General features: G+C 38.8%; 55 protein-coding genes and 1 pseudogene (2 of these 56 cut by a window edge). 2 read left to right on the top strand and 54 right to left on the bottom strand.

What is annotated here, in order from left to right:
• The 39 genes from fliF to MKY13_RS04420 all read right to left on the bottom strand — a co-directional run.
• Positions 1 to 224 carry the 5' portion of a flagellar basal-body MS-ring/collar protein FliF gene (gene fliF / locus MKY13_RS04610; RefSeq protein WP_191698412.1) on the bottom strand. It extends 1,372 nt beyond the left edge of the window, so 224 of the gene's 1,596 nt are visible here — the first part of the coding sequence; its start codon is at positions 222 to 224; the stop codon falls past the left edge of the window.
• A 57-nt stretch (positions 225 to 281) separates the two neighbouring features.
• Complete coding sequence (gene fliE / locus MKY13_RS04605; RefSeq protein ID WP_191698413.1) at positions 282 to 590, bottom strand: flagellar hook-basal body complex protein FliE; 309 nt, start codon at positions 588 to 590, stop codon at positions 282 to 284.
• A 7-nt stretch (positions 591 to 597) separates the two neighbouring features.
• Positions 598 to 1,062 carry a flagellar basal body rod protein FlgC gene (flgC, locus tag MKY13_RS04600; protein WP_339215492.1) on the bottom strand — a complete coding sequence of 155 codons (465 nt, stop codon included), beginning with the start codon at positions 1,060 to 1,062 and terminating at the stop codon, positions 598 to 600.
• A 2-nt stretch (positions 1,063 to 1,064) separates the two neighbouring features.
• The gene (gene flgB / locus MKY13_RS04595) at positions 1,065 to 1,454 is read right to left on the bottom strand and encodes a flagellar basal body rod protein FlgB (protein ID WP_191698415.1); all 390 of its coding nucleotides are present in this window, start codon (positions 1,452 to 1,454) and stop codon (positions 1,065 to 1,067) included.
• A gap of 547 nt (positions 1,455 to 2,001) precedes the next feature.
• A complete protein-coding gene (gene codY, locus MKY13_RS04590; RefSeq protein ID WP_191698416.1) occupies positions 2,002 to 2,781 on the bottom strand; it encodes a GTP-sensing pleiotropic transcriptional regulator CodY in 780 nt (259 codons plus the stop codon).
• Positions 2,782 to 2,865: 84 nt separating this feature from the next.
• Positions 2,866 to 4,257: an ATP-dependent protease ATPase subunit HslU gene (hslU, locus tag MKY13_RS04585; protein WP_339215489.1), complete on the bottom strand. Its 1,392-nt coding sequence runs from the start codon at positions 4,255 to 4,257 to the stop codon at positions 2,866 to 2,868.
• Positions 4,257 to 4,799, bottom strand: a complete 543-nt coding sequence (gene hslV, locus MKY13_RS04580; RefSeq protein WP_191698418.1) for an ATP-dependent protease subunit HslV — start codon at positions 4,797 to 4,799, stop codon at positions 4,257 to 4,259. Before hslV ends, hslU begins: the two co-directional genes overlap by 1 nt.
• Before the next feature lie 19 nt (positions 4,800 to 4,818).
• Entirely contained in the window at positions 4,819 to 5,718 is a 900-nt protein-coding gene (gene xerC / locus MKY13_RS04575; RefSeq protein WP_191698419.1) for a tyrosine recombinase XerC, read from the bottom strand.
• Between the two features lie 262 nt (positions 5,719 to 5,980).
• Positions 5,981 to 7,294, bottom strand: coding sequence for an FADH(2)-oxidizing methylenetetrahydrofolate--tRNA-(uracil(54)-C(5))-methyltransferase TrmFO (gene trmFO / locus MKY13_RS04570; protein ID WP_191698420.1), 1,314 nt, complete (start codon positions 7,292 to 7,294; stop codon positions 5,981 to 5,983).
• 18 nt (positions 7,295 to 7,312) lie between these two features.
• A complete protein-coding gene (gene topA, locus MKY13_RS04565) occupies positions 7,313 to 9,397 on the bottom strand; it encodes a type I DNA topoisomerase (RefSeq protein ID WP_339215485.1) in 2,085 nt (694 codons plus the stop codon).
• 124 nt (positions 9,398 to 9,521) lie between these two features.
• Positions 9,522 to 10,415 carry a DNA-processing protein DprA gene (dprA, locus tag MKY13_RS04560; protein ID WP_339215483.1) on the bottom strand — a complete coding sequence of 298 codons (894 nt, stop codon included), beginning with the start codon at positions 10,413 to 10,415 and terminating at the stop codon, positions 9,522 to 9,524.
• A gap of 105 nt (positions 10,416 to 10,520) precedes the next feature.
• A complete protein-coding gene (sucD, locus tag MKY13_RS04555; protein WP_191698423.1) occupies positions 10,521 to 11,423 on the bottom strand; it encodes a succinate--CoA ligase subunit alpha in 903 nt (300 codons plus the stop codon).
• The gene (sucC, locus tag MKY13_RS04550; RefSeq protein WP_191698424.1) at positions 11,420 to 12,601 is read right to left on the bottom strand and encodes an ADP-forming succinate--CoA ligase subunit beta; all 1,182 of its coding nucleotides are present in this window, start codon (positions 12,599 to 12,601) and stop codon (positions 11,420 to 11,422) included. The genes sucD and sucC overlap by 4 nt, the downstream gene beginning before the upstream one ends.
• Positions 12,602 to 12,782: 181 nt before the next feature.
• Positions 12,783 to 13,073, bottom strand: coding sequence for an EscU/YscU/HrcU family type III secretion system export apparatus switch protein (locus MKY13_RS04545; RefSeq protein WP_191698425.1), 291 nt, complete (start codon positions 13,071 to 13,073; stop codon positions 12,783 to 12,785).
• The gene (locus MKY13_RS04540; RefSeq protein WP_191698426.1) at positions 13,070 to 14,986 is read right to left on the bottom strand and encodes a hypothetical protein; all 1,917 of its coding nucleotides are present in this window, start codon (positions 14,984 to 14,986) and stop codon (positions 13,070 to 13,072) included. The genes MKY13_RS04545 and MKY13_RS04540 overlap by 4 nt, the downstream gene beginning before the upstream one ends.
• A gap of 3 nt (positions 14,987 to 14,989) precedes the next feature.
• On the bottom strand, positions 14,990 to 15,763 hold the full coding sequence (locus tag MKY13_RS04535) for a ribonuclease HII (RefSeq protein WP_191698427.1): 774 nt from the start codon (positions 15,761 to 15,763) through the stop codon (positions 14,990 to 14,992).
• Positions 15,764 to 15,949: 186 nt separating this feature from the next.
• On the bottom strand, positions 15,950 to 16,903 hold the full coding sequence (ylqF, locus tag MKY13_RS04530; protein ID WP_191698428.1) for a ribosome biogenesis GTPase YlqF: 954 nt from the start codon (positions 16,901 to 16,903) through the stop codon (positions 15,950 to 15,952).
• 208 nt (positions 16,904 to 17,111) lie between these two features.
• Positions 17,112 to 17,675, bottom strand: a complete 564-nt coding sequence (lepB, locus tag MKY13_RS04525; protein ID WP_318245167.1) for a signal peptidase I — start codon at positions 17,673 to 17,675, stop codon at positions 17,112 to 17,114.
• A 179-nt stretch (positions 17,676 to 17,854) separates the two neighbouring features.
• Entirely contained in the window at positions 17,855 to 18,199 is a 345-nt protein-coding gene (gene rplS, locus MKY13_RS04520) for a 50S ribosomal protein L19 (RefSeq protein ID WP_339215479.1), read from the bottom strand.
• Between the two features lie 131 nt (positions 18,200 to 18,330).
• A complete protein-coding gene (gene trmD / locus MKY13_RS04515) occupies positions 18,331 to 19,059 on the bottom strand; it encodes a tRNA (guanosine(37)-N1)-methyltransferase TrmD (RefSeq protein WP_191698430.1) in 729 nt (242 codons plus the stop codon).
• Positions 19,056 to 19,577 carry a ribosome maturation factor RimM gene (rimM, locus tag MKY13_RS04510; protein ID WP_191698431.1) on the bottom strand — a complete coding sequence of 174 codons (522 nt, stop codon included), beginning with the start codon at positions 19,575 to 19,577 and terminating at the stop codon, positions 19,056 to 19,058. The genes trmD and rimM overlap by 4 nt, the downstream gene beginning before the upstream one ends.
• A 249-nt stretch (positions 19,578 to 19,826) precedes the next feature.
• Positions 19,827 to 20,060 (bottom strand): KH domain-containing protein, encoded by a 234-nt coding sequence (locus MKY13_RS04505; RefSeq protein ID WP_008403311.1) that lies wholly within the window; start codon positions 20,058 to 20,060, stop codon positions 19,827 to 19,829.
• A gap of 27 nt (positions 20,061 to 20,087) precedes the next feature.
• Positions 20,088 to 20,360, bottom strand: coding sequence for a 30S ribosomal protein S16 (gene rpsP / locus MKY13_RS04500; protein ID WP_191698432.1), 273 nt, complete (start codon positions 20,358 to 20,360; stop codon positions 20,088 to 20,090).
• A gap of 94 nt (positions 20,361 to 20,454) precedes the next feature.
• Entirely contained in the window at positions 20,455 to 21,813 is a 1,359-nt protein-coding gene (gene ffh, locus MKY13_RS04495; protein WP_191698433.1) for a signal recognition particle protein, read from the bottom strand.
• Positions 21,814 to 21,825: 12 nt separating this feature from the next.
• The gene (locus tag MKY13_RS04490; protein WP_191698434.1) at positions 21,826 to 22,161 is read right to left on the bottom strand and encodes a putative DNA-binding protein; all 336 of its coding nucleotides are present in this window, start codon (positions 22,159 to 22,161) and stop codon (positions 21,826 to 21,828) included.
• Positions 22,162 to 22,295: 134 nt separating this feature from the next.
• Positions 22,296 to 23,537: a signal recognition particle-docking protein FtsY gene (ftsY, locus tag MKY13_RS04485; RefSeq protein ID WP_191698435.1), complete on the bottom strand. Its 1,242-nt coding sequence runs from the start codon at positions 23,535 to 23,537 to the stop codon at positions 22,296 to 22,298.
• 13 nt (positions 23,538 to 23,550) lie between these two features.
• On the bottom strand, positions 23,551 to 27,114 hold the full coding sequence (gene smc / locus MKY13_RS04480; RefSeq protein ID WP_191698436.1) for a chromosome segregation protein SMC: 3,564 nt from the start codon (positions 27,112 to 27,114) through the stop codon (positions 23,551 to 23,553).
• 1 nt (position 27,115) lies between these two features.
• Positions 27,116 to 27,877 carry a ribonuclease III gene (gene rnc / locus MKY13_RS04475; protein WP_191698437.1) on the bottom strand — a complete coding sequence of 254 codons (762 nt, stop codon included), beginning with the start codon at positions 27,875 to 27,877 and terminating at the stop codon, positions 27,116 to 27,118.
• A 569-nt stretch (positions 27,878 to 28,446) separates the two neighbouring features.
• Entirely contained in the window at positions 28,447 to 28,683 is a 237-nt protein-coding gene (gene acpP, locus MKY13_RS04470) for an acyl carrier protein (RefSeq protein WP_191698438.1), read from the bottom strand.
• A 37-nt stretch (positions 28,684 to 28,720) separates the two neighbouring features.
• Positions 28,721 to 29,467 (bottom strand): 3-oxoacyl-[acyl-carrier-protein] reductase, encoded by a 747-nt coding sequence (fabG, locus tag MKY13_RS04465; protein WP_191698439.1) that lies wholly within the window; start codon positions 29,465 to 29,467, stop codon positions 28,721 to 28,723.
• A complete protein-coding gene (gene fabD / locus MKY13_RS04460; protein ID WP_191698440.1) occupies positions 29,458 to 30,411 on the bottom strand; it encodes an ACP S-malonyltransferase in 954 nt (317 codons plus the stop codon). The genes fabG and fabD overlap by 10 nt, the downstream gene beginning before the upstream one ends.
• Positions 30,412 to 30,435: 24 nt before the next feature.
• Entirely contained in the window at positions 30,436 to 31,431 is a 996-nt protein-coding gene (plsX, locus tag MKY13_RS04455; RefSeq protein WP_191698441.1) for a phosphate acyltransferase PlsX, read from the bottom strand.
• 5 nt (positions 31,432 to 31,436) lie between these two features.
• Positions 31,437 to 32,000 carry a transcription factor FapR gene (gene fapR / locus MKY13_RS04450; protein WP_191698442.1) on the bottom strand — a complete coding sequence of 188 codons (564 nt, stop codon included), beginning with the start codon at positions 31,998 to 32,000 and terminating at the stop codon, positions 31,437 to 31,439.
• 142 nt (positions 32,001 to 32,142) lie between these two features.
• On the bottom strand, positions 32,143 to 34,182 hold the full coding sequence (recG, locus tag MKY13_RS04445) for an ATP-dependent DNA helicase RecG (protein WP_191698443.1): 2,040 nt from the start codon (positions 34,180 to 34,182) through the stop codon (positions 32,143 to 32,145).
• Positions 34,183 to 34,326: 144 nt separating this feature from the next.
• Positions 34,327 to 35,247, bottom strand: coding sequence for an L-serine ammonia-lyase, iron-sulfur-dependent, subunit alpha (gene sdaAA / locus MKY13_RS04440; RefSeq protein ID WP_191698444.1), 921 nt, complete (start codon positions 35,245 to 35,247; stop codon positions 34,327 to 34,329).
• A 12-nt stretch (positions 35,248 to 35,259) separates the two neighbouring features.
• The gene (sdaAB, locus tag MKY13_RS04435) at positions 35,260 to 35,922 is read right to left on the bottom strand and encodes an L-serine ammonia-lyase, iron-sulfur-dependent subunit beta (RefSeq protein ID WP_191698445.1); all 663 of its coding nucleotides are present in this window, start codon (positions 35,920 to 35,922) and stop codon (positions 35,260 to 35,262) included.
• Positions 35,923 to 36,195: 273 nt separating this feature from the next.
• Complete coding sequence (locus tag MKY13_RS04430) at positions 36,196 to 37,842, bottom strand: DAK2 domain-containing protein (RefSeq protein WP_339215472.1); 1,647 nt, start codon at positions 37,840 to 37,842, stop codon at positions 36,196 to 36,198.
• Positions 37,843 to 37,860: 18 nt separating this feature from the next.
• Positions 37,861 to 38,223 (bottom strand): Asp23/Gls24 family envelope stress response protein, encoded by a 363-nt coding sequence (locus tag MKY13_RS04425; RefSeq protein WP_008403339.1) that lies wholly within the window; start codon positions 38,221 to 38,223, stop codon positions 37,861 to 37,863.
• 220 nt (positions 38,224 to 38,443) lie between these two features.
• A complete protein-coding gene (locus MKY13_RS04420) occupies positions 38,444 to 39,319 on the bottom strand; it encodes a diacylglycerol kinase family protein (RefSeq protein WP_339215470.1) in 876 nt (291 codons plus the stop codon).
• A 217-nt stretch (positions 39,320 to 39,536) separates the two neighbouring features.
• On the opposite strand from MKY13_RS04420, the gene rpmB reads away from it, so the two are divergent.
• Entirely contained in the window at positions 39,537 to 39,725 is a 189-nt protein-coding gene (gene rpmB, locus MKY13_RS04415) for a 50S ribosomal protein L28 (RefSeq protein ID WP_004227417.1), read from the top strand.
• A 196-nt stretch (positions 39,726 to 39,921) separates the two neighbouring features.
• Here rpmB and MKY13_RS04410 read toward each other — a convergent pair whose 3' ends face one another.
• The 14 genes and pseudogenes from MKY13_RS04410 to MKY13_RS04345 all read right to left on the bottom strand — a co-directional run bounded on the left by MKY13_RS04410 (position 39,922) and on the right by MKY13_RS04345 (position 53,606).
• On the bottom strand, positions 39,922 to 40,551 hold the full coding sequence (locus MKY13_RS04410; RefSeq protein ID WP_339215468.1) for a thiamine diphosphokinase: 630 nt from the start codon (positions 40,549 to 40,551) through the stop codon (positions 39,922 to 39,924).
• Positions 40,548 to 41,213: a ribulose-phosphate 3-epimerase gene (gene rpe, locus MKY13_RS04405; RefSeq protein WP_339215466.1), complete on the bottom strand. Its 666-nt coding sequence runs from the start codon at positions 41,211 to 41,213 to the stop codon at positions 40,548 to 40,550. Before rpe ends, MKY13_RS04410 begins: the two co-directional genes overlap by 4 nt.
• Positions 41,214 to 41,215: 2 nt before the next feature.
• Positions 41,216 to 42,097 (bottom strand): ribosome small subunit-dependent GTPase A, encoded by an 882-nt coding sequence (gene rsgA / locus MKY13_RS04400; RefSeq protein WP_339215464.1) that lies wholly within the window; start codon positions 42,095 to 42,097, stop codon positions 41,216 to 41,218.
• Positions 42,098 to 42,109: 12 nt separating this feature from the next.
• On the bottom strand, positions 42,110 to 44,074 hold the full coding sequence (pknB, locus tag MKY13_RS04395) for a Stk1 family PASTA domain-containing Ser/Thr kinase (protein ID WP_191698451.1): 1,965 nt from the start codon (positions 44,072 to 44,074) through the stop codon (positions 42,110 to 42,112).
• A gap of 2 nt (positions 44,075 to 44,076) precedes the next feature.
• Positions 44,077 to 44,823 carry a Stp1/IreP family PP2C-type Ser/Thr phosphatase gene (locus MKY13_RS04390; RefSeq protein WP_339215460.1) on the bottom strand — a complete coding sequence of 249 codons (747 nt, stop codon included), beginning with the start codon at positions 44,821 to 44,823 and terminating at the stop codon, positions 44,077 to 44,079.
• Between the two features lie 10 nt (positions 44,824 to 44,833).
• Positions 44,834 to 45,982: a 23S rRNA (adenine(2503)-C(2))-methyltransferase RlmN gene (gene rlmN / locus MKY13_RS04385; protein WP_191698453.1), complete on the bottom strand. Its 1,149-nt coding sequence runs from the start codon at positions 45,980 to 45,982 to the stop codon at positions 44,834 to 44,836.
• A 3-nt stretch (positions 45,983 to 45,985) separates the two neighbouring features.
• Positions 45,986 to 47,353 (bottom strand): 16S rRNA (cytosine(967)-C(5))-methyltransferase RsmB, encoded by a 1,368-nt coding sequence (gene rsmB / locus MKY13_RS04380; protein ID WP_339215457.1) that lies wholly within the window; start codon positions 47,351 to 47,353, stop codon positions 45,986 to 45,988.
• Entirely contained in the window at positions 47,350 to 48,291 is a 942-nt protein-coding gene (fmt, locus tag MKY13_RS04375; protein ID WP_339215455.1) for a methionyl-tRNA formyltransferase, read from the bottom strand. The genes rsmB and fmt overlap by 4 nt, the downstream gene beginning before the upstream one ends.
• 3 nt (positions 48,292 to 48,294) lie before the next feature.
• Positions 48,295 to 48,786: a peptide deformylase gene (def, locus tag MKY13_RS04370; RefSeq protein ID WP_191698456.1), complete on the bottom strand. Its 492-nt coding sequence runs from the start codon at positions 48,784 to 48,786 to the stop codon at positions 48,295 to 48,297.
• Between the two features lie 24 nt (positions 48,787 to 48,810).
• On the bottom strand, positions 48,811 to 51,219 hold the full coding sequence (gene priA / locus MKY13_RS04365; RefSeq protein WP_339215452.1) for a primosomal protein N': 2,409 nt from the start codon (positions 51,217 to 51,219) through the stop codon (positions 48,811 to 48,813).
• 26 nt (positions 51,220 to 51,245) lie between these two features.
• A pseudogene (gene coaBC, locus MKY13_RS04360) lies at positions 51,246 to 51,779 on the bottom strand (bifunctional phosphopantothenoylcysteine decarboxylase/phosphopantothenate--cysteine ligase CoaBC); the annotation flags it as partial.
• Positions 51,780 to 51,867: 88 nt separating this feature from the next.
• On the bottom strand, positions 51,868 to 52,092 hold the full coding sequence (gene rpoZ / locus MKY13_RS04355; RefSeq protein WP_008403352.1) for a DNA-directed RNA polymerase subunit omega: 225 nt from the start codon (positions 52,090 to 52,092) through the stop codon (positions 51,868 to 51,870).
• A gap of 4 nt (positions 52,093 to 52,096) precedes the next feature.
• Positions 52,097 to 52,714, bottom strand: coding sequence for a guanylate kinase (gene gmk, locus MKY13_RS04350; RefSeq protein WP_191698458.1), 618 nt, complete (start codon positions 52,712 to 52,714; stop codon positions 52,097 to 52,099).
• A gap of 16 nt (positions 52,715 to 52,730) precedes the next feature.
• Complete coding sequence (locus tag MKY13_RS04345; protein WP_191698459.1) at positions 52,731 to 53,606, bottom strand: YicC/YloC family endoribonuclease; 876 nt, start codon at positions 53,604 to 53,606, stop codon at positions 52,731 to 52,733.
• Between the two features lie 239 nt (positions 53,607 to 53,845).
• Between MKY13_RS04345 and MKY13_RS04340 the strand changes: the two genes are divergently transcribed.
• Positions 53,846 to 55,528 (top strand): NFACT RNA binding domain-containing protein, encoded by a 1,683-nt coding sequence (locus tag MKY13_RS04340; RefSeq protein ID WP_191698460.1) that lies wholly within the window; start codon positions 53,846 to 53,848, stop codon positions 55,526 to 55,528.
• Positions 55,529 to 55,829: 301 nt separating this feature from the next.
• On the opposite strand, the gene MKY13_RS04335 is transcribed toward MKY13_RS04340, so the two are convergent.
• Positions 55,830 to 57,671, bottom strand: partial view of an oligopeptide ABC transporter substrate-binding protein gene (locus MKY13_RS04335; RefSeq protein WP_191698461.1) — the 3' portion only. Its footprint extends 3 nt past the window's final position; the window shows 1,842 of its 1,845 coding nt (coding positions 4–1,845); its start codon lies off the right edge, out of view; it ends in the stop codon at positions 55,830 to 55,832.

The raw sequence follows: 57,671 nt of genomic DNA, 5'->3' as shown, positions 1-57,671 counted from the left end.
TTTACACCTTGTGAAGCAAGTACTTCCGTAATCCTTCCTACCTCAGCTTGAGACATTTCCGGAAATAACTGCGCCATTGTAGTGCGTGTCGAAAAATATGTAATTGTAGCTGCAATTGCAATCACAGCTAAAAGTGCTCCAATTATCGCACCTTTTTGATTTTTTGTGCGACTTTGCCAGAAACCAGTGGAGTCGCTTTTAATTTTAGTAAGTCGTTCATTCATTATGAATCCTCCGCTAATAGTGAATGCCCAACAATTTATTATTCGTTGTTCAAATCATTACACACTCATACGCATAATTTCTTGATAAGCTTCCACAGCTTTATTACGAACTTCAATTGTTGTGTTTAAAGTAACACTTGCTTTTTGCGCTGCAACCATTACTTCAAATAAATCAACATCTCCACCATTGATTAATTTTTGTGTCATTGTATCTGATGTTTTTTGATGTTCATTTACACTAGCAATCGCTTCTTTTAAAGTATTTGCAAATTGTTGCTGTGCATTTGCAGGTGTTATTTGATTCTGAACATTTAACTCATTCACAGATTGTGCGGGAGACATAAATGTTATTGGATTAATTGCCATTTAATAATCATCCTTTCCCAATTTCTAGAGCTTTTGTTAACATATTTTTGTTTGCATTAAAAGCAGTAATATTCGCTTCATATGATCTGCTCGCAGAAATTAAATCAACCATCTCTTTTAATACGTCAACATTCGACATTTGTACATAGCCGTCATCATTTGCATCAGGATGTGCCGGATCATAAACTAGCTTAAATGGCGTCTCTGTATCATCTTTAATGGAGGAAACTTTCACTCCACTCCCCACACCGCTTTTCACCGTTTTGCCCATCGCAGTATTCAAGAAACTGGAAAATTGACCTTCCTGTTCTTTTAAAGTAACGGATTTCTTACGGTATGGCTCCCATTCTCCGTTCACTTGTTTTGCCCGGGTCGTATCAACATTTGCTATATTCGAAGAAATAACATCCATGCGCAAACGTTGTGTCGTTAAGGCAGAAGCTGTCGTATTCATACTATGAAAAATCGACATGATTATCTCCCTCCTTTGACAACATTATTTAATGTTGAGAATTTACTGCTAATCCGGTCGATAAGCGCATTGTAGTAAATTGTGTTTTCTGCCAATTTTGCTTGTTCGGCATCCATATTCACTGCGTTACCATTTGGTCTACTACGGAAATTATTTGAGTAAACACCATTACCGCCAATTTCCATTTTAAAATCGTAATGTCTGGCATCTGTACGATAGGCCGAGATAGAATCTTTTTTCACATCATTGAAAACGTCTTTAAAGCTTACTTCTTTTGTTTTATAGTTCGGTGTATCAACATTTGCAATATTTTGGGAAATTGCTTTATTCTTTAATGTAGCATACGAAAGTCCATTTTCCAGGTTGCGTATAGTGCCACCAAATAAATCCAAATTGCTCACCTCATTCATTGTTTGCTAAATAATGTTCCTAAAAACTTAATAATACAATTGTAATTATAATAATCCATAGTGTCTATTGACTTTTGTCCCTATTAGATAGGCTTATTTGACTATTTTTTGTATTTTTCTTTTTACTAAATTAGTATTTAAATCAATAAAATTGAAATATTACAGAGTAACTTAATCCTTTTGCACCTAACATTTTATTATTATAATATAAAGTTACTACTTTTTAGTATATTAAGCACTTCATTACAAATGAGTATTTAGTGCTTCATTTAAATTCAACCTAACATATCATACACTAAAACCCTGTGAAAGTCGGGTTTTATTATAACAATTCATAATATTGTAACAAAACATTTGTCACATCATTTATAATTTATCATAGGTATAAATAATATTTATTTGATTTCTTATTCTAATTCATAACTATCATTACTTTTACATAATTAACCATTATAGTTCTTTATAATTATTCGGCTAAAATAAAAAAACAGACATAACAAGGAGAACCTCATTATGTCTGTAATTTTTTTTATTTCATTTTGATTTCAGCTAAAGCTGTTAAGAATTTATCATTTAAAACTTTAATATATGTTCCCTTCATCCCTAAAGAGCGTGATTCAATAACACCCGCGGATTCAAGTTTACGTAATGCGTTAACGATAACCGAGCGAGTAATTCCTACACGGTCAGCAATTTTAGAAGCTACTAGCAAACCTTCATTGCCGTCTAGCTCTTCAAAAATATGCTCAATCGCTTCAAGTTCCGAATAAGATAACGAGTTAATCGCCATTTGAACAACAGCCTTCGAACGTGCTTCCTCTTCAATCTCTTCCGACTTTTCACGCAAGATTTCCATACCAACAACAGTTGCCCCATATTCAGCAAGTATTAAATCATCATCTTCAAATTGATCACTTATGCGCGCTAAAATTAACGTTCCTAAACGATCACCGCCACCAATAATAGGAACAATAGTAGTTAAACCGTTTGAAAACAGATCTTTGTTTTCAACAGGGAATGCTGTATGTTCATTGTTAACATCCAAGTTAGGAGATGTTTCAGTAATATTGAATAGGTTTTGTGTATATGCTTCCGGGAATTGACGCACTTCAAACATTTTTTTCATACGCTCATTCTCGATTTGCTGGTGAATTGAAATACCCAACAATTTCCCTTTTCGGCTTACGATAAATACGTTACTTTCGATTATATCACCTAAAGTGTTGGCCATTTCTTTAAAGTTAACTGGTTTCCCAGCGGATGCTTGTAACATTGAGTTGATTTTTCGTGTTTTTGTTAATAAATTCATTTCTATTTCCTCCTACAGGACTTGTTTAATTCACTTAATATTCTAAAGGTTTTTACAATTTAAAGATACTATTTCAACTTATTATTACAGAATAAATTGCGATAAATCTTTATTTTTTACTATATTCGACAATTTTTGATCGACATAATTCGGGGTAATGTCGATATGTGCCGGTGCAATTTCAGAAGCTTCATAAGATAACTCTTCAAGTAAACGTTCCAAAATTGTGTGAAGTCGACGGGCACCAATATTGTCTGTTTCCTGATTTACTTCTGTAGCAATTTCTGCAATACGTTCAATTGCTTCTTTTGTAAATTCTAGAGTAACGCCTTCTGTTTCAAGTAACGCTTTATATTGTAAAATTAACGACTGATCCGGCTCCTGTAATATGCGCACAAAATCATCCTTCGTTAATTTTTCAAGTTCTACACGAATCGGGAATCGTCCTTGCAGTTCCGGGATTAAATCACTCGGCTTAGATATATGGAAAGCACCTGCTGCGATAAAAAGCATATAATCGGTTCTAACAGTTCCATATTTCGTATTTACGGTTGAACCCTCTACAATTGGTAATATATCTCGCTGTACCCCTTCACGGGATACTTCTGCAGAGGAAGAACCTTTACTCGCAATTTTGTCAATTTCATCAATAAAAATAATACCTGACTGTTCCGCACGGTGAATTGCTTCACTGGATAAAGCATCTGTATCGATTAGTTTATTGGCTTCTTCCTGAACTAAAATGCGTCGCGCATCCTTTACTTGGACTTTGCGTTTTTTTGTTTTTTTCGGCATTAAATTAGACAGCATATCTTGCATACCGTTTGCATTATCCATATTCATCCCCGGCATTGCATCAAAAAGTGATGGTGCACTTTCCGTTACTTCAATCGTAACCCACTGTTCTTCTAATTTTCCGTCTTTTAAATCCTGAGCAATTTGCGCACGCCGCGTACGAATTTCTGGCTCTTCCTGCTGAGCTGTATCTTCTTGGGCAGTATCTTTTTGACCAAACAGCATTTCAAATGGATTTTGCGTAAGCTTTTCTTTTACTTTTGAAGGGACTAATAGTTTTATTAGTACATCATTCGCGTTACGCTCAGCTTGTTCCTTAACCGCTTCAACCATCTCGTCTTTCACAAGGCGACGGGACGCTTCCACTAGGTCACGTACCATTGATTCGACATCACGACCCACATATCCGACTTCTGTAAACTTCGTTGCCTCCACTTTAATAAATGGAGCATTCGTTAGTTTAGCGATTCTACGTGCAATTTCTGTCTTCCCTACACCAGTAGGTCCAATCATTAATATATTTTTCGGAATTACTTCAGTTTTTAGTTCTTCACTTAGCAGTGAACGGCGATAACGGTTGCGCAATGCAATCGCAACAGCACGCTTGGCAGTTTCCTGACCAACAATATGTCGGTTCAAATGTTCCGTAATCTGTCTTGGTGTTAAATTGATCGAAGTCATTATAATACCTCCACGATTATATTATGGTTTGTAAACACACAAATATCCGCAGCAGTCGTTAATGCAGCCTCTGCGATTTCCTTTGCCGTCAAATGATCTGCAGCATGTTTCTTTAATGCACGACCCGCGGATAATGCGTAATTCCCACCTGAACCGATTGCTAAAATACCATCATCCGGTTCAATTACTTCACCTGTGCCTGATACAAGCAGCAATGTTGATTTATCCATTACGAGTAGCATAGCCTCTAGCTGTCGCAGCATTTTATCTCCACGCCATTGTTTCGCTACTTCGACTGCAGCCCTTTGTAGATTGCCATTATATTCATTGAGCTTTGCCTCAAACATTTCAAATAATGTAAATGCATCTGCAACAGAACCAGCAAATCCCGCTAACACTTTCCCATTAAACAGACGTCTGACCTTACGTGCCGTATGCTTCATTACAACAGCATTTCCTAGTGTTACTTGACCATCCCCGGCCATTGCACATTCACCTTTATGATGAACGGCGAATATCGTTGTCGCATGAATTTGACCCATATTTCATTTCCCCCTTAACTTATGCTCTCGGATGACTTTTCATATATGTCTTTCTTAAAGCTTCTTTCGTTACATGAGTATAAATCTGAGTTGAAGATAAATTCGCGTGCCCTAGTAATTCCTGAACTGTACGCATATCCGCTCCATTATTCAATAGATGCGTAGCAAAGGTGTGGCGCAGCATATGTGGATAAATTTTAGTGTGCATACTTGCATTATCGATCATCTCACTTAATATATAACGCACACCGCGGGTAGTAAGTTCGCCACCTCGCATATTGACAAAGACTTTTTGATGGTTTTCTTTTTTCATTAAAGATGGACGGACCTGCTCTATATAACGAGTAAGTGCCTCATGCGCATACTGTCCAAACGGGATAATTCGCTCTTTACGCCCTTTTCCCATGACACGGACAATACTGTAATGAAAATCGATGTCTGCAATTTCTAAACTTACACATTCACTTACACGCATGCCGGTAGCATATAGAATCTCCAACAATGCAATATTGCGAATTTGGATTGGCTCATTGCCTTCATTTTTTTCGAATAGTTGTTTCAATTCTTCCTCATAAAAAAAGCTCGGTAATCGCTCTTCCTTTTTCGGATGATAAAGTGAACGAAACGGAGCATCATCAATATTCAGTTCTCGATTTAAAAACCGAAAAAAAGAACGGATAGATGAGATTTTCCTTGAGATGGAAGTTCTTGCTTTTTGTTCATCATAAAGCTTTGTTACATACAAACGTGCATGGATATATTCAACTTCTGTAATTTTTTGTACACCTTCAGAATGTAAAAACGCAAAAAATTCATGTAAATCAGATTGATATTCTCGAACGGTATGTAGAGAAAAGTTCTTTTCCAACTGTACATATCGAATAAATTGTTCTAAATGATTTTGCAATGATACATCCATCCTGTATACCCCCATTTCATACAAAAGAAAAATGATGTGTATGGACACTTAATATTTCCTAAAAAAACATACATATTGACACTATACCTATCATGATAACTTTTCAAGTAAAATATGCTAGAATTATTCGTTTTTCTTGTATTTATTCAGCTAATCTAATAATTATCACGATATTTTTTCTATTTTATCCATTATTTCACAGGAATTATTGTATAAATGTAAAAGCCCTTAAAGTATATCAGTCTTTAAGGGCTTTTCGCAATTAAATTACTTGAGTATTAATAAAATTCTGAATTGATTCCAATGCGCGATTTGCATGTCGCTCTGCACGCTCCGGCTTTGATTTAATGCGTTCGCCAAGTTCTGGGAAAATCCCGAAGTTAACGTTCATCGGCTGGAAGTTTTTCGCGTCTGTATGTGTAATGTAACGAGCCATCGCACCTAACGCTGTTTCGTGCGGGAAGTACAGCAACTCTTGACCTAGCGCCATGCGAGCGGCGTTGATTCCCGCTATTAACCCACTACCTGCAGATTCCACATAACCTTCAACTCCAGTCATTTGACCAGCAAAGAATAGGTTTGGACGTGCTTTTAACTGATACGTCTGTGTTAACACTTTCGGTGAGTTGATAAATGTATTACGGTGCATTACCCCGTATCTTACAATTTCCAAATTCTCTAAACCTGGAATCATTGAGAAGACACGCTTTTGTTCAGGCCATTTTAAATGCGTTTGGAAACCTACCAGATTATAAAGTGTTCCTGCTGCATCATCCTGACGCAATTGAACAACCGCATATGGACGTTTATTTGTTTTAGGATCCTCTAAACCTACTGGCTTCATTGGACCGAATGTCATTGTTTTTTCACCACGAGCAGCCATTACTTCAATTGGCATACAGCCTTCGAAATACTTTTCTTTTTCGAATTCCTTTAGTGGTGCACATTCTGCAGTAATTAATGCTTCACGGAATGCGTTGAACTCTTCTTTCGTCATTGGACAATTCAAATATGCCGCTTCACCTTTGTCGTAGCGTGATTTTAAGTATACTTTGTCCATGTCGATTGAATCTTTTTCGATAATAGGTGCAGCTGCATCATAGAAGTATAAATACTCTTCCCCAGTCAGCCCTTGAATTTGTTTTGCTAATGCTTCGGATGTTAATGGTCCTGTCGCAATAACAGTAATTCCTTCAGGGATTTCAGTTACTTCTTCATTAATAACCTCAATTAACGGATGGTTTTTCACTTTATCTGTTACATGCCCCGCAAACTCATGACGGTCTACAGCCAAGGCTCCACCTGCAGGTACTGAGCTATTGTCTGCTGCTGCAATAATAACAGAATCCAATTTGCGCATTTCTTCTTTGATTACACCAACAGCATTTGTTAAGCCATTTGCACGTAAAGAGTTGGAACATACAAGTTCAGCGAATTTATCAGTGTGATGTGCAGGAGTTTGCTTTACAGGGCGCATTTCATATAAACGTACGTTCACGCCACGCTTTGCAATTTGCCATGCTGCTTCAGAACCGGCTAAACCAGCACCAATTACATTTACTATTTGTTGTGTCATTTTTGTTACCTCTTCATTTTATTGTGATGGTGTTTCTTCATAATCACATTCACTGTTTGTACATTGAATTTGAACACCTTTTTTCAATTTCTTCTCTACTAATAATGAACTACATTTCGGACAAGGTCTACTAATTGGCTTATCCCATGAAACAAAATCACAATCCGGATAGCGATTGCAACCGTAGAAAATCCGCTTCGTTTTGGATTTACGCTCAACAATTTCACCATCGTCACATGTTGGACATTTAACATCGATCGGTTTGACTATCGCTTTTGTGTTACGGCAATCAGGGAAGTTGGAACAAGCCATAAATTTCCCGTAACGTCCAAGTTTAAATACCATTGGATTACCGCATTTTTCACAGTCTTCTCCTGCAGGCTCATCTTTTATTTCGATTTTTTCCATCACTTCATCCGCATGTTTAACACGTGGTTCAAAATCTTTATAAAATTCATCGATTACATTTACCCATTTTGTAATGCCTTCTTCGATTTCATCCAGATTCTGTTCCATTTGTGCAGTGAATTCGATATTAATGATTTCCGGGAAAAACTCCAGTGTTGCCTGGTGGACAATTTCACCAAGCTCTGTAGGTACGAAACGTTTTGCATCCAGTTGAACATAGCCACGTTTTTGAATGGTATCCAATGTCGGTGCATATGTTGATGGTCGACCTATACCTAGCTCCTCTAACGATTTCACAAGACGCGCCTCCGAATAGCGTGGTGGTGGTTGTGTGAAATGTTGCTTCGGCTCGATTTCAAGTGACTTAACTTTATCGCCAACCTTCATTTCAGGAAGGAGTTTATTCGTTTCTTCTGTTTGATCATCTGTTCCTTCGATATAAAGTTTCATGAATCCCGCAAACTTTACTTGAGAACCATTTGCACGGAATAATACATCGTTATTCTGAAGGTCTACTGTTACCGTATCCAGGACTGCCGGCGCCATTTGACTAGCGATAAAGCGTTCCCAAATTAAACGGTACAGACGCAGCTGATCACGGCTTAAAATCGTTTTTAGTTCTTCTGGCGTACGCATCGCACTCGTTGGTCGAATCGCTTCATGGGCATCTTGTGCATTCGCCTTTGATTTCGCTTGTTTTTGCTCTAACGCGATGAAGTCTTTGCCGTACTTTGTTTCGATATACGATATAGCTTCCGATTTTGCAGTTTCCGAAATTCGGGTTGAGTCTGTACGCATATACGTAATTAAGCCGACTGCGCCTTCTTTTTTGCTTAGCTCAATACCTTCATAAAGCTGTTGGGCAAGCATCATTGTTTTTTTCGCACGGAAGTTTAACTTACGCGCGGCTTCTTGTTGTAGTGAGGATGTAGTGAAAGCAGGTGATGCATTACGCTTACGCTCTTTCTTTACAACATTCATAACTTCGAAGTCAGAGCCTTTTACACGTTTTAAAACATCCTTAACCTGGGCTTCATTTGTTAGTTTAATTTTTTCTTTGCCGTCTCCGTAGTAGAAAGCATCAAATTGCTTTTTACTTTTCTCGAAGCTCGCATCAATAGACCAATATTCTTCTGGTATAAAGCTTTTAATTTCATTTTCCCGATCGATAATTAGACGCAATGAAACCGATTGCACACGACCTGCAGACAAGCCTTTTTTCACTTTTTTCCATAGAATCGGACTAATATTATAACCTACTAGACGGTCTAGAATACGACGTGCTTGTTGTGCATCCACTAGATCCATATTAATCGGACGTGGGTGTTTGAAGCTTTCTAATATGGCTTCTTTCGTAATTTCATTAAATACGACACGGCAATCTGATTGAATATCAACATTCAATGCTGTTGCTAAGTGCCAGGCAATTGCTTCCCCTTCACGGTCTGGATCGGCTGCGAGATAAATCTTTTTCACTTTTTTTGCTGCCGATTTCAGATCCTGGAGTACCGGACCTTTTCCTCGAATCGTAATATATTTTGGTTCATAATTATTTTCGGTATCAATTCCCATTTGACTACGTGGTAAATCACGTACATGTCCAATTGAAGCTTTTACTTTATATTTTTTTCCTAAGTAGCGTTCAATTGTTTTTGCCTTTGCAGGTGATTCAACAATTACTAAATAATCTGCCATCTGTTTTCCTCCTTATAGAGGTATTGTTATTTTCTTAAATTCAATCATATGAATTTGTCAATGTTTTTCAAAGCTTTTCCTGTTGCAAAATGTATAACAGATTGGCTAATAATGCAACTTTTTTTCAACGATATTTTGAAAACATTTGTAATTCCTGAAGGATTTGAAAGCCATTCCACACCGGAATTGCCCCTTCTTTTATTAATTTATTTGTACCTCGCGAATGCTCACTGAATATATTTCCAGGCACCGCAAACACTTCTTTTCCTTGTTCAAGTGCAAGCTCTGTAGTAATTAAAGTACCGCTTTTAAGTGCAGCTTCTGTAACGATAAGCGCTTCACTTAGACCGCTAATAATTCGGTTGCGTGCGGGAAAATGCCATTTTTGCACGCCTACATAAGGAGGGTATTCTGTTACTAATAAATGTTCGCTTGCCATATGCTTGCTTAATTCTATATTTTCTTTCGGATAATGATGGAACAAACCATGTCCCAATACACCGATTGTCTTTCCACCATAACCAATTGTTGCCTCATGTGCAAGTCGGTCTGCTCCTTTAGCAAGACCGCTGACTATGATGAATTGTTCATCGATTAGTGGAGGAATCAGCATTTTCAATACTTCCTCACTATAGCTAGTTGCTCCTCTGGAACCAATGACCGCAATTATTTTTGATTTATTTAATAATTGTATATCCCCTTTTGCATAAAGCACTGCTGGCGCATCGTAAAGTTGTTTCAATCGTTCCGGATAAAATTGACTTGTATAGGGGATGGCGTGAATATTTTCTTGCTCATAATAACTTGTTATTGAATTTGGCAATAGTTCTTTATAATGACGTAGAAGCTGTATGGCTTTTTCTTCTTTAATTTTTAAATGCAACGCTAAAATTTTTGGTGAAACATGTAACATTTTGTCGAAATCTTCTAAAATAGTCATCAATTTTTGGAATTTTTGCCATGATAGAGGGAGGATATAGTGTAGTTTCAATAATTGTTCATTTAAGTGATTCATCATTTCAACACTCCTTTTATAATAGAAGAAATTAAAATGACCGCTTTTATAAATAGTGAGGTAGACATACGAAAAAGATGTAGCGAGGCGACCGCTACATCTTTTATATTAATGTGTTTTACAAACTTCGTATAGACCTTTTTCTTTAATTACTTTAATTAGTGTCTCTCCAATAACAGAAGGTGTAGGGGCAACTTCAATACCCGCTGCGTTCATCGCTTTAATTTTCTCTGCAGCTGTTCCTTTACCACCAGAAATGATAGCACCAGCGTGTCCCATACGTTTACCTGGAGGAGCTGTTTGACCACCGATAAAGCCTACAACCGGTTTTGTCATGTTAGCCTGAATCCACTCTGCTGCTTCTTCCTCCGCTGTACCGCCGATTTCCCCAATCATTACTACTGCATATGTTTCAGGGTCTTCATTGAACGCTTTTAGGCAATCGATAAAGTTTGTACCATTTACTGGGTCTCCACCGATTCCTACTGCTGTTGTTTGGCCAATACCCGCTTGAGATAATTGATGTACAGCTTCATATGTTAACGTTCCAGATCTAGATACAACGCCTACATGCCCTTTTGTATGAATATAACCTGGCATAATACCAATCTTGCATTCATCTGCTGTAATAACACCAGGACAGTTTGGACCTACTAAACGTGTTTTTTTGCCTTCCATATAGCGCTTAACTTTTACCATATCAAGGACAGGAATGTGCTCTGTTATACAAATAGTCATATCCAAATCAGCGTCAACCGCTTCAATAATTGCATCTGCTGCAAACGGTGCCGGTACATAAATAACCGATACGTTTGCACCAGTAGCATCTACTGCTTCCTGTACAGTATTAAATACAGGAACACCCTCGATTTCTAGACCGCCTTTACCAGGTGTTACCCCAGCAACGATTTTTGTTCCGTATTCCAACATTTGTTTCGTATGGAAAAGGGCTGTTTCCCCTGTAATCCCTTGTACGATTACTTTTGTGTCTTTATTAATGAATACGCTCATGCCTTAACCCCGCCTTCAGATTCAACTAATTTCACGATTTTTTGTGCGCCATCAGCCATAGAGTCAGCGGCTACAATATTTAAACCAGATTCATTTAATAATTTTTTACCAAGTTCTACGTTCGTTCCTTCCAAACGTACAACTAACGGAACTTTTAAGCCTACTTCTTTTGCAGCTGTAATAACACCTTCTGCAATGATATCGCACTTCATAATTCCACCGAAAATGTTTACAAAAATACCTTTTACATTTTTGTCTGATAAAATAATTTTAAATGCTTCTGTTACTTTTTCAGCTGTTGCACCGCCCCCAACATCAAGGAAGTTTGCGGGTGAACCGCCATAATAGCTAATTGTATCCATCGTAGCCATAGCAAGACCTGCACCATTTACCATACAGCCAATGTTGCCATCTAAAGAAATATAGCTTAAGTCATATTTTGAGGCTTCAATTTCCTTTGCATCTTCCTCATCAAAGTCACGTAATTCTACGATATCTTTATGACGGTACAGTGCATTTGCATCAAAATTGAATTTTGCATCAAGCGCCACTACCTGGTCATCACCAGTTACAACTAGCGGGTTGATCTCTACTGTCGATGCATCTTTATCGATAAATGCTTTGTAAATACCAAGCATTAATCCTACTGCTTTATTTACTAACTTCGCCGGAATATTCATATTGAATGCCATACGGCGTGCTTGGAAGGCATTCAAGCCTGTTACTGGATCGATTATTTCTTTGAAGATTTTTTCTGGATTAGATTCTGCTACTTCCTCAATATCCATACCGCCCTCTTCAGAACCCATCATTACTACTCTAGAAGTTGCACGGTCTAATACTAAACTTAAATAGTACTCTTTTTTAATGTCCGAACCTTCCTCTATATAAAGACGTTTTACTTCTTTACCGTCTGGACCTGTTTGGTGCGTTACTAAAACTTTCCCTAGCAGTTCTTTTGCGTAAGAGCGAACTTCATCTAAGTTTTTCGCAATTTTTACGCCTCCTGCTTTACCTCGGCCACCTGCATGGATTTGCGCTTTTACTACTGTTACATTTGAACCTAGTTCTTTTGCTGCCTTTACCGCTTCTTCTGGTGAAAACGCGACACTCCCTTTAGGAACCGCAACGCCGTACTGCCTTAATATTTCTTTCCCTTGATACTCATGGATATTCATGATACATCCTCCCATCGGACATTTGGAAATTATTCTACTAACATAATCTATTTTATACAATAATTCAGATAATGTCTATATTTGTCACACAAGCAATTTTTACTTTATTTTATGTCAAAAAATTCTCTTCAAATATATTTTTTAATTTTCTGAAAGATATATTCTACTAAATAGATAAATTTCACTTATTTAGCGTTAGCTTATGCTTCTCATCCAAGTGATAAATAAAGGCAAATACTTCAGCAACAGCCTGATACAGTTCCTCTGGTATGGAGGTATTTAAATCCAGTTGGCCAAGCAGTTCCACTAAGTTTGGATCTTCATATATAGGCACATCATGCATTGAGGCTTTCTCTAGTATATTGTCGGCAATTTTACCTTTCCCTTTTGCGACAACAGTAGGTCCACTACTTTTCTGAGAATCATATGATAGGGCAATTGCTTCTTTTCGCACATATTTTTTTTCGTTCATACCCGAATATCCACACCGCCTTGTTGATCTTCCAATTGTTTTGAAAGTTTTGTGTCAGTTTTTAATTCCTGATTTCCAAAAGGTTTGATAAATAAACCGGACAATGTATATTCCTTTTCAAGTAAACCAGTTTTTAATGTAGCTTTTAATGATTCAGCTAATGAATCCAAATGTGGAATATCATTATATACATTAATTGTCACTACTCGATTTTGCACTTGCATGTCAATGACGGTTTGCTGCAGGGATTCCATATCTAAATAAAACATAATCCGCGCAAAATTAGCATCAATTTTACCATCTTCCTTCATGCGGCCATTCCATTGAAGTGTTGCATCCATTTTCTTACCAAAAAAGTCCAATGGCAGTTGCATTACAAGTTGATGTTGGTGCCCGTTTTCCCCAGAAGACAACTGCATGCCATTAAGCCTGGCCATTACCATTTCAGCCGTGTCCTTTAAAACCGTGGGTGTCTGTACGTCTTGAAGAAGCGCTAATAGTTGCGGTTTAAGCTGCTGTGTAATCGCCTGAATATCTCCTGCCTTATTTGCAAGCGTTGCCTCATAGCTAACTCCTAGCCCTTTTAAAATTGTTTTTATTGCTTGTTCCATTGCACGGCTATCTACCGCTGCCTGTACTTGCGCTTCAGCTTGAGTAAGGGTACTTTGCATGACTGGTTGTGGACTATCAGCTGTAACTTTCACTAAATTTCGCAAGAGCTGATCAGCTAGCGTAAGATTAGAATCGGGCTTAATCAATGAAAGAAGTTGATCCTTTGCTGAAATCCCCTGGTCATTTTGCACAAATAACCTTGACGTCACACTTTCACTGTAACCACTTGTCAATTGTTGCTGTACTTGATTAGTCAGTACTTCTATTGCCTGCCTTGTTGCAGGTAACTGCTCAAAACGTCCCAATAATTGCTGTAATTGTTGCTTTTGTGTTTGGGATAACAGATTATCATTGTTAATCCAACCCTTTACCTGGTCCAGCATCGGCTTTATATGCTTAGGAGCAGTTTGGGCCAACTGCTGTAGCATTTGCCCTGCTTCCTTTAATAGCGGTGTTGCAGGAGACTGATTAATAGATTGCTGGTTTGCTTGCAGATTAACAGTTTGCCAATTTTGTAGATTCGCATTTTGCGGTAAAATACCGGCTTCTTTTAAGATGGTTAGCGCTTGAAGCTTGGAGGAAATCGGCGCACTATTATCTACTAATGTTTGTGTAGCACGTGCAAGAAGTAGGCCCCCTGTTTCATTGTTCAATGGCTTTGCAAGGAGTTCAATTTGCTGACGTAAATTTGTTTTAATCGTTTCATTCCCACCAGGCTGATTTGCCAACAGCTGGGCCAAATTTGCCAAATTGGTAGATAATCCATCAGTTTTTATTCCTTGCGTTAATGCTTGAAATACTGTATTTGTAAATGGCATCTTTAACTCAACCATTCGTTGCAATGCTTGCAGAGCATTGTTTTTATCCACTCCAGCAGGCAAGGCTTTCATCCAGCCTTCTGCAGCTAGCAACTGTTCTTTTGCAAGGGGGAGCTGGTTCTTTATAAAATGCGAGAGTACTTGTTGCAATTCATTTGTTTTTGGTAAATTCATCGTGTCCAATAGCTGGGATATTTGTTGTCCAGATGTCATTGATTGCGACATAGGTCCTGTTACAACTTTCAACTCTGTTTGTGGATTAGTTGCTGTTACTTGAAAGAAATGCGCGTCCCCTAACTTTAAAGGCACCTCAAGCTTGGCCATGAGCTTTTGATTACCGACTTGAACTTCCGCCATTTGATTTGGATACAGCTGCTTAATCGTCCCGTGAAATATTTGATCTTGTTTCAATGATAATGGCTGATTTACTGTCGTTTGTTGTGCCATATTCGTTTGAATGGAATTTGATGATGCAAAGTTCATGCGTTACTCCCTTCTTTGAAGCATCGATTTAATCGGTTCAAATGTTTTTCGGTGATGAACTGTCGGTCCATGCTGCTGGAGTGCTTCTAAATGTTGCTTTGTACCATAGCCAGCATGTTGGGCAAATCCGTATTGAGGGTATTGTATATCCAAGTTTTCCATATACTCATCACGTGCTGTCTTTGCTAAAATGGACGCCGCTGCAATTGCTAAGCTGCGTGCATCACCTTTTATTATTGAAGCTTGGGGAATCGCTACTGGAAGCGACATTGCATCCGCTAAAATAAAATGTGGCGTTGCCTCAAGTGCTTCTATACTTTTTAACATCGATTGCCGTGTCGCCTCATATATATTAAGTCGATCAATTTCTTCAACACTTTGGAAATGAACGGCATAGTATAGTGCATGTTTTTTAATTCGCTCGGCATACTCTTTACGCTTTTCCTTTGACAATAGCTTCGAATCATTAACACCTAGCAACTCTTGACAGTAGTTTGGCAAAATAACTGCTGCTGTTACAACAGGTCCTGCTAATGGACCTCGTCCTGCCTCATCAGTACCTGCTATATAAGCATCTTCATATGGTAGGTAGCCTGCATCAAATTGTAGTTTTTCATCATGTGCTTTTTGCAGTACCTCTATTTTTTCTAAACGTTTTTGAAACTGCGCCCATACTTTCACTACACCTGCACGGTCATCTTGTGCAATTTCATCCATCCACGGCTCAATTTGCGTAGATCCTTTTAATACTTCTGTAATCTCTTTGATTGTTTTCATTTATATTCCTCTAATCTAATAAGTTCACTGTAATTTTATAGAGTTGATTTTCATATGGGTATATTATTTGTTATTGCCCTTAACTCCAATCAACTTAACTATAGTTCTAACTGTTATATCGTCTATTCTTTTCATTATAAAAGAAAAAACCTTTTTCAAATAATGAAAAAGGCTTTGTTCCTAATTTTATTGCTCGGTTTCCTGTTTTTGTTGGCGGCGAAGTTCTGCTGTTTTTTTTCGACGTTCTTCGTTTTCTTTTTCAATCGCTTCTGCTAATTGTTCTTTTTCAATTTGCTCAGATACAAAGTCGAATGTGAGCTTTCCTAGATGTTGATCACGAATATCACGTACAATCAACACTGCTACTTGATCGTAATCAATTTCTCCACCTTGTCCAAATACACGACGTAATTTTCCAATGGCATCAAACGTTTCAACTAACTCTTCAGACACAGAAGAAATTTTATACCGTTCTTCCATTCGGGCTGGGTAATGTAACGCTAAAAAGTTTAAGCCATATACAGCCAAGTCTTCCATATTAGTAATTGTATCTTTAATGGCACCTGTTAGAGCAAGCTTGTAGCCTACTTCCTGATCTTCAAACTTTGGCCATAATATACCTGGCGTATCAAGAAGTTCTATTTCCTTGCCGACTTTAATCCATTGCTGTGCCTTCGTAATCCCTGGTGTATTTCCCGTCTTCGCTAAGTTTTTCTTTGCCAAACGGTTAATCAATGTTGATTTCCCTACATTCGGAATCCCTACAATCATTGCCCGAATTGCACGGGGCTTCATACCTTTTGATCGCATACGGTCCCATTTGTCAGCTAGAATCTCCTGTGCAGCTTTTGTTACTGCCTGTAAGCCTTTGCCTTCCAATGAGTTGATAGCTACTGCCTTGAAGCCTCTATCGGCGAAATATTGAATCCAGCGCCGTGTTTCATGCTCATCTGCCATATCTTGTTTATTTAAAACGAGTAGACGTGGTTTTTGGTGAATTACCTCATCAATCATCGGATTACGTGATGATAAAGGCAAACGTGCATCCACCAGTTCAAAAATAATATCTACAAGCTTTAAACTTTCCGATACTTGACGGCGCGCCTTTGCCATATGTCCCGGAAACCATTGAATTGTCATATTAGTACCCTCCTGAAAATAATTCATCTCTTTATTCACACACAATTGTGTTACTTTTTTCAGCCCAGACATCTCGATTTTTTTAAAAATAGAAACCCATTGCTTAGTTATTCCAATTGTCATGATGATAATTTCTTAAACAAAAAAATGAGGAGTTTAAACTATCCCCCTCATTTTAGACAATATTTATAATTTAGAATGATAAATATTATTTTACGATTTCAATCTCGCTTAATGGCCAGAAAATAATACTCGTATTACCGATAATTTCCTTTTGTTCTACAATACCGATATGACGACTATCTTTACTGAAGCGTCGGTTATCACCCATTACGAATACATAACCTTCCGGAATTACATCTAATGATGGATCAATATCTTTTAGGGAGAAGTCACCTGTTAAGTTGCCTTCGCTAATTTGTGCTTTATATGCATCTAAATATGGCTCATCAATTGCTTCACCATTAATGTATAATTGGTCATCTTTATATTCCACAAAGTCCCCTGGAACGCCAATGACGCGTTTTATATAATCTTTTTGTTCAGGTGCGTGGAATACGACGATGTCAAAACGACTAGGCTCGCCGATTTTATAGCTAAATTTGTTAACAATCATCCGATCACCATTCTCAAGGGTTGGCATCATTGAATCCCCATCTACTACAATCGGTGTAAATAAAAAGTAGCGAATAAATGCGGCAATTGCAAACGCAATAAGTAGAGCTTTTGTCCATTCCCACAGCTCATTTTTTTCTTTTTCAGTTTTTTCCACGTAGCTATCCCCCTTGCTCATCACATTTATTGTATACGAAATATGTATTTCAAGCAAAAATCTAACCTATATTTATTTATCCAACTAATATGCTTTATGTGTTTAAACGTATATTTAATACAATTTATTTGAGAAAGAAAGAAAGGGACTTGTAGATACAAGCCCCTTCTAAATAGTTCTTATCGAATTTCTTTAATACGAGCAGCTTTACCACGTAGGTTACGTAGGTAGTAAAGTTTAGCACGACGTACTTTACCTTTACGAACTACATCTAAATTAGCGATTTTTGGAGTGTGTACTGGGAAAGTACGCTCTACACCAACGCCGTAAGAAATTTTACGTACTGTGAAAGTTTCGCTAATTCCGCCACCACGACGTTTAATAACTACACCTTCGAATAATTGGATACGCTCACGAGTACCCTCAACGATTTTAACGTGTACCTTAACTGTGTCACCTGGTTTGAATGACGGTAAGTCTGAACGTAATTGATCTTTAGTGATCTCTGTAATAATGTTTGACATTGTTTTCTCTCCTTGGACAGATGCTCTTGCACGCTAATCTCAGCCACAGCGGAACACCGTAATTCAGTGCCTACATAGAAGCACAAAATGAATCTTATCATAAATTTTACAAGCTTGCAAGTAGTTTTGCTTTACATTTCACTCTTAATCTTTTCAAGCAATTTCAATTGTTTATCCGTCAATTCTAATGCATCGAACAAATCGGGTCTGCGTTCCAATGTACGGACAAATGATTGTTCCTCACGCCAGGCATCAATTTTCGCGTGATTACCTGACAACAGTATATCCGGTACTTTCATGCCTCTAAAATCAGCCGGTCGTGTATAATGTGGATGCTCTAGTAGCCCTGTAGAAAATGAATCCTGGATATGTGAATCTTCCTGCCCAAGTACCCCTGGCAATAAGCGAACCACTGCGTCGATCACCGTCATCGCTGGAAGCTCTCCACCCGTCAACACGAAGTCTCCAATGGAAATTTCATCTGTTACAAGGTATTGACGAATACGCTCATCATACCCTTCATAATGACCACATAGGAATACTAAATCTTCTTCCTTCGCTAATTCCTCTGCCTTTTTCTGGGTGAAGCGCTCACCTTGTGGGCACATTAAAATAACGCGTGGCTTGCGGCCTTCTGTAATAGCCTCAACAGCATTAAACATTGGCTCTGGCTTTAATACCATTCCTGCACCACCACCATATGGGTAGTCATCAACTTGCTTATGCTTATTTTCACTATAGTCCCGAATATCTGTTACTGCTAACTCCACCGCACCTTTTTCCTGAGCCTTTTTTAATATCGATGCACCAAAGACACCGGAAAACATGTCAGGAAATAAACTCAATACATGAATCTTCATTCTAATAGACCTTCCATTACATGTATAATAATTTTCTTCTCTTCGACATCGATTTCTTTTACGATATCCTCAATATAAGGAATATAATGCTTTTTACCGCCTGATGCTTTAACTTCCCAAACATCATTAGCACCTGTTTCCAGAATGTCGGTTACAACTCCAATTAATTCGCCTTCTTCCGAAAACACTTCACAATCTTTAATTTCAAAGTGATAGTATTCGTTTTCATCTAGCTCGTCTTCTTCTAGCTGGTCCATCGTTATTTTCAGTAGACCTTCCTTAAAAGGCTCCACTAGGTTAATGTTTTCCATTCCTTCAAATGTTACTAAAATAAAGTTTTTATGGCGACGTGATGAAGCGATTGTTACCCAAGTCGGCTTTTTATCATCCTTTTTAAATGCCGCTAATTTAGAACCTACAGCAAAACGCTCTTCTTCAAAATCTGTTGTCGATAAAATCCGAAGTTCTCCACGAACTCCATGTGTATTTACAATACGTCCTACATTAAACCATTCCATATATATTCCACCTTTAATATCCCGTTGATTTCCATTTCGGCGGACGCTTTCCGCGGGCACGGCCTTACACGAACGTCTCAGGCGACGGTGCTCCTGACGCTACGCTTTCGTCGCAAAATAAATTTTGCTCTTCCCGCTGGAGTCGCCACCTCCATTCCAATCAACTAGTTGTAATTGTTCAATAAAATATTGCTGATTGAATTATCATAACAAAAAAAGAAGGGTTAGCAAAATGCCACCCTTCTTTTATTAATCCAATATATCGACATACGTCTTTTTCTTCTGGTGGCCGCCCGCTGCTGAGTACACAATCGTACGAATTGCCTTCGCAACACGTCCTTGCTTGCCTATTACTTTCCCTCGATCCTCTGGATGAACAAAAAGCTTATAAACAACTCGATTTGAAGTTTCGTCCGTCTCAATACGAACGTCTTCAGGATAATCGACTAATGGTTTAACAATTGCTTCAATCAGCTGCTGCATAATGCCACCTCCGAATTAATCATTGAATTATTTGCTGTATTTAGCGTTATGGAATTTCTCCATGATACCTTGTTCTGAGAACAGGTTACGTACAGTATCAGATGGTTTTGCACCATCAGCTAACCATTTAAGAGCTTTCTCTTCATCGATTTGTACTGTAGCTGGAACTGTAAGTGGGTTGTAAGTACCTACTGTTTCGATTTGACGACCGTCACGTGGTGAACGAGCGTCTGCAACTACGATACGATAGAAAGGAGATTTTTTAGCTCCCATACGTTTTAAGCGAATTTTAACTGCCATTTTATATAGCACCTCCGAATAAGTTTCACACAAGATATTATATTATCAATGTCTTAGTGGTTTGTAAAGTGTTTTTTCTTAACACCCTATTTTTTTATTTAAATAACGAATCTAAACCAGGCATTTTCATCTTTTTCTTACCTTTACCCTGCGTCATACCTGTCATTTGTTTCATCATTTTTTTCATATCTTCAAACTGCTTCAATAAGCGGTTTACTTCTTGAATTGTCGTCCCTGAACCAGTTGCGATACGTTTTTTGCGGCTCGCCGAAATAATTTCAGGGTTTGTCTTTTCTTTTGGTGTCATCGAATAAATAATCGCTTCAATGCGCCCCATTTGCTTTTCATCGACTTTGACATTATCTAAGCCCTTCATTTTGTTCGCACCTGGAATCATTTTTAGTAATTCATCCAGCGGTCCCATTTTTTTCACGGCTTGAAGCTGCTCAATAAAGTCGTCAAACGTGAATGATTGCGTCATAAACTTTTCTTCAAGTTCTTTCGCTTTTTCCATATCAACGTTCGCCTGTGCTTTTTCAATGAGTGATAACACGTCACCCATACCTAGAATACGTGATGCCATGCGTTCTGGATGGAATGGCTCCAATGCATCCATTTTTTCGCCCATACCAACAAATTTGATCGGCTTTTCAGTAACGGCACGGATTGATAAAGCCGCACCACCACGTGTATCCCCATCTAATTTTGTTAAAACAACGCCCGTAATGCCGACTGCTTCATTAAAGTTTTGCGCAACATTTACCGCATCTTGACCTGTCATCGCATCTACAACTAAAAATACTTCGTCCGGCTCTTTTAATCCGCGAATGTCTTTCAGTTCCTGCATCAGCTCTTCATCAATATGGAGACGACCAGCTGTATCGATTAATACAACATCATGATGCTCTTCTTTTGCATGTTCAATCGCTTGACGTGCAATTTCAACTGGAGAGACATCTGTACCAAGTGAGAACACTGGTAAAGATAGCTGTTTCCCTATTGTCTGTAATTGCTGAACAGCGGCTGGACGGTATACATCCGCTGCTACTAATAGTGGTTTTTTATTGTATTTTTTACGTAATACATTTGCCAATTTACCTGTAGTCGTCGTTTTACCGGCACCTTGTAACCCCACCATCATAATGACTGTTGGGGGACGGTTGCTAAATTTAATAGGGCTTTGTTCTCCACCCATTAAGTTCTTCAATTCATCCTGTACAATTTTAATGACTTGCTGACCAGGCGTTAATGACTTCATAACGTCGACGCCTACCGCACGCTCACTAACCTTTTTAACGAACTCTTTTACTACTTTTAAGTTTACGTCCGCTTCGATTAAGGCAAATCGGACTTCACGCATCATTTCTTTAACGTCTTGTTCCGTAACTTTCCCTTTACCTTTAATCTTTTGGATCGTACCTTGGAGTCGCTCTGCTAAACCTTCAAAAGCCAACTCGTTCGCCTCCTAATCCGATTCCTTTAATTGTTCAACCAATGCCAGTTTCGCTTCTATTGTAGAAGCCTCATCTTGTATCGCATCCGTCAATTGTTTTAGCACTTGTTGACGTTGTTGAAACTTTTCGAATAAATTTAATTTATCTTCATATTCTTCAAGCATCGCCTCAGTACGGCGAATATTATCATAAACAGCCTGGCGTGAAATATTATAACTTTCGGCGATTTCTCCTAACGAGTGATCGTCTAAGTAATAAAGTTCCATATAGCTGCGCTGTTTGTCAGTTAATAATGCTTGATAAAAGTCGAAGAGAAAGTTCATGCGTGTTGTTTTTTCAAGTAGCATTTTTATCTCTCCAATCATAATTTGTCTATCTTATCATAATCTTGTGAGCACTTACTGTCAAGGTAATCTCCTTGTCCAAGAGATATGTTAACGGAAAAAACGAGCAACAAATTCCATCTGTTGCTCGCTTATATTTAATCTTCTATTTTCTCTAGTTCTTTTTCCAGACCTTCAGCAAATAATCCATATACATAACGTTCTGCATCAAATGGCTGTAAGTCATCCATTTTTTCACCAAGACCAACGAATTTTACCGGAATATGCAATTTATTACGAATAGCTAATACAATACCACCTTTAGCAGTACCATCCAATTTCGTTAACACAATGCCTGTAACATTCGTTACTTCTTTAAAAGTTTGTGCCTGTACAAGCGCGTTTTGACCTGTTGTTGCATCCAATGCCAATAGTACTTCATGAGGTGCATTTGGAATCTCGCGTGAAATGACACGGTGTACTTTTTGAAGTTCGTTCATCAAGTTCACTTTATTTTGCAAACGACCTGCTGTATCACAAATTAAAATATCAACACCGCGTTTTTTCGCTGCACGAATTGCATCATACATTACTGCTGCAGGATCAGAACCTTCTGATTGCGCAATTACTTCCACGCCAACACGTTCGCCCCACACTTGTAATTGATCAATTGCGCCCGCACGGAATGTATCTCCCGCAGCAAGCATAACCGATTTACCTTCAGATTTCATACGATGCGCTAATTTACCAATTGTCGTTGTTTTACCAACGCCATTAACACCTACGAACAAAATAACCGTTAAATCGCCATCTTGCTGAATATTTAAGTCCGTTAAGTTTTCTTCTCCAGACTCATAAATTTCAACTAATTTCTCAGAAATAATAGATTGAATACCGTTTGTATCTTTAATATTTTGACGCTGTACTTCGTAGCGCAACTTATCCATTAAATCCATAACCGTTTCAAAGCCTACGTCTGCCTGTAGTAGTAATTCCTCAAGTTCTTCAAAGAAATCTTCGTCAACTTTACGGTAACGGGCTACTAAATCATTCACTTTGGAAGTAAATGAATTACGCGTCTTTTCCAAACCGGCTTTGAATTTTTGTGTTATGGACCATGCGGAAGGTTTCTTTTCTTCCACTTGCTCCTCAACAACTACTAACGCTGTATCATTATCGCTCAGTTCCGGTTCTTCCTGAGGAGTCGATTCTTCTTGATTTGAAGCTTCTACTTCAACCGCTTCTTGTTCCACGGAGTTTTGAACTGCCGTTTCTTCAATTAATTCAGGTTCGGGCTTATCAGCCGGTTGCTGTTCATCAAGCTCTGGTTGGTCAACTTTTTGTTCCAGTTCCTCGTTGCCGCCAGTTAGCTTTTCTTTTAGTCGTTTAAAAAAGCTCATTTATGACACTCCCTTACATTACTAATTCCGTTTGTTCTTCCAGTTTTACCGAAACAAGCTTCGACACACCTGATTCCTGCATTGTAATACCATATAGAACATCCGCACCTTCCATCGTACCTTTACGGTGAGTAATGACGATAAATTGTGTATGCTCACTATATTTACGTAAATAATCGCTATATCGGGCTACATTCGATTCGTCCAATGCCGCCTCAACCTCATCCAAAATACAGAATGGAACAGGCCGCGTATTTAATATAGCAAATAATAAAGCAATGGCTGTCAATGCACGTTCACCACCTGAGAGCAAACTTAAGCTCTGCAGTTTTTTACCTGGTGGTTGAGCAATAATTTCAATGCCTGTCTCTAGCATATTATTTGGATCCACCAACACTAAATCTGCTGTACCGCCTCCAAATAATTCCCTGAATGAAATAACGAATTGCTGACGAATTTGCCTAAATGTGTCGCTAAACCGTTCCGTCATTTCTTCATCCATCTCACCAATCGCTTTGTGGAGCGTATCTTTTGCAGAGACTAAATCTTCTCGTTGTTCACTTAAAAATGTATAACGTTCCTGCACACGATCATACTCTTCGATTGCTGACAAGTTAACTGGACCGAGTTCCTCGATCGATTGTTTTAACAGTTTTACTTTACGGCGTACATCTTCTTCGTTCTCTATATCAATTACTTCGTCCTGAGCAGTCAAGAAGTCCAGCTCATACTGTTCAAGTAGCTGCTCTTGTAAATTATTCATTTCAAATTCAGTACGACTGCGCTTTAATTCTAACGATCGCAATGCATCCACATAACTTTTATGTACACGCTGAATTTCCTGTAAATGAATTTCATTTTCCGTAATTTGTTCGTGTAGAACGGAACGAGTTGTACGGTTTTTTTGAATAATATCTGTTAATGCATCCTTTTTCGTCACCCATTGAATAATCGTTTGTGCCAACTCATCTGCAGAAGGACCGTTTAACCCATCTTCAGATTCGATCCACTCTATTTCCTGGGAAATTTTTTCGACCGTATTTTGTGCTTTCGCTAAGTTAAGCTCAATTCCTGCAATGGATGCCTGTACTTGTGTTAACTGTTCTTGTGCAACTGCAAGTTCTGATCGTTGGACTGCCAACTGTTCACGCAATACATCTTTTTGCGTTTCACTTTGAGTTTTAGCGAGTGTGAGTTCATCAACCGTTTGCTGTATTTCCTGCAATTCTTCGCTCAATTCTGCTAATCGTTTTTGTGCAATTTTTTGCTCAACACTTAACGATTGCTTCCTTGTAGAAACGGATGATTGCTCCGATTGTGTAATCGTAGCAGTCGTTTGCAAACTTTTTACAATCATATCCAACTCTAAAAGCTTTGCTCGATGAATCTGCTCTTGCTCCCGCATCGCCTCACCTTGCAGCTTCAACTCTTCCAATGCATGACGCATTTCGGCAATTTGTTCTTTTTTCTTTGCTACTGTCTGCTCGGCAGATCGGATTGTTGCTTCCATTCCCTCTAATGTAGCGACAAGTTTATCAAGCTCGGCTTTCCGTGAAAATAGTGAGCTTTGTTGCTTTAAAGCACCACCTGTCAACGAACCACCTGCATTGACGATATCCCCTTCAAGAGTGACAACACGGTATTTAAAGCCACATAAACGAGCTATTTGACTCGCGCCTTCTAATGAAGAGGCTACAAGTACATTACCTAAAAGATTTTCAATTATTGTCGTATTTTCCTGCGCATAGCTAACAAGCTCATATCCTAATGCAATATAAGCCGGGTGTGATTGAATATCACTCAGTTGTTGTGCATTAATTTTTCGGGAACGCATAACTGTTTTCGGTAGAAATGTTGCACGTCCTGCCCGCTTTTGCTTTAGCCAGCTTATTGCCTTTTGAGCATGTTGTTCGTTTACTGTAACAATATGCTGAGATGCTGCACCTAATGCGGTTTCAATTGCTTGAGAATACTTTGCTTCAACTTGAATTAGTTCTGCTACAGCGCCTTCAATACCATGCAGTTCCCCGCGATCCCGCGCTAACAACACTTCCTTAACGCCATGGAAAAATCCGGAGAAGTCAGCCTCTAATTCGGCTAATGTTTCTTTTCGTGCCTTTAATTGCTGATGGTGTTGATACGCTTTATATAATAGTGCCTGCTTTTCATCTAAATCGGACGAAGCTGTTTTTAATTGTGCTTGCATGACATCAAATTGGCTAAGTTGCTCTTTAACAGATAGTGACGTCTGCTGAAGTGCCTGCTCTGTCGTTTCCTTTGCCAATAGGGCTTCCGTCAGATCTTTTTGGACTTCCGAAGAACGACCTGTCATTCGTTCAACAGATGCTTGCTCTTGTGTTAATTGTTGCTCAATATGCTTTAATTCGTTTTTAACTGTTGCCTCTTCATTAAGCAAATTGATATACGTATTTTTTGCTTCTTCAATTTCTTGCTCAATTTCAGACGCTGAACGTGTCAATGCCTGATCGACTTGTTTCAGGGTAGAGCGAATTTGCGAAACTATTTTTTGTTTTTCAGTAAATTGCTGATGTTTTTCCAGTTTTGCCTGTTCCAACTCAATAACAGTGTTCGATGCTTCTGTTAAAGTTTCACGCAATTGTTGCGCTTGCTTTTCGGCATTGGAGCGCTTTTCATTAAAGAGCGCTTTTCGTCCTTCCCATCGTTCTACTTCCGCACTGGCTTCAACAAGCTGTTCTTGGGAACTATCCAATACATCATCAATTGCTTTTAACTCATTACGCATTTTACGCAACTGTTGCTCAACTTTTGATATTTCGATTGCATGTTCCTTCTCGGACGTATTTAACTTTTGCTGTTCTTGATTGTAATTTTGCAATGTATTTTCAAATGCACTGATATCATGCACCATTAATGCAATATCAAAGTCTTTTAATTCCTCTGTCATTCGAACATAATCTTTTGCGCTCGATGCTTGAATTTTTAACGGTTCCAGACGCTGATCAATTTCATGCAGAATATCCAGAACACGATTTAAATTCTCATCCGTTTCAACAAGCTTATGCTCCGCTTTTTTCTTGCGTTGTTTGTACTTCAGTACACCAGCTGCTTCTTCAAAAATACTGCGGCGATCATCGGGACGACTGTTTAAAATTTCATCAACGCGTCCTTGCGAAATAATAGAAAAAGCTTCTTTTCCAAGCCCTGAATCCATAAACAGGTCCGTTATATCCTTTAGGCGGCATTGCTGATTATTAAGCAGATATTCACTCTCACCCGAACGGTATACACGTCTTGTTACGCTAACTTCAGTGTATGGTATCGCTACTTGCTGATCCGTATTATCCAGTACAAGTGTTACTTCTGCAAAATTCAATGCTTTACGTGATTCGCTTCCTGCAAAAATAACATCTTCCATTTTAGCACCACGTAAACTTTTAACAGACTGTTCACCTAAAACCCAGCGAACAGCATCTGTTACATTACTTTTCCCACTACCATTTGGTCCTACAACTGCTGTAACACCCGGAACAAAATCAATTCCGATTCGCTCGGCAAAAGATTTAAAACCTATTACTTCGAGTCTCTTAAGGAACATGTTATTCCCCCTCTTGCTTTGACTGCTTAAGCATTAGCATGGCACTTTGCGCCGCTTGCTGCTCAGCCTCTTTCTTTGATTTTCCACGGCCAATACCTAATTCGTCATCATTTAGCAGCACACGAGAAACAAACGTTCTATTGTGTGCCGGACCTTTTTCATCAACAATTTCGTAGTATAAAAGACCGTTATTTGTTTGCTGTATAATTTCTTGCAATTGACTTTTAAAATCCATCACATGCGAAAAAGCACCGACTTCAACTTTAGGGAATACGATACGCTCTAAAAAGGCGACAACTACATCTAAGCCTTGATCTAAATAAAGGGCACCAATAAATGATTCAAATACGTCAGCAAGTAGTGCTGGACGTTCACGACCACCAGTTAGCTCTTCCCCTTTACCTAATAAAACATATTGTCCAAAATCAAGTTCATTCGCAAATACAACGAGCGATGGCTCACATACAATTGATGCACGTAATTTAGTAAGCTCACCTTCACTCATATTTGGGAATTTTTCAAATAAATATTTGGATACAGATAATTCTAGTACAGCGTCCCCTAAAAATTCTAATCGTTCGTTGTCCGTAAATAATTTGCGGCGATGCTCATTCACATAGGATGAATGCGTAAAAGCTTGATATAATAAAGCTTTATTTTGAAAATGAATATTCATTTCGTCTTGGAAAATTTGGAATTGTGATTTTACTTTATCAGGGAGTACACCAGGTTTGTGGTTGTTCCCTTTTCTTCTTTGGGTCATAGAGTTTCTGCCTTCCTATTAGTTTCTCACGTTTAGTTTACCTTGTTATATAGTATTGTGCAAAGGGTATCAGCCAAAATAGTTCCGAAATCCTTTTTATTTTGTTTATCCAATAAAATCTTGCAATTCCCCTGAAAAATCAGTTAATTACCCCCTTCCTGAATTTTGGTTGGATGGGGAAGTAAAATAAGTGGTTCATACTATAAGTGGGGGAGAGAGATTGAATTGCGGAAGGAGATAAATAACGGAATGAATTCCCCTTATTTCGAAAATAAAATAAAAAGCAGCAAAAATAAGGGAAGTAATTTCCGTTATTGATCAAAAAAACATAAAATTTCACGATTTTATTTAAATAACGGTAAAACGTTCCCTGATTTATCCTAAAAATGGACTACATCATTCAAATAACGGTAAAAATCTCCCCTTATTTTAGGAGGGCACTGAAAACTTATATTTTGCTGCGAGACTAATTCCAAATAAGCAACATTCCTCCGTTTATCTCCCCAATACGTAAAAGGGCTGTATTAAAGTCAAATCGACTTTTAATACAGCCCCAATAATTCTATGAATTAGCTAATTTTGCTTTCGATGTATGAAATTGCATTACCAACTGTAGCAATTTTTTCAGCATCTTCATCAGAAATTTCCATATCGAACTCATCTTCAAGTTCCATTACTAACTCAACAACATCTAATGAATCTGCACCTAAATCCTCACGGAATGATGCTTCTAATTTCACTTCGCTTTCGTCAACGCCTAAACGGTCAACGATAACTTTTGAAACACGCTCAAATACTGTAGACAAATCAGTCACCTCCCCTCAAGAATTTTAATAAACCATTTTAAGCCATCACCATGCCGCCGTCTATTTGCAGTGTTTGCCCTGTAATATAATTGGCGCTGTCTGATGCAAAGAACACTACTGCTTTTGCGATATCTTCCGGTTGACCTAGTTTCGCTAATGGAATTTGCTTCAGCATCGTTTCTTTTATCTCTTCCGGCAACGCTTCTGTCATTTCAGTTGTAATGAAACCTGGAGCGATTGCATTCACTAAAATATTACGTGATGCAAGCTCTTGGGCAGTTGTTTTCGTCAATCCGATAACACCGGCCTTTGCTGCCACATAATTTGCCTGTCCTGCATTTCCTGCCACACCTACTATAGAGGAAATGTTAACAATACGACCTGCTCGTTGCTTCATCATTTGACGTGTTACCGCTTTTGTACATAAGAAGACACCTTTTAAATTCGTATCAATGACGTCATCCCATTCATTTTCTTTCATACGCATTAATAAATTGTCGCGTGTAATACCTGCATTATTTACTAGAATATCAATTGATCCATATGTATCAATTGCTGTTTTCATTAAGTTTTGAACGGAATCGGATTCTGCAACATTCGCCTGTACAGCAATCGCTTCTCCGCCATTATTTTTAATCTCTTCTACAACTTCCAGTGCCTTTTGCTCGCTGCCGCTATAATTGACAACTACTTTAGCCCCTTCGCTTGCCAATTGTAACGCTATAGCGCGTCCAATACCGCGTGATGCCCCTGTTACGACTGCACATTTACCACTTAAACCCATTGTTTCCACTCCTTTGATGCTTCGACAACTTGCGTTAAACTCGCTTCATCATAAACACAATATGTTTGTACATTGCGGTCAATTTTTTTCACTAAGCCTGATAATACTTTTCCAGGTCCACACTCGATAAAGACCGTTACCCCTTCAGCAATAAGCTTCTCAATGTTTTGTTGCCATTGTACGGAGCTCGTTACTTGGGCTACCATTTCCCCTTTAATCGCTTCAACGGTTGTTAAGAGCTCTGAAGTTACATTGCTCACTACCGGAATGTTTGGTACCTGTAATGGCAAAGTTTCTACTGTATTCTTTAAGTTATGTGCAGCTTTCTGCATTAATGAACTATGGAATGGACCACTTACCACTAATGGCAATGCCCGTTTCGCTCCTGCTTCCTTTGCTCTTTTACACGCTTCTTCCACACCTTGTTTCGTCCCTGAAATCACAATTTGGCCCGGGCAATTGAAGTTTGCTACTTGCACAACTTCACCTTCAGCGGAAACTTGTTGGCATATAGCGTCCAGTTTTTCGGCATCTAACGCTAAAATTGCTGCCATCGCTCCCTGACCTGCAGGTACCGCCTCGTCCATAAATACACCCCGCTCATGAACTGTTTTTACTGCATCCTCAAACCCAATAACTCCCGAAATGACAAATGCACTATATTCTCCTAATGAATGTCCCGCCGTATAATGCGGTGTAATGCCCTCATCCATCAGCTTATTGGCAATCATTACCCCCGTTGTTAACAATGCAGGCTGAGCATGGTAAGTAAGTGTTAACGTTTCTTGAGGACCGTTCAACATATAGTCCGACAATGGAAGTTGCAACACTTCATTTGCTCGCTCATAAAATTGTCTGCTTTTTTCATCATTCGCAACGAACTCCGCGCCCATCCCTACAGATTGTGAACCTTGTCCTGGAAAAATAAAAGCAATTTTCGTCATTAAATAATCCCCTTTGTGAAGTTCTTATTCTGGCTTTGGCATTTGCTCGATTGTTTTGGCAATCGTTTCACATACTTCATGCTCTACCATAATCGTCGCCTGGCGAATGGCACTATAAATCGCACGTGCATTCGATGAACCATGAGCCTTAATTACCGGTGCTTTCAACCCGAATAATGCTGCACCACCATATTCTGTGTAGTCCATTTTATCTTTAAGTTGTTTTAAATCATTCTTTACTAAAGCAGCTGCGATTTTCGTTTTAGTTGTAGAAAACAGTGTTTCCTTCAGCATTTTGAATATTGTACCCGCAGTTCCTTCAATTGTTTTCAGTACCATATTACCTGTAAAACCATCTGTAACGACAACGTCTGCAACGCCATTTAATAATTCACGTGCTTCCACGTTCCCCTGGAAATTAAAGTCTGCATCCTTCAATAAGGTAAATGCAGATTTTGTCAGCTCATTGCCTTTTTTATCTTCTGTACCGATATTCAGCAATCCAATACGTGGTGCCTTTTGAGCACGTACTTGCTTTACATAAATATCGCCCATAATAGCAAACTGAAGTAAATTTTCCGCTTTAGCATCCGCATTGGCACCAAGATCCAGCATTAAAAAGCCGTCCCCATTCATTGTTGGCAATGTCGTTGCTAATGCAGGGCGTGATACTCCGTCAATGCGACCTACTTTAAATAGACCACCCGCCATTAAAGCTCCTGTATTTCCTGCTGATAGACAGGCATCTGCCTTCCCTTCAGCAACAGCATCCAGCATACGTGCCATTGACGAATCCTTTTTACGACGTACAGCACGTGCCGGATCATCTTCGGCTTCTACTACTTCACTGCAATGTACAATCGTTAAACGGTTATGTTCTTTTAAATATGGAGCCATTTTTTGTTCGTCACCATATAAATCAATTGTTATATTCTGAAAGTCATCCAGTGCAAGTAGCACACCTTCTACGATAGCTTGTGGGGCGTTGTCTCCACCCATGCCGTCTACTGCTATTTTCATATTATTTATTCACCTTTCGTACGGTACATTTCAAATTCCCCTTTGAAAACTAATTCGTTATCAACAGAAGAAATCACTTCAACAAATGTACGATTTTTTTCAGAGTTTTTCCCTTTTACAATTGCTTTCGTTACGACACGGTCACCCGCACGAACTGGCTTTACGAAAGCAACACTTGATTTTACTGTAAGGGCAAGCTCGTCATCAATTACCGCCACCGCCAAAGAGTTGGCCTGTGCAAATAAATGATGCCCACGCGCTATGCCATTGCGTTGGAATACATGTTCATCTCCAACATCAAAAATGGAGATAGCCCGGTTATCCAATTCAATATCAATAATTTCACCGATGACTTCATCTAGTGGTAAAGATTTTACTTCGTCATATTTTTTAGCAGCAACATCTTTAATACGCTCCCGTAATTCCGGGATTGCAAGTTCCATCCGATCCAGTCGAATCGTTTGAACGCTCACATTAAATTCAGCTGCTAATTGTTCATCAGTAACGAAAGGATTGTCGGCGATTTTTTCAGTCAATAAGGACTGTCGCTCTTTTTTGGAACGCTTCATACGTATTTGTTACCTACCTTTAATTTTATAAAAGATTAGTATTAGCACTTGGTACTAATATCAATATACAGGTATAAAAAAAGGAACGCAACATATTTTTGCTACGTTCCTAAAAAACCTGTGTTTCTAACTGTCCCACTAACTAATCGATTCGTTCCCCTTGCAGAACACCAGAAGCCTCTAACTCTTTACGAAGATACTCATATTCAGCATCGTGCCAAAACGCTTCTTCATATAGCATTTTAGCAGCATCTTGTCTTGCAGTTTCCAATGCACGATAGTCGTGTACGAGATCAGCCAATTTAAATTCAGGCAACCCACTTTGACGCTTTCCAAAAAAATCTCCAGAGCCCCGAAGTTCCAAATCTTTTTCAGCTAAACGGAATCCGTCATTCGTCTCTGTCATGCTCATCATGCGCTCTTTTCCTTCATCTGTTTTTGGATCCGCTATAAGTACACAATACGATTGATGCTCTCCCCGGCCAACACGTCCACGTAGCTGATGAAGTTGGGCTAAACCAAATCGTTCCGCATCATAAATTGTCATAAATGTAGCATTTGGAACATTTACCCCTACTTCAACTACGGTCGTTGAAACAAGAACATGGATTTTCCCTTCACTAAATCCGCGCATTACCGCATCCTTTTCATCAGAATGTAAGCGCCCATGCATGAGCCCTATTTCAAACTGATTGCCGAAGTAAGCTTTTAACTGTTCATATGCTTCAACAGCATTTTGCACATCAAGCTTATCCGATTCTTCAATTAACGGCGTAATAACATAAGCTTGGCGACCTGATACAAGCTCTTGTTTCATACGCATTAATACACTATTTAACTGCTCTTTCTTTAGCCAGTGAGTTTCAATTTCCTTACGTCCTGCAGGCAGCTCATCGATAATGGAAACATCCATTTCACCAAAAGCTGTAATCGCCAATGTACGCGGAATGGGAGTAGCAGTCATAAACATAACATCCGGACTTTCTCCCTTTTCCCGTAATACTCGACGTTGTTCTACCCCAAAACGATGCTGTTCATCTGTAATTACAAACCCTAGGTTATGAAATTCGACATCTGGCTGAATCAATGCATGTGTACCAATCAGAATATCGATTTCACCTGCTGTCAGCTGTGCCAATAATTCACGACGGGCCTTTACTTTTGTTGAGCCAGATAACAAGGCGACCTTGACACCAATTGCATCAAACCATGTATGTAAGTTTTCAGCATGCTGCTCTGCCAAAATCTCGGTTGGTGCCATTAAAGCCCCTTGATAGCCTGCTGTTACCGCAGCATAAAGACCGATTGCAGCCACAACAGTCTTACCGGAACCTACATCCCCTTGTAGAAGACGGTTCATACGCTGTGGAAGCAGTAAATCTTTACATATTTCATTGACCACTCGCTTTTGTGCACCTGTCAACTCATATGGTAATGTAGCGATAAACTCCTTTAATTTTTCTAAATCAAAACGAATTGAAATTCCCTTTTCATTTTCCTTATTCGCTTTTCTTAAGGCTTGAATACGGAGTTGAAATTGTAATAGCTCCTCATAAACAAAACGACGGCGCGCCTGTTTTGCATGTTCAGCATTTAGTGGGAAATGTACACCTTCAAGTGCATCATGAATATTAACTAATTGATAATTTTCACGAAATACACTCGGCAATGTTTCAGGCAATTGTTCCTTTACAGAATCTAATGCTTGTCGCATGTATTTACGAAATCGCTTTTGCTGGATATTTCCCTTTAAACTATATACCGGCTCAAAATCTATTTGATCGGTTTTCGGACCAAATGTAACAGTGGACCCTACAATTACTTGACGGCCACGATCCCATTTACCTGTCACCGTAATAATATTGCCCGTTAACAGCTTTTGCCGCAAATAGTTCTGATTGAAAAACACTACTTTTATTAAATGTCTTCCTGCAAGCGCCGTAAATTGAAGTCGGGATTTATTTTTCCCTAAAAATAATACTGTTGGCTCACTTTCAACACGCGCCTCAATAGTGACACGCTCATTATGTGGTGTTTCTGTTAAATCCTTCAATCGGAAATCTTCATGGCGATACGGAAATGTCCAAATCAAATCATGAACGGTATGTATGCCAATTTTCATCAAATTTTCAGCTGTTTCTTTTCCGATACCCTTTAATTGTGAAACTGGCTCATGGATCATTTTCGACACTTCCTTTACGAAATATTTGTTCCTTAAGAATAGCATAAAATAGGTGCATACGTTCTCTTTCAAATGAAAAAAAGCTTGTGCTAAAAATCTGAAAGATCTTTAACACAAACAAATAAACCTCTATACATTCAAATACTAATTGCTGTTTACACGTGATTTTAACAGGCTCTTTAAATCTCCACCTTCAAAAATTGCATGTGTAATCGCTTTACCAGTCGGTGTTGCCGCTAAGCCGCCACGAGCCGTTTCTTTTAAGTTCGGGCTCATTGCCTGACCGATACGGTACATTGCACCAATAACTTCATCACACGGTATGCGGCTAGTCACACCTGCCAACGCCATATCCGCTGCAACAAGTGAATTCGATGCACCCATTGCATTTCTCTTTACACACGGTACTTCTACTAAGCCGGCAACCGGATCACAAACTAAACCAAGCATATTTTTCAATGTAATTGCGAATGCTTCTGAACTTTGCTGAGCAGTTCCTCCAGCCATTTCGACAATCGCTGCAGCAGCCATTGCGGATGCACTTCCTACTTCCGCCTGACAGCCACCTTCTGCTCCTGAAATCGAGGCATTGTTTGCCACGATAAAACCAAATGCTCCTGAAGTGAATAAATAGCGGATCATTTGTTCACGCGTCGGATTCAATTTATTTTGCACAGCAAATAATGTCCCCGGAACTACTCCCGCAGAACCTGCAGTCGGAGTCGCACAAATTGTACCCATTGCTGCATTTACTTCATTTGTTGCAACAGCTTTGCTGACAGCATCAAGTAAAAGATCTCCGGCTAATGAATTGCCTTTTTTAATATAATTTTGAATGAGTACAGCATCTCCACCAGTTAAACCCGTTACGGACTGTACTCCTTTTAAGCCGCGCTCCACCGCTTCTTCCATAATCGTCAAGTTACGATCCATCTGCGCAAAAATTTCTTCACGAGTACGGCCTGTAATTAACATTTCCTGCTCTATCATTAATTCAGAAATTAGCTTTCCTTCTTTCTCTGCTAATTCCACCAATTCTCGAACACTACGAAATAAAACATCCATTTTTGTCACCCCTTAATTATTAATTTTTGAAACTTTCGTAATATGCGGGATGTAAGAAATTTGCTCTAGTAGACGCTGATCTATATTCTGGTCCACTTCAATAACCATTAAAGCAGTTAAGCCACGTTCGATACGTGATACTTCCATATGCCCAATATTTACGTCATGCATCGCTAAGCAATTAGCTACGTTTGCGATACATCCTGCACGGTCATCATGCACGACTAAAATAGCCGGCATTCCTCCTGTAAGTCGCAGTTTAAAGCCATTCACTTCGCTAATTTCAATTTTACCGCCGCCAATTGAAATACCTTCAACACTCATTTCCGACTCATCATCGCCCATTAAAAGACGTGCTGTATTTGGATGTTCTTTATTTGCTGTTTCTGGAATAAATTCAAATTGCAAACCGGCTTTTTCCGCTTCGGCAAAAGCTGTTTTAATACGTTCGTCATCTGTATCATAGTCGAGTAATCCTCCGACAATAGCGACATCAGTGCCATGCCCTCGATAAGTTTCAGCAAATGAACCATATAAATAAATTTTTACCCATTTAGGTTGACGTCCGAACAAATCACGCGCGACACGACCAATGCGTGCTGCACCAGCTGTATGTGAAGAGGATGGCCCAATCATAACTGGACCGATAATATCAAAAACTGATGTAAATTTCATAATGATAATCCCCCATTTTCTTTCATACTTTCATATACATCTAGTGTACTCATTTTCTCTGCAATTAACAAACTTCTTGTTGTTAAAACAGAATAATAACCATTATAAGGAGAAATGCCCTTATCATTCCGGATTGAAAAATAAACGGAGAAAATTCACTTATTATAGGTTACTTCGTAAATTAAATCATGATTGCAAACAGAAAAACATCAATTTTTCTCACAAAGAGAAATAATTGATGTTTTTCGTATGATCCCAGTTGCTTTTTACTATTTATTCTACAGAAAGAATGAATGGGTAAAGGGATTGTTTACCTTCAACAATTTCCACTTCTGCATCCGGGTAATTTTCTTCGATAAAGTTTTGTAATTCATCTGCCTGCTCTGCTGTTGCATCTTCACCAAAAATGATTGTAACGATTTCCGAATCTTCATCCATTAATCCTTCAAGCACTTTTTTCGCTGCATCCATCATTTCAGGAGTCGATAAAATAATTTTACCTTCAGCTAATGCCATGTAATCATCTTTGCGGATTTCAACACCATCAATCGATGTATCGCGTACTGCAAATGTTACTTGACCTGTCTTCACATGAGCAAAACCTGATGTCATGTTATTTTTATTATCCTCAACCGACTCAGCAGGATTGAATGCTAAAATAGCTGCCATCCCTTGAGGAATTGTTTTTGTTGGCACAACAGCAGCTTCAATTTCCAGAAGCTCGACTGCTTGTTCTGCTGCCATAATGATATTTTTGTTATTCGGCAAAATTAATACACGTTCTGCACCAATTTCCTGAACAGCTTTCACGATATCCTCAGTAGAAGGGTTCATCGTTTGTCCACCTTCTATTACATAAGAAGCACCGATTGAACGTAATAAATTTGAAACACCTTCACCCATTGCAATCGTTACAATTGCATATGGAACTTTTGTTTTTTGCTGTTTAGCAGGCGCTTTTGGTGCATCATTGACGATAGCAGAATGCTGTTCACGCATATTATCTACTTTAATTTTAATAAGACTACCATATTTTTGACCAGCTGCAAGTACGTCTCCAGGAGTTTCCGAGTGAATATGTACTTTCGCAATTTCATCATCTGAAATGACTAATAATGAATCACCCATTGGATTTAACTCTTGGCGGAACTGCTCTTCGTCAAATGGTGTTTTATCTTCTTCAAAGCGCACCATGATTTCTGTACAATATCCAAATTCAATATCAGATGTGTCCATGAAATCCTGTACACGATGGTGTTCAGCATTGATTAAATCATCTAGTGAAGATTCATTTTTCGCTGGTAAAGGTTCACCTTTCATTGAAGCAAGGAATCCTTCGTAAACAAATAGTAAGCCTTGGCCACCACTATCCACAACACCAACCTCTTTTAATACTGGTAAAAGATCCGGTGTGCGATTTAATGATTGCTTGGCTTCTTCGATAAATGCTTCCATTAGCGTAATCATATTATCTTCTGTTTCCGCTACTTCGACACCTTTTGCCGCAGCTTCACGTGCTACCGTTAAAATTGTACCTTCCACGGGTTTCATAACGGCTTTATAGGCAGTATCTACGCCTGCTTGGAAAGCATTCGCTAAGCCCTTCGCATCAATTTCAGCATCTTTCTCGATTGCTTTACCGAAACCACGGAATAATTGAGATAAAATTACACCTGAGTTACCACGAGCTCCCATAAGTAAGCCCTTTGATAGCGCTTGTGCCGTTTTACCGATATGTGCACTTACATTTGCTTCTGTTTCATCTGCACCAGATGTCATTGATAAATTCATATTTGTCCCTGTATCACCATCCGGCACAGGGAATACATTTAGTGAATCAACATATGCTGCATTTTGGTATAGGTGATGTGCACCCATTTGGACCATTTCAGCAAATTTAATTCCGTCTAAAGACTTCATTCGATTCATTTCCTCCTCTTACACATTCGCAACACGAACGCCCTGTACAAAAATATTAACTGATTTAACGCTCATACCTAATGTTTTATTTACTGTATATTTTACTTTTGATTGTACTTGATAAGCGATCTCAGAAATTTTTGTACCGTAGCTTACAATAATGTACATATCAATATGTAAGTCATCACCTTCTTGGCGGATGAGCACACCTTTAGCAAAATTCTCTTTTCGTAAAATATCTGTTAATCCATCACGAATTTGATGTTTTGATGCCATGCCTACAATGCCATAACATTCAATCGCTGCTCCACCAGCAATTTGAGCAATAACATCATTGGAAATATCAATATGACCGAATTCGTTATTTAATTCTACTGACATAGTGAATGCCCCCTTGGCTCTATTTAACTAATTTATATTGTACTACACAAAAGTTGATTATAAAAGAAAACGTTCATCCCCGTCTAGCTTGAAGTCATCTTTTTAACAAACTTCATTTTTTTATTTCAAATTTTTCCATTCAATATATAGAATTATTTAAACTTGATAATTTGAGTATTCGACAAAATCCAATTGTTATACGGGAGCATAATTAATAATGTTAATTATTACAATAAAATTCGATATGATTATGCAAAACTGAAATTTTTGCCGGTAATTGACTGATTAAGTCCCCATCGACATTTAAAGGAAGTGGTTGATCCGCTTTAATTTGAATTTCCTGTGCATCAAATTTTGTTATATTATCGTCCTTCTCATGATTGCCTGTTATAAGGTTTTTAGCTGTACCGACTACCTGTAATGTATTGGTGCTCTTCACGATAAAACCGTGCAGTAGACCATCCGACGTGTCAGCATCTTCATTGATTTGTCGGAAACTGCCGACAGAGTTCGTTAACACACATATAAAAATCATTATATCTTCTTTATAAGTTTGTCCGTTTGCAGTTATTACTATATTACAAGAGTTATTTTCGATCGCTGCTTTTACCCCCTCAAATAAATAGGCGAGTGCACCAAGTGATGTTTTTTGCTCTACTGACACCTCTCCTACTGCTTCCGCCAATGAACCGATGGCAATAATGTTTGTAAAATATATATTATTGACCTTACCAATATCCGCCTTTCTTGTACGCCCTCCAAGTAAAGCGATCGCTTCATCAGGATTGAGGGAAATATTTAATGCGCGTGCAAAGTCGTTCACTGTTCCTAAAGGGACAATTCCGACAACCGGTCTGTGCGGCTGTTCAGCAATTCCGTTAATTCCTTCATTTAAAGTTCCATCTCCCCCTACTAAAATGACCGTGTCATAGTTTTCATCACATGCCCTTTTAGCATATCGGGTCGCATCCCCTTCACCCATTGTTTCTTTCATCACCACTTCATAATTATGTAATTGGGCAATAATTTTTTTTTCATATTCTAACGCTTTCTCTTTTCCTGAAGACGGATTTATAATGACCATACATTTTTTCATGCAAATTCCCCCAATAAAATATATTTTTTCATATATTCTATTACCTTTTATCCGGAATTTTTAATCTATAATTTCAAATAGGGTGTAAAGGTTTTTTTCTTGAAAGGTTATGTAAAATGTCTTGCACTCATTGCTTTGGTATGTTAAATTATTATGGTATGTGAAATAACGAACTGAAATAAAGATTTCAGATTCAGCTGTAAGGAGGAATTTTACAATGCCAAAACAATGCGTAATTACTGGCCGTAAAGCTCGTACAGGCAACAACCGTTCACACGCTATGAACGCTAACAAACGTACTTGGGGTGCTAACCTTCAAAAAGTTCGTATCTTAGTTGACGGTAAGCCAAAACGTGTATGGGTTTCTGCTCGTGCTTTAAAATCAGGTAAAATCGAACGCGTTTAATCGCGTATAGAGTATCGGCTCTCTTGCTGGTACTCTATTTTTATGCAAAAAAACTACAGCCCCCATTCTTTATGAGCTGTAGTCAGGAACTTTATTTTTCTTTCTTTTCTTTACGAAACAACTTCACGCAGCCTCTCGCGACCCCACTTAACCATTTCGGCATTTGAAATGTATAGACTTTCAGTGTTGTTCCTCCTTAATCTTTACTCTTTATCATTAAACATATGCCACCCGTAAACGAAATAGACCCTTCGTCTATTATTTCATTGCTTGTAAAACGCGATGTCCCTTGCTCAATCACTTCATCAAATGTTTCATATTTAACACCGCGCAATGTCACATTTTGAAGTGTCTTACCATATGAAAAAAAGGAAACATATGAATAATCGGATTGTTCTAACAGATGTGTACCCGGGAGTAAAAATTGAATGCTATTTTGGGAATTAATAATCTTAAATACTATATGAGGATATTGTTGCTGCATGAAAGATACAGATCGTAATGTTGCTTCATAATGATCTAAGCGACCACCTGTAACACCAGTCAATAATACTTCCGTCGGCTCATAGGTTAGTGCTTTTTGCAATGCCAAATCTGTATCTGTTTCGTCCTTTTCTGCCTGAAATTGTTCAATATGATCAATAGCTTCGGATATTCGCGCAAACTCCTCCGCGGTAACTGAATCAAAATCTCCTACTATATGGTTTGGGTAAATGCCTTCGTCGATTAAATATAAAGCCCCCCGGTCAACCCCAATCCATATGTCAGGCATTAAAGAAAAGGCGACCTCATGGATAGGGCCGCCTGAGCAGATTGCTACAATCACTGGATTGCCGCTAGTCCTGCTTGTTTAATTTCCTGTAAAGCCTGTGCGCGATCTTCTTTACTGTAAATGGCAGAGCCCGCTACAAAAACCGTTGCTCCTGCTTTAGCACACTGGACAATTGTTTCTGCATTAATGCCACCGTCAATTTCGATTTCAATATTTAAACCGCGTTCTTTAATAATTTTTGATAACGCTTCTACTTTTGGTACTACTGATTCGATGAACTTCTGCCCACCAAAGCCTGGGTTTACAGTCATAAATAATACCATATCTACATCTTCTAAAACGTGCTGAATCGCTTCAATCGGTGTATGTGGATTTAACACGACACCTGGCTTTACACCGTAAGAACGAATCAATTGGATTGTACGGTGCAGATGACGGCATGCTTCCACATGAACAGTAATATAATCTGCTCCTGCTTTAGCAAATTGCTCAATATATTGGTCTGGATTTTCAATCATTAAATGTACGTCCATCGGTAAAGTAGAGAGCGGGCGAATCGCTTCTAGTGCAATCGCACCGAATGAAATATTCGGTACAAAATGACCGTCCATTACATCGATATGAATCAATTCTGCTCCTGCTGCCTCTACTTCTTTCACTTCTTGTCCCAGCTTTGCGAAATCTGCTGCTAAAATCGATGGTGCAATTTTAATCATGTCTAATACCTCGGCTTTCGATCGATAATTTCTTGTAAAATTTGTTCGTAATGCTCATAACGGTAAGGTCGAATTTCACCAGCTTCTACCGCTTGTTTTACCGCACATTTCGGTTCCTTTATATGTAGGCAACCACGGAACTTACAATTCTCGCTGATTCGCTCGAATTCCGGTAAACAAGATGTCAGTTCTTCCTTTTCAATCATATCAAAATCAAATGAACTAAAGCCCGGTGTATCCGCCAACAATCCACCACAAACTTCAATAAGCTCGACATGGCGTGTTGTATGTTTCCCACGCCCTAAGCTTTTTGAAATAATGCCTGTCTTCAAATCCAATTCAGGAAGTAATGTATTTAATAAGGTTGACTTCCCAACACCTGACTGTCCGGCAAGCACTGATGTCTTATCTTGCAGAAACGGTTTGATTTTCTCCAGTAATGTTGGATCATCGATATAAGTTTCAATAATTTCATAGCCGATTTCTTTATAGTCATCGATATATGTTTGTAAATGCGAACGTTCCGCATCATTCAATAAATCCATTTTTGTTAAAATAATAATCGGTTGTACTTGGAACGATTCTAGCACGACTAAAAATCGGTCAAGCAGAACCGTATTAAAATCGGGCTCTTTTGCGGAAAACACAAGTAATGCCTGATCAACGTTCGCAATCGGTGGTCGAACCAATTCATTTTGTCGTTCCAAAATTTTATCAATAGAACCGTCCGATTCTCCATCATACGAATATTCTACAAAGTCACCGACAAGTGGAGATTCTCCGCGATTACGGAAAATCCCACGTCCACGGCATTGTATTAATTTGCCTTCTTTTTCAACATAATAATAGCCACTTAATGCTTTTCGAATTTGGGCTTTCGCCATCCAATTCCTCCTCTATTCCATTAATTCTTCATAAGTTATTGTTTTATTTTCAATGACACTGTTATCACGATCAATTCGGTAGGCCGCTTTATCACCTTCGACAATAAATAGTTCAATTTGATACATTGTGTCTTCGGTAATCGTAAACGTTTCTACAGGCTCTACCATCGAACGTGATTTATCCTGAATATAAATCGTTACTGTCTGTTCCATACCTTCTTCAGCAGGTTCGTACGGAATTTCAATTGTACTTCTATATGGCTTTTCTTTTTTTGCCTGTGGACCTTTAGATACTACTACATTAATGGTACCGCCCTTTTCAAGCGTAGTGCCTGCCTTTGGTGTTTGGCTAATTACTTCTCCGACTGGTTTATCCGAATATTCCTCACCTGTCACATTCACTTTAAAGCCTGAGCTAAGTTCGTATTCTTTACGGTTTGCTTCGTTAAAAGTTAGTAAGTTTCGTACTTCGACTACTTCTTTCCCTTTACTAACTTTCAAAACAACATCCGTTTCATTGAAGAGCACTTCTTCTCCCGCTTCTGGTGTTTGCTCAATAATTTCGCCTGGTACGTGATCAGAAGAATACACCTCTTCAAATTTGTAGTCCTTAAAGCCGCCTTCCTCTAAGAGCGATATAGCTTGATCCCGTTGAATCCCTACAAAATTCGTCATAGCTATAGGTGCTTTTCCAATGCTGACAATTAAATCTATTTCCGAACCTTTTTCTCTTTCGCGGCCGGCAATTGGATCTGTTTCAATAACTCTTCCCGCTTCAATCTCTTCAGAATTACGTTCCTCTTGTTCGCCAATAACAAAGCCTTGTTCCTGTAAAATACGGATGGCATCCTCTAATGTTTCGTTTGTCACATCTTCTATTACAACTTTATTCGGTGTCATCATAAATGCTATGACAGTAAAAATTATCGCTAAAGCAACCAGTATACCGACAATTAGTGGCCACTTTTTCTTTTTTTGTTTCTTCTGCTCCTGCTGTTGCACTGTCGGGTCTGTTTCCATGCGTACTGTTTGTTCCGTCAAACCTGTGGATGGTTGCTGAACAGATGCTACTGCAGGTTTAGGGTCTTTTATAATTGGAATCAGCTTTGTTGCACCGTCATCTACAGGTGGTACAAATTTAGGCTCATTCACTCGTTGAATGGATAAACAAGTATCTAAATCTTCTTCCATTTCTTCTGCGCTCGTGTATCGGTGGTTCGCATCTTTTGAAGTTGCTTTTAATACGATATTCTCTACACTTTGCGGAATGCTCGCATCAAATTCCCGAACAGACGGTGTTTCTGTCTGTAAGTGCTTTAAAGCAATTGAAACAGCTGATTCACCCGAAAATGGCAATTCCCCTGTTAACAACTCATATAGCACGATACCGAGTGCATAAATATCGGATTTCATCGTTGCAATGCCGCCACGCGCCTGCTCAGGCGATAAGTAATGAACTGTTCCTATGACCGAATTTGTTTGAGTAAAGCTTGTAGCTCCAAGCGATGTCGCAATCCCAAAATCGGTAATTTTCACATTGCCTTCTTCATCCATTAATATATTTTGCGGCTTAATATCCCGATGAATAATACCATTCTCATGTGCATGTGCAATCGCAGAAGTAAGCTGTTTCATAATATGAACACTCCGCGCTGCCGATAAAGGTGAAAACTCCTGTATGTATTGTTTCAATGTTTTCCCTTTAATATATTCCATAACAATATAGTGCATATCCCCATCTTCGCCAACATCATAAATGCTAACGATATTTGGATTTGTTAAACTTGTAGCGGACAATGCCTCACGCTGAAAACGACGGTGCAATTCTTCTTCATTTGCTAAATCATAGCGTAAAATTTTGATCGCGACATCTCGACCTAAAATAATGTCATGTGCTAAATACACATTTGACATACCGCCTCCGCCAATTAATTGTAATATCTTATAACGGCCACTTATATGTTTTCCTACAAGCATTGCTACACCTCCTGCACCGTTGTCATTAAAATAAGGGAAATATTATCTTCGCCACCACGGTCATTTGCTAGTTGCACTAATTTTTTCCCCTTTTCCTCTATGGAGATTTGGGGCGTAATAATTGTTGCCATTTCTGTTGTCGTCAGCTTATTGCTTAGACCATCTGAACAAATGAGTAAGTAGGCTTCATTCGATAAAGTCAATTCATAAAAATCCGGTTCAATTGAAATTTCTGTACCTAGTGCTTTTAAAATGAAGTTTTTCTGAGGATGATTTAGTGCCTCTTCTTCACTAATTTCTCCATTTTCCAATAAAATATTTACGTAAGAATGATCTCTTGTTACTAACTTTACTTCTTCGTCTGCAAAATGGTAAACACGACTATCACCTACATGACTAATAAGGCACTCATTTTCATCAAGCAGCGCCGCAATCATCGTCGTTCCCATACCTTTACAATTTTCATGTGTTAAGGAATATTGATAAATTTTTTGATTAATATGTGAAACCGCATTGCGTAACCAATCCAACTTTAATTGTTTCGATGCAAAATCTTCAGCATCCACCAGTTTAAAAAGCCTGTGCATTTCCGTGATGGCCATTTCACTTGCAACATCACCTGCATTATGTCCACCCATACCATCTGCTAAAATTGCAAGCTTAAAATGATCGGGGCGCTCAAAAAACGCGGCCCGATCTTCATTTATTTTTCGCTTTAACCCAATATCACTTTCCACTGTAAAGTTCACTATAGTCCACCTACTTTGTTTCGTGTGATCGTTCCTGTGCACGTAACTGGCCACAAGCAGCAGCAATATCCGCACCTTGCTCACGACGGATCGTTACGTTAATACCTTGCTCTTTAAGCGTTTTTTCAAAGGCAAAAATCTTACTGCGTGACGTACGAATATAATCGCGCTCCGGCACGTAGTTAATAGGGATTAAGTTGACATGGCATTTAATGTTTTTAATAAGCTTAGCAAGCTCTAACGCTACTTCTTCTGTGTCATTTTCTCCGGACATTAGACCATATTCAAACGTGACACGGCGTCCAGATTTCTTCGTATAGTATTTTACCGCTTCCATCAGCTCTTCTAATTTATATGCTTTCGCAATCGGCATTAGTTTTTGGCGTGCTTCCTGATTTGGTGCGTGAAGTGATACAGCAAAGTTAATTTGCATGCCTTCATCAGCAAATTCATAAATTTTCGGTACGATACCAGAAGTTGAAACGGTAATATGACGTGCACCGATATTTAGACCTTTGTCATCATTCATGATTTTCAGGAAGTTCATCATCGCATCATAGTTATCAAATGGCTCACCGATTCCCATAATTACGATTGATGATACACGTTCATTTGTTTCATCTAATTGTTGCTGCACTTTTACAACTTGCTCAACAATTTCACCAGCCATTAAGTGACGTTTTAAACCGCCTAAAGTTGAGGCACAGAATGTACAGCCAATCCGGCAACCTACTTGAGTCGTAACACAGATTGAATTTCCGTAATCATGACGCATTAATACTGTTTCGATAGAATAACCATCTTGCAATTGGAATAAAAACTTAATTGTACCGTCTTTTGATTCCTGTTTAATAATTGTTGAAAGCGTCGTTAAAGCAAACTCCGCCTCTAGCTTTTCACGTAATGCTTTCGGTAAGTTTGACATATCCTCAAATGTTTGGACACGCTTTTCATATAGCCATTCATAAATTTGCCCTGCACGGAAAGCTTTTTCCCCGTTTGTTGTTAACCATTCTTTCATTTCATCTAGACGCAATGAGTAGATTGAAGGTTTTAACTGAGGCTTTTCTTTTTTCACACGACGTACTGGCTTATCTGCTGTTTCTTCCACTAAATCCTGAATTCGTTCATCAAATTGTTTTAATTGTTCTTGCTCCATTAGTTAATTGGACGCTCCTTTTTTTACGAATGCAGCAACGAAAAATCCGTCACTACCAATATCTTGAGGGAATACTTGCAGCATCCCATTTTGTTGTTTCGCTTTTAGTTGTTCTGGCAAATTTTCTATTGGCTCCAAATTCATTTCAGGATGCTCATTTAGGAAGGCTTGTACCGTACCTTCATTTTCTCTGCGGTCAACTGTACACGTTGAGTATACTAATCGCCCGTTTTGCTTTAATAGCTGTACTGCATTATTTAAAATCGCAAGCTGGATTGTCTGCAGACTTTCCAAATCTTCTTCGCGCTTCGTATATTTAATATCCGGCTTACGTCTCATTACACCAAGTCCTGAGCAAGGGGCATCAACAAGTATTGCATCATAGCTTTCTTTTGTTAAAAAGCTGGCTGCCTTTCTTCCATCAAGCGGTGCCGTTTCAATAATATTTAATCCTAAACGTGCAACATTCTCATCGATTAAATCTAATTTCTTCACATGAAGATCAGTCGCTAAAATTGAACCTTCATTTTTCATAACTTCTGCTAAATGCGTCGTTTTTCCGCCAGGTGCTGCACACATATCCAACACTTTCATACCCGGCTGTGGATTCAGTACTTTTGCCGGAAGCATTGAGCTTTCATCCTGAATCGTAATGAGGCCATTTCGGAAGGCTCCTGTTCGTGCTGCCTGACCGCTTTCCAGATGGATACATTCAGGCATAAATTCACTGCGTCGCGCTTTTACACCTTCACGCTCAAGTGTTGTCAAAACTTGTTCAACAGTTGCTTTCGTCGTATTTACACGAACGGTTTGCAACGGTGCGATATTGTTTTCAAGAAGCATTTCGCGTGTTTGTTCATAGCCATAGCTTTCAACCCAACGATTAACTAACCACTGCGGATGGCTCGTTTCCACGGCTAAACGTTCATTTGCATCCTTTATTAAATCAGTTGAACGAACACCTTCACGTAAAATGGAACGTAATATTCCATTTACCATTGAGGCAATCCCTTTATGGCCACGACGTTTTGCAATTTCCACAGCTTCATTCACTGCAGCATGTGCCGGAATACGTGTTAGATAATGCATTTGGTACAGCGACATGCGGAGCAGCCAGCGAACCCAAATATCAACCTTGCCATGAATAAAAGGTTCTAAATAATAATCAAGTGTCAGCTTATACTGCAAAGTTCCATATGTCAGCTCTGTCAACAGGCCACGATCTTTTGCTTCTATTTTATATTTTTCAATCGTTTGGTGTAATAATAAATTACTGTAGGCCTGACTTTTATCGACCGTTAATAAAATCGTTAACGCCGCATCCCGCACATTGCCATCCCAAATTACTTGCTTTTTATTATTTTTACTCATTCAAAACGGTCCCCAATCTGTAATTTCGAGCCCGTTCCACGTAGAAATTCTTCTGCGGTCATACGTTTTTTCCCGGCTGGCTGGACATCATAAAGCGCCAATGTATTTCCATCACCTGTCGCAACTTCAAAGTGATCTTTTGCTATTTTCACTACTTCTCCCGGTGTCGCATTCGTTGTAGTATCCCCAACTTTTGCCCACCAAACTTTAAAATTAGCACCTTCAAAAGTTGTATATGCTACTGGCCATGGATGTAGTCCGCGCACTTGATTATACAATGCACGTGCATCATTATTCCAATCAATCAACTCCTGCTCACGGCTAATATTGCGTGCATATGTCACAAGCGTTTCATCCTGTACGATGCGTGCATTCGTACCATTTATAATCGAAGGCATTGTTTCTTTTAATAATTGACGGCCGACCATACTTAGCTTTTCAAACATGCTACCTGTATGATCCGTATCTTCAATTGTGATTTCGCTTTGGGAAATGATATCCCCTGCATCAAGCTTTTCCGCCATATACATAATTGTTACACCTGTTTTTGACTGACCATCGATAATCGATTGGTGAATTGGTGCCCCACCTCGATATAAAGGTAAAAGAGAGGCATGTACATTAATGCAGCCTAGTCGTGGAGCTTCAAGAAGTTCTTTCGGTAAAATTTGACCGAATGCAGCTGTTACGACTAAATCCGGGTTTAATGCTAAAATTTCTTCAAGCTCCTTCGAACCGCGCAACTTTTCAGGTTGAATTATTGGTAAGCCTAATGCGAGTGCTTCTTCTTTTACAGGTGGTGGCGTCAATACTTTTTTACGTCCTACAGGTCTGTCCGGTTGAGTAACAACAGCTAGAACCTCATAGCCTTCTTCATGAAGCATACGCAAAATTGGCGCTGAAAAGGCAGGCGTTCCCATAAATACGATTTTTGTCATCGATTATTCCTCCTCAACATCCGCGTACAGCTCTTCTATTTCTTCCTCTGTCAATACCCGCGTCATTTTGGAATCAAATAATACACCATCTAAATGATCAATTTCATGCAATATACAGCGTGCTTCAAAATCTTCCGCTTCAAGCTCATATACACGGCCTTCACGATCAGATGCTTCAATTTTTACGTAAGTAGGTCGCTTTACCATACCAAAAAGGTCTGGGAAGCTTAAGCAGCCTTCCACATCTTCCGCTTCGCCGCGCGTTTCAAGTACAATCGGATTAATCATTTCAAGAATATCTTCACCTAATTCTACAATCGCTACACGCAGGCTAACGTTAATTTGAGGTGCCGCAATACCTACACCATCATTTTCGACCATTGTGTCATATAAATCATCCAGAAGCTGAATCGTACTTTCATCAATCACTTCTACTTCTTTTGTTACTTGCGATAATACATTTGCCGGGTTTTTTACTACTTCTTTAATAGCCATTTCTACTACCTCTTTCTATATGCATTAGATCATTGTTGGATCTAAATCAACTGTCAACACAATGCCTTTTTTTATCCATTCCGAACGATACAGCTTAATAAGCTGTAAAAGGACTGGTATTAATTGAGGCTCTACTTTATATTTTATCAAACATTGATAGCGATATCTATTTTGGAGCCGGGCAATACTGGCAGTCGTTGGCCCAATCACCGAAACATTAAATGATAAATTCTCTCGCAAATATTCCGCTACACGTCCTGCATATTCTGCCGCAAGCATCACATCTTCATGAGAAACTTGAACAAGCGCAATATAATAATACGGTGGATATCCCGCTATATGTCTAGCATGCATTTCCCGTTCGTAAAACGGTGGATAATCCTGATCTTTCGATAACTGGATCGCATAATGCTCGGGCGTATACGTCTGTACAAATACTTCACCTAATTTTTCATGGCGCCCTGCTCGTCCACTTACTTGGGTCATCAGCTGGAACGTCTTTTCTGCCGCTCGGTAATCCGGTAAATGGAGCGAAGTATCGGCACTTAAAACCCCGACTAACGTAATATTCGGGAAATCAAGACCTTTCGCAATCATTTGTGTACCGAGCAGAATGTCTGCTTCACCACGTCCAAAAGCATCGAGCATTTTTTCATGTGCCCCTTTTTGCTTTGTCGTGTCTACGTCCATTCGAAGTACACGCGCTTCGGGAAATAATTTATAAATTTCCTCTTCTACCTTCTGTGTACCTGTTCCAAAATAACGAATGTTTTCACTTTGGCATTCAGGACAAGTTTCCGGAATGTATTCATCATGACCGCAATAATGGCATTTCAGCTTTTCCTGATAACGATGATACGTTAACGAAATATCACAGTTTGGGCATTGTACCGTCGTTCCGCAATCACGACATAAAACAAAGGAAGAGTATCCTCTGCGATTTAAAAAAAGCACGGTTTGCTCTTTTTTATTCAGTCGATCCTGCAATGCCTCCATTAATGGCTCAGAAAACATTGAACGATTTCCCGCCTGGAGTTGTTCACGCATGTCTACAATATGAACTGTAGGCAATGCTTGGTTTTTCGCACGATGGGCCAATGTAAGCAATGTATAAACACCTTTTTTCGCCCGCGCGAAAGATTCCAAAGCAGGCGTCGCACTACCTAAAATTACCGGGCAGTTATAATATTTCCCGCGCCAAATTGCTACATCTCTGGCATGATAACGTGGTGAATCTTCCTGCTTATATGTGGACTCATGCTCTTCATCCAAAATAATTAACCCTAAATTTTTAAAAGGGGCGAAAATAGCTGAACGAGCTCCAACGACAACTTTCACTTTCCCTTGTTGTACTTTTCGCCATTCATCATATTTTTCACCAACAGATAATCCACTATGCATTACAGCAACTTCATCGCCGAAACGTGACTTGAAACGCTCTGTCATTTGAGGTGTCAATGAAATCTCAGGTACTAATACGATGGATTCTTTTCCGTCCGCAATAGTACGTTGAATCGCCTGCAAGTAAACTTCTGTTTTACCACTCCCTGTAATACCGTGCAGTAGAAACGTTTCCTGACGCTGATCATCTATTGCAGCAATAATTTTTGTCAATGCATGATCCTGTTCATCTGTTAGCTGTAGAAATTCTGTTTTCTCAACATTTTTTGTGAAAGGATCACGGTATACTTCCTCTTGAATATACGCTGCAGCACCTTTATCAATGACACTATTCAATACACTATTTGTAATATGCACAGCTTCGCAAATATCATCAGGCAATAAGATTTCTCCCGCATGCTGCATCATCCATTCGACTAACGCTACTTGCTTCGGTGCACGTTTACCCATTTGCTGCAATACATTTTCTAATTGCTCCTGAGAATGTATTTGGACTTTCCGTACTTGCTTAACCTGCCCTTTTTGTTTCACTTCATTGTCGATAATTATAAGACCATCTTTTACTGCACGCTTTATCGGTTTTAATAAGTTCGCTTTTTCAAACTGAGACAAATTCACTTTCACTGTTTTCTCATAGTATGGCTGAAGTGTTGTAGGTAAATGTGAAACTTCCCCATTTAAAACCGCATACTTTTCATACTTTGCCCGCAAAGCACCTGGCAGCATTACTTGCAATGCATCAATTTCATAGCAAATTGTTTGGCGCTTTAGCCATTTTGCCAAACTAAGCATTTCCTCTGTTAAAATCGACTCGATATCAAGTATTTCGGTAATCGGCTTCACTTTTTCTACTGGTACTTCAGACCCGGACGTAATACCTACGACAAAACCGAGTACATTCCGTGGGCCAAATGGTACTTTCACTCGACAACCTAAATCGATTAATTCTTCCCAATCTTCCGGTATTAAATAATCAAACGGACGGTCCACCGGATAAGCTGAAACATCTACGATTACTTGTGCAAATCTCATTGTCCATCGCTTCCTAATTGATGATGGAAATAATTCACTACAAGTTCAGTAATTTTCTCCGGCTCTTCTAATCGGCCTTTTCCAACATACCCACATGCTAAAAACCCTTCAGACGGTTCGATAAAACGAATACCATCTTCATGTAGCTGGTTGATATTGCGTAGAACTGCCGGATGCTCGTACATATGCACATTCATCGCCGGTGCTACCCAAACCGGAGCAGTAGCCGCCAAAAGTGTTGTCGTCAGCATATCATCAGCCATTCCGTGCGCCATTTTCGCAATAACATTTGCAGTTGCTGGTGCCACGATGATTAAATCTGCCCAATCAGCTAAATCGATATGGGCAATGACATTTGAATCTTTTTCATCAAAAGTATCGTAAAACACATCATTTTTTGACATCACTTGAAAACTTAAAGGTGTCACAAACTTTTGTGCTGATGCTGTCATCAATACTTTTACATTAAACCCTGCCTGTGACAGCTTACTTACTAACGCCACAGCTTTATAAACGGCTATTCCACCGGAAACACACAATAATACATTGTTTTTCTTCATCACTTTAACCGTCCTTTCAAAGGATAAGCTCCCAAAGAAAGATTCTTAGGGAGCTTCTACTCAAAGATTATTCGATTATGCGCAAAAACTAAATTTCGTCTTCATAAACAGTAGAAGCATCTTGCTGAACTTTACGTAGCTTACCAGCAGCTACCTCTTCTAATGCTTTTCCTACTGGTTTATAAGAAACGTATGAGCTTAAATGCTCGCCGCCCTCTTCTTGCATTTGGCGTGCGCGTTTTGATGCTAAGCTCACTAAAGAATACTTTGAATCGATTTGTTTTTTTAACTTATCCACTGATGGGTATAACATGGTTTCATTCTCCTCTCAACATTGACAAATAGCGTTTTTCCACACGTTCACGACGACAGTGTTCCGCTACAATGATTGCATTAATTTTATCACATGCATTATAAACTTGGTCGTTTTCTACAACATAATCGTATAAACTCATCATTTCGACTTCTTCACGAGCGGTTGCGATACGACGGGCGATGACATCTTCTGTTTCCGTACCACGTCCAACTAAACGTTGCTCAAGTTCTGTTATGCTTGGTGGTGCTAAAAAGATAAACAACGCATCTGGTGCTTTTTCACGAATTTGGGCTGCTCCCTGAACTTCAATTTCCAAAAAGACATCACGCCCAGCTTCAAGTGTTTCTTGTACGTATGCAAGCGGTGTACCGTAATAATTACCAACAAACTCTGCATGTTCAAGTAATCCGCCTTGTTCGATTAATGCTTCAAATTCCTCACGTGTTCTAAAGAAATAGTCTACACCATCTACTTCGCCTTCGCGAGGATTACGTGTTGTCATCGAAATCGAATATTCGTAATTTGTATCAGGCTGCGAAAAAAGCTCTTTACGAACCGTACCTTTTCCAACACCCGATGGACCAGATAAAACAATTAATAATCCACGTTGTTTCTTCATAAATAACTCCTTTATTTCATTCAATATTTTGAACTTGTTCCCGCATTTTTTCTAATATGGTTTTTGCTTGCACAACTGCCGCTGAACAATCAGTTGATTGATTTTTTGAACCAATAGTATTAATTTCACGGTTCATTTCCTGCATGATGAAGTCAAGCTTTCGACCAATTGCTACTCGTTCGTTTAGCGTTTCTGTTAACTGATTAAAATGACTATCCAGACGATCCAGCTCTTCTGAAATATCAATTCTCTCTGCAAAAATCGCTACTTCTGTAAGCAGGCGATCATCTAATGTTTGCCCATTCGCCACTTCTTCCAATCGAGTCATTAAACGATTACGATACTTTTCAACAGCACTAGGCGCAGTTTGTCTTATATGAGCAATTTGCGCTTCAAGGTCTGCCTTATACTGTAACATTACGCCCTCTAATCCTTGTCCTTCACGTTCTCGCATGGCAATCAAGTTTGAAATAGCTTCTGACAAAGCACTTTTTACAGCTTCAACGATTTCCTCCTGCTGGAGCTCTACCTTTTCCACAAGAAGCACTTGTTCAAGACTTACAATTTCCTGCATTGTCCATTTCTCCTGCATCGGAACCGTCTGAGACAATTCTTCTTTAGCTTGAAGAAAAGAATTAAGCAACGACCAATTAATTTGGATTGTTTGTTGTGTATCATTAAGCTCTTTCAAAAAAATGATAACATCTATTTTCCCACGGGAAATAGAATCCGACAACATTTTTTTTGCTATAACTTCGGATTCCATCCATTCTTTCGGAAACTTCGTATTAATTTCTAAAAAACGATGATTCACAGCACGAATCTCAACAGTTAGTTGAAAGTTTTTCGTTGTTGTGACCCCCCTGCCGAATCCGGTCATACTGCGTACCAAGGTTCGTCACATCCTTCTTTACATATTGTTTCAATTATAGCATATGTTCTACATATATTGCTTTAACGTTTATTGTATAGAAACATATTTTATCATAGTTAAGTTGTAATAAAATAGTTTTTATCTTTTTAATAAATGTTTAATTATCATTATGGTAGATCTGATCAACTACAGAATTGAGCTAAATAATGGTATGATAAAACAATCAAGTAGACTTATTTAATGAAAGAGGCATAAAGATGGCATTTGACGGACTATTTACTCGTTCGATGAGTAAGGAATTACAAAACTTAACATCTGGACGAATTACAAAAATTTATCAGCCGAATGCACTTGAAGTCGTATTACAAATCCGTGCAGCCGGTCAAAACGTGAAGTTATTATTTTCTATCCATCCTTCATACTCACGTATTCACTTAACAAATCAATCTATTGAAAATCCAGCAGACCCTCCTATGTTTTGCATGCTTTTAAGGAAACATCTAGAAGGAGGATTTATTCAGTCTGTTGTTCAAGATGGTTTTGAACGAGTAATTACATTGGAAATTGATAGTAAAAATGAAATAGGCGATGCTGTAAAGCGAAAACTCATTATCGAAATTATGGGACGCCACAGTAACTTATTATTAATCGATTCAAAAAAAGATACAATTATAGATAGTTTAAAGCATTTACCTCCATCGATGAACAGCTTCCGAACTGTTTTGCCTGGTCAGCAGTATATTGCGCCACCAAAACAGCAAAAGGTTGCGCTTACTAGTTTATCAGATGAGGAAATTAAGCAATTCTTTTCTAAAGAAGTAACGACGAAGGAAATAATTGAGCATTTTGCAGGCTTTTCTCCTCTCCATGCTACCGAATTATTACATCGTTTATCCACAACTGATGCTGTTACGGCATGCCGACAGCTAATGAATGAAATTGCAACGAGCGCACAGCCAACTTATGTAGAGCAAGACGGTAAAATTTATTTTTCTCCTACAAGCTTGACACATTTATCAGGCGTTTCAACAACTTATGAAACGCTTGGTGAATTATTGGACCGAGTATTCTTTGCTCGCGCTAAACGAGACCGCGTGAAGCAGCAAGCCGGTGATTTGGAACGCTGGTTGCAAAATGAATTAAACAAATTAAAGCTCAAACAGAAAAAGCTTCAAAAAGATTATGAACGCGCACAAAATTTGGAGCAGTTCCAACTATACGGAGAATTATTAATGGCAAACCTTTATAATTTTTCAAAAGGTGCCGAGTTTGTAGATGTAGAGAACTACTATAGTGAACAGGCAGAAAAGGTAAGAATTCCAGTCAGCCCAAGGAAATCACCGATTGAAAATGCGCAAAGTTACTATACGAAATACAATAAGGCTAAAACAGCTTTAATCATGATTGAAGAACAGAAGAAGAAAGCTGCAGATGATATTGATTATTTAGAAATGCTTACTCAACAAGTGCAACAGGCGTCACCTGCTGATATAGAGGAAATTCGTGAAGAACTTGCTGAACAAGGTTTACTTCGTATTCGACAAGCGAAACGCAAAAAGAAACCGACAAAACCCGATCCTGAAAAGTTTACTTCTTCAACAGGGGTTCCGATTTCTGTCGGTAAAAATAATAAGCAAAACGATTATTTAACATTCAAAATTGGAAAGCGCAATGAAATTTGGTTGCACACGAAAGATATTCCAGGCTCACACGTTGTCATTCATTCTGAAAATCCGGATGAAACGACACTGAAGGAAGCCGCAATGTTATGTGCATATTTTTCAAAAGCACGTGATTCTTCTTCGGTTCCTGTCGATTATACGGAAATCCGCCATGTAAAAAAACCGAATGGAGCTAAACCTGGATTTGTCATTTACTTTGAACAAAAAACAATTTATGTGACTCCTGATGAAGCAATCGTTATGCAGTTGAAAAAATAGCTATAACTGGTGAAACTCTGGCTCGATTTGAAAAATAAGCGGACGTTTTACCGCGATTTACGAAACACTCTAGTTTTAGGGATAAATAAAGGGAATTTTTCCGTTTATTCGTTGAAAATTGGCCTATTTTCATATTTTTTAAATAGATAAACGGAATTTCTCCGTTTATTTTAACTCATTTTTAGATTCCTTTTTAAATAGACGGAATTACTCCGTCTATTTTTTATGAAATTATAGGAATCCTTCTGAAATACAAAAAACCGCTTAGAAAATTCTCTAAGCGGTTCTTTTATGCTAAAGCTTATTTAATTGGGTCTTCAGCTGTTACTTCAAGTAAATGTAAATTATCCATTGAATCATTTGCATAGTTAACATTATAGTGTTTTACACGTTTGTTAACTGGGATAATTTCTGTACGGAAGTACATTGGAACTGTTGATGCTTGCTCGAACATGTACTCTTCCCATTTACGGAATGCATCAGCACGGTAACCTGAATCAATCGCCTCTTTAGAGTCGATATCAGCTAATAATGTTTGTAATTCAGGAGTTACGAAACGGCTGTAGTTGAATGCCGAACCTTCACCGTATAAACCAAGTGGTGATGGGTTTGTACCTGTACCCCAAGCTGCCATGAACATATCAATTTCCGGATCATCCGCTTTTACTTTATCATAGAAGCTGTTGAACTCGATTAGGCGGCCAGTAGTTAACTGTACATCTAAACCTACATCTTTCCAGTTTTGACGGTAGTACTCTACGATTGCTTCGTCAGTATCTGAACCTGACATACCCGCTAAACGGATTGCAAATTTCTCACCGTTTTTATCTTCACGGATACCATCGCCATCAACATCTTTATAACCTGCTTCGTCCAATAATGCTTTTGCTTTTTCTGGATCATAATTGTATCCTTCTAAGCTGTTATCATGGAATGATGCGAATGCTGGTGGAATTAATGATGTTGCACGAGAACGTAAGCCTTGGTAGAAGCGCTCTCCAACTTGCTCAATATCCATTGCATAAGCAACAGCTTGACGTAATTTAGCGTCGTTCATTTTCGCATTTTCATCCATAATGTTTAAGCCTGCATCACCTGCAGCCGCATCCCATTTACCAAGTTTGAAACCAATATAAGAGTATGCTAACTCTGGGCGAGCTAATACTGTTAAGTTTTCTAAATCTTTTACACCGTCGTACTGGTTAGTCGGATAAGATGATGCCATATCATATTGACCAGTACGTAATGCTTCACCGATAGAAGCTGAAGGTACTACTTGTAATACAACTTTATCTAATTTCGGTTTACCTTTCCAGTAGTGCTCGTTGGCTACGAATTGAACAGATTCACCGTCGATTAATTTGTCTAATTTGAAAGCACCTAAAGTTACTGGAGCTTTACGAACTTGTGGTGAAGAAATTAAATCTTTGATTGGTGTTGTTTCTAAGTAATGTTTAGGCGCTGCAGTACTCCATAAACCGTCACCACCAGAGTAGATCGCTGGTGAAACTTTTGTCATCGAAATCTCTACAGTTTTGTCATCAATCTTTTTAATCCCTGAAATTGTATCAGCTTTACCAGATTTATATTCCGCAGCCCCGATAATGTTTTGGAAGTCCGCATCATAACGAATTCCTGTATAATCTGGGTGACCAATAATTTCATATGAATAAATAATGTCATCAGCAGTTAATGGTGTACCATCAGACCACTTAACATCATGTTGAATTGTAATTGTAACTTTATTGTTATCAGCATCAACGTCTAATTTTGCGATACCTTCGTCAGTAATTAAGAAGTCACCATCTGTAGCAAAAATTGAGTTTGTCATAAAGTCCATAATGTCAGCGTCATAACCATTTTCATATAATTCAGCTAATAAAACCCCTGAGAATGGAGAGTCTGTAACTAAAGCGAACTTTAAAGTACCACCTTGAATCGCTTCACCATCGTTTGTTACTTCTTCTGGTAATGTAGGTGATTCAGCAGTAGTAGCACCGTCATTTTTATTTTCCTCTGTTGTTGTATCTTCCTTCTTGTCAACTGGTTTTTCAGTTGCTGTTTCTGTATCGTCTCCTCCACAAGCAGCTAATACTAAAGCAGTAGCAAATACAGAAGAAAGCATAAGACCTTTCTTTTTCAT

It is taken from the genome of Solibacillus sp. FSL W8-0372 (assembly GCF_037969735.1).
Taxonomy (GTDB): Bacteria; Bacillota; Bacilli; order Bacillales_A; family Planococcaceae; genus Solibacillus; species Solibacillus faecavium.
This window is presented reverse-complemented; position numbering and strand designations above follow the sequence as displayed.

Bases quoted from the DNA above. Each gene is read 5' to 3' on its own strand.
- fliE (WP_191698413.1), bottom strand. From the start codon at position 590: ATGGCAATTAATCCAATAACATTTATGTCTCCCGCACAATCTGTGAAT.
- flgC (WP_339215492.1), bottom strand. From the start codon at position 1,062: ATGTCGATTTTTCATAGTATGAATACGACAGCTTCTGCCTTAACGACA.
- codY (WP_191698416.1), bottom strand. From the start codon at position 2,781: ATGAATTTATTAACAAAAACACGAAAAATCAACTCAATGTTACAAGCA.
- hslU (WP_339215489.1), bottom strand. From the start codon at position 4,257: ATGACTTCGATCAATTTAACACCAAGACAGATTACGGAACATTTGAAC.
- hslV (WP_191698418.1), bottom strand. From the start codon at position 4,799: ATGGGTCAAATTCATGCGACAACGATATTCGCCGTTCATCATAAAGGT.
- xerC (WP_191698419.1), bottom strand. From the start codon at position 5,718: ATGGATGTATCATTGCAAAATCATTTAGAACAATTTATTCGATATGTA.
- trmFO (WP_191698420.1), bottom strand. From the start codon at position 7,294: ATGACACAACAAATAGTAAATGTAATTGGTGCTGGTTTAGCCGGTTCT.
- topA (WP_339215485.1), bottom strand. From the start codon at position 9,397: ATGGCAGATTATTTAGTAATTGTTGAATCACCTGCAAAGGCAAAAACA.
- dprA (WP_339215483.1), bottom strand. From the start codon at position 10,415: ATGATGAATCACTTAAATGAACAATTATTGAAACTACACTATATCCTC.
- sucD (WP_191698423.1), bottom strand. From the start codon at position 11,423: ATGAGCGTATTCATTAATAAAGACACAAAAGTAATCGTACAAGGGATT.
- sucC (WP_191698424.1), bottom strand. From the start codon at position 12,601: ATGAATATCCATGAGTATCAAGGGAAAGAAATATTAAGGCAGTACGGC.
- MKY13_RS04545 (WP_191698425.1), bottom strand. From the start codon at position 13,073: ATGAACGAAAAAAAATATGTGCGAAAAGAAGCAATTGCCCTATCATAT.
- MKY13_RS04540 (WP_191698426.1), bottom strand. From the start codon at position 14,986: ATGAACTTTGCATCATCAAATTCCATTCAAACGAATATGGCACAACAA.
- MKY13_RS04535 (WP_191698427.1), bottom strand. From the start codon at position 15,763: ATGAAAACAATCAAAGAGATTACAGAAGTATTAAAAGGATCTACGCAA.
- ylqF (WP_191698428.1), bottom strand. From the start codon at position 16,903: ATGACAATTCAATGGTTTCCGGGACATATGGCAAAGGCGCGCCGTCAA.
- rplS (WP_339215479.1), bottom strand. From the start codon at position 18,199: ATGTCAAACATTATTACAGAGATCACTAAAGATCAATTACGTTCAGAC.
- trmD (WP_191698430.1), bottom strand. From the start codon at position 19,059: ATGAAGATTCATGTATTGAGTTTATTTCCTGACATGTTTTCCGGTGTC.
- rimM (WP_191698431.1), bottom strand. From the start codon at position 19,577: ATGGAATGGTTTAATGTAGGACGTATTGTAAATACACATGGAGTTCGT.
- MKY13_RS04505 (WP_008403311.1), bottom strand. From the start codon at position 20,060: ATGCAGCAGCTGATTGAAGCAATTGTTAAACCATTAGTCGATTATCCT.
- rpsP (WP_191698432.1), bottom strand. From the start codon at position 20,360: ATGGCAGTTAAAATTCGCTTAAAACGTATGGGAGCTAAAAAATCTCCT.
- MKY13_RS04490 (WP_191698434.1), bottom strand. From the start codon at position 22,161: ATGCTACTTGAAAAAACAACACGCATGAACTTTCTCTTCGACTTTTAT.
- ftsY (WP_191698435.1), bottom strand. From the start codon at position 23,537: ATGAGCTTTTTTAAACGACTAAAAGAAAAGCTAACTGGCGGCAACGAG.
- smc (WP_191698436.1), bottom strand. From the start codon at position 27,114: ATGTTCCTTAAGAGACTCGAAGTAATAGGTTTTAAATCTTTTGCCGAG.
- rnc (WP_191698437.1), bottom strand. From the start codon at position 27,877: ATGACCCAAAGAAGAAAAGGGAACAACCACAAACCTGGTGTACTCCCT.
- fabG (WP_191698439.1), bottom strand. From the start codon at position 29,467: ATGGGTTTAAGTGGTAAATGTGCAGTCGTAACAGGGGCATCACGCGGT.
- fabD (WP_191698440.1), bottom strand. From the start codon at position 30,411: ATGACGAAAATTGCTTTTATTTTTCCAGGACAAGGTTCACAATCTGTA.
- plsX (WP_191698441.1), bottom strand. From the start codon at position 31,431: ATGAAAATAGCAGTAGACGGCATGGGTGGAGACAACGCCCCACAAGCT.
- fapR (WP_191698442.1), bottom strand. From the start codon at position 32,000: ATGAAGCGTTCCAAAAAAGAGCGACAGTCCTTATTGACTGAAAAAATC.
- recG (WP_191698443.1), bottom strand. From the start codon at position 34,182: ATGATCCATGAGCCAGTTTCACAATTAAAGGGTATCGGAAAAGAAACA.
- sdaAA (WP_191698444.1), bottom strand. From the start codon at position 35,247: ATGGATGTTTTATTTCGTAGTGTTCGAGAATTGGTGGAATTAGCAGAG.
- sdaAB (WP_191698445.1), bottom strand. From the start codon at position 35,922: ATGAAATTTACATCAGTTTTTGATATTATCGGTCCAGTTATGATTGGG.
- MKY13_RS04430 (WP_339215472.1), bottom strand. From the start codon at position 37,842: ATGAAGTCTTTAGACGGAATTAAATTTGCTGAAATGGTCCAAATGGGT.
- MKY13_RS04425 (WP_008403339.1), bottom strand. From the start codon at position 38,223: ATGTCAGTAGAATTAAATAACGAATTCGGTCATATTGATATTTCCAAT.
- MKY13_RS04420 (WP_339215470.1), bottom strand. From the start codon at position 39,319: ATGAAAAAATGTATGGTCATTATAAATCCGTCTTCAGGAAAAGAGAAA.
- rpmB (WP_004227417.1), top strand. From the start codon at position 39,537: ATGCCAAAACAATGCGTAATTACTGGCCGTAAAGCTCGTACAGGCAAC.
- rpe (WP_339215466.1), bottom strand. From the start codon at position 41,213: ATGATTAAAATTGCACCATCGATTTTAGCAGCAGATTTCGCAAAGCTG.
- rsgA (WP_339215464.1), bottom strand. From the start codon at position 42,097: ATGGCGAAAGCCCAAATTCGAAAAGCATTAAGTGGCTATTATTATGTT.
- pknB (WP_191698451.1), bottom strand. From the start codon at position 44,074: ATGCTTGTAGGAAAACATATAAGTGGCCGTTATAAGATATTACAATTA.
- rlmN (WP_191698453.1), bottom strand. From the start codon at position 45,982: ATGGAGCAAGAACAATTAAAACAATTTGATGAACGAATTCAGGATTTA.
- rsmB (WP_339215457.1), bottom strand. From the start codon at position 47,353: ATGAGTAAAAATAATAAAAAGCAAGTAATTTGGGATGGCAATGTGCGG.
- fmt (WP_339215455.1), bottom strand. From the start codon at position 48,291: ATGACAAAAATCGTATTTATGGGAACGCCTGCCTTTTCAGCGCCAATT.
- def (WP_191698456.1), bottom strand. From the start codon at position 48,786: ATGGCTATTAAAGAAGTAGTAAAAAACCCGGCAAATGTATTATCGCAA.
- priA (WP_339215452.1), bottom strand. From the start codon at position 51,219: ATGAGATTTGCACAAGTAATCGTAGATGTTTCAGCTTATCCGGTGGAC.
- rpoZ (WP_008403352.1), bottom strand. From the start codon at position 52,092: ATGTTATACCCATCAGTGGATAAGTTAAAAAAACAAATCGATTCAAAG.
- gmk (WP_191698458.1), bottom strand. From the start codon at position 52,714: ATGAAGAAACAACGTGGATTATTAATTGTTTTATCTGGTCCATCGGGT.
- MKY13_RS04340 (WP_191698460.1), top strand. From the start codon at position 53,846: ATGGCATTTGACGGACTATTTACTCGTTCGATGAGTAAGGAATTACAA.